The 56495-nt window shown below is 65.3% G+C and carries 54 protein-coding genes (1 of these 54 running past the window's edge); 14 read left to right on the forward strand and 40 right to left on the reverse strand.

What is annotated here, in order from left to right:
* Nucleotides 1-68: 68 nt before the first annotated feature.
* Complete coding sequence (locus TVC13_RS04720; RefSeq protein ID WP_422400076.1) at nt 69-1868, reverse strand: ABC transporter family substrate-binding protein; 1800 nt, start codon at nt 1866-1868, stop codon at nt 69-71.
* Between the two features lie 318 nt (nt 1869-2186).
* Here TVC13_RS04720 and TVC13_RS04725 point away from each other — a divergent pair, with 318 nt between their 5' ends.
* Nucleotides 2187-2798: an NAD(P)-dependent oxidoreductase gene (locus TVC13_RS04725; RefSeq protein WP_422400077.1), complete on the forward strand. Its 612-nt coding sequence runs from the start codon at nt 2187-2189 to the stop codon at nt 2796-2798.
* A gap of 197 nt (nt 2799-2995) precedes the next feature.
* Here TVC13_RS04725 and TVC13_RS04730 read toward each other — a convergent pair whose 3' ends face one another.
* Nucleotides 2996-3988: a hypothetical protein gene (locus TVC13_RS04730; protein ID WP_422400078.1), complete on the reverse strand. Its 993-nt coding sequence runs from the start codon at nt 3986-3988 to the stop codon at nt 2996-2998.
* A gap of 95 nt (nt 3989-4083) precedes the next feature.
* On the opposite strand from TVC13_RS04730, the gene TVC13_RS04735 reads away from it, so the two are divergent.
* Nucleotides 4084-4650, forward strand: coding sequence for a TetR/AcrR family transcriptional regulator (locus tag TVC13_RS04735; protein ID WP_422400079.1), 567 nt, complete (start codon nt 4084-4086; stop codon nt 4648-4650).
* Nucleotides 4651-4842: 192 nt separating this feature from the next.
* Entirely contained in the window at nt 4843-6768 is a 1926-nt protein-coding gene (locus TVC13_RS04740) for an MFS transporter (protein WP_422400080.1), read from the forward strand.
* 89 nt (nt 6769-6857) lie between these two features.
* Here TVC13_RS04740 and TVC13_RS04745 read toward each other — a convergent pair whose 3' ends face one another.
* The 3 genes from TVC13_RS04745 to TVC13_RS04755 form a co-directional block, all read right to left on the reverse strand.
* The gene (locus TVC13_RS04745) at nt 6858-7565 is read right to left on the reverse strand and encodes a hypothetical protein (protein ID WP_422400081.1); all 708 of its coding nucleotides are present in this window, start codon (nt 7563-7565) and stop codon (nt 6858-6860) included.
* Nucleotides 7566-7641: 76 nt separating this feature from the next.
* Complete coding sequence (locus tag TVC13_RS04750) at nt 7642-8199, reverse strand: dihydrofolate reductase family protein (protein ID WP_422400082.1); 558 nt, start codon at nt 8197-8199, stop codon at nt 7642-7644.
* Nucleotides 8200-8356: 157 nt separating this feature from the next.
* A complete protein-coding gene (locus TVC13_RS04755) occupies nt 8357-8710 on the reverse strand; it encodes a DUF1801 domain-containing protein (protein ID WP_422400083.1) in 354 nt (117 codons plus the stop codon).
* 310 nt (nt 8711-9020) lie between these two features.
* Between TVC13_RS04755 and TVC13_RS04760 the strand changes: the two genes are divergently transcribed.
* Nucleotides 9021-9665 (forward strand): NAD(P)-dependent oxidoreductase, encoded by a 645-nt coding sequence (locus tag TVC13_RS04760; protein ID WP_422400084.1) that lies wholly within the window; start codon nt 9021-9023, stop codon nt 9663-9665.
* A gap of 97 nt (nt 9666-9762) precedes the next feature.
* On the opposite strand, the gene ychF is transcribed toward TVC13_RS04760, so the two are convergent.
* From ychF to TVC13_RS04775, 3 genes are all read right to left on the reverse strand, one after another.
* On the reverse strand, nt 9763-10848 hold the full coding sequence (ychF, locus tag TVC13_RS04765; protein ID WP_422400085.1) for a redox-regulated ATPase YchF: 1086 nt from the start codon (nt 10846-10848) through the stop codon (nt 9763-9765).
* Nucleotides 10849-10913: 65 nt separating this feature from the next.
* A complete protein-coding gene (locus TVC13_RS04770) occupies nt 10914-11987 on the reverse strand; it encodes a 4-hydroxy-3-methylbut-2-enyl diphosphate reductase (protein WP_422400086.1) in 1074 nt (357 codons plus the stop codon).
* Nucleotides 11988-12045: 58 nt separating this feature from the next.
* Nucleotides 12046-12870, reverse strand: coding sequence for a hypothetical protein (locus tag TVC13_RS04775; RefSeq protein ID WP_422400087.1), 825 nt, complete (start codon nt 12868-12870; stop codon nt 12046-12048).
* A gap of 184 nt (nt 12871-13054) precedes the next feature.
* Between TVC13_RS04775 and xseA the strand changes: the two genes are divergently transcribed.
* Both xseA and TVC13_RS04785 read left to right on the forward strand, forming a co-directional pair.
* Nucleotides 13055-14326 (forward strand): exodeoxyribonuclease VII large subunit, encoded by a 1272-nt coding sequence (xseA, locus tag TVC13_RS04780; RefSeq protein WP_422400088.1) that lies wholly within the window; start codon nt 13055-13057, stop codon nt 14324-14326.
* A 26-nt stretch (nt 14327-14352) separates the two neighbouring features.
* Nucleotides 14353-14577: an exodeoxyribonuclease VII small subunit gene (locus tag TVC13_RS04785; protein ID WP_152226597.1), complete on the forward strand. Its 225-nt coding sequence runs from the start codon at nt 14353-14355 to the stop codon at nt 14575-14577.
* 43 nt (nt 14578-14620) lie between these two features.
* Here TVC13_RS04785 and TVC13_RS04790 read toward each other — a convergent pair whose 3' ends face one another.
* From TVC13_RS04790 to galU, 11 genes are all read right to left on the reverse strand, one after another.
* Nucleotides 14621-15838: a pyridoxal phosphate-dependent aminotransferase gene (locus TVC13_RS04790; protein WP_422400089.1), complete on the reverse strand. Its 1218-nt coding sequence runs from the start codon at nt 15836-15838 to the stop codon at nt 14621-14623.
* Nucleotides 15839-15963: 125 nt separating this feature from the next.
* Complete coding sequence (locus TVC13_RS04795) at nt 15964-16932, reverse strand: glycine betaine ABC transporter substrate-binding protein (RefSeq protein ID WP_422400090.1); 969 nt, start codon at nt 16930-16932, stop codon at nt 15964-15966.
* Entirely contained in the window at nt 16929-17678 is a 750-nt protein-coding gene (locus TVC13_RS04800; protein WP_422400091.1) for an ABC transporter permease, read from the reverse strand. The genes TVC13_RS04795 and TVC13_RS04800 overlap by 4 nt, the downstream gene beginning before the upstream one ends.
* Nucleotides 17678-18370: an ABC transporter permease gene (locus tag TVC13_RS04805; protein ID WP_422400092.1), complete on the reverse strand. Its 693-nt coding sequence runs from the start codon at nt 18368-18370 to the stop codon at nt 17678-17680. Before TVC13_RS04805 ends, TVC13_RS04800 begins: the two co-directional genes overlap by 1 nt.
* A 2-nt stretch (nt 18371-18372) precedes the next feature.
* Nucleotides 18373-19542, reverse strand: coding sequence for an ABC transporter ATP-binding protein (locus tag TVC13_RS04810; RefSeq protein ID WP_422400093.1), 1170 nt, complete (start codon nt 19540-19542; stop codon nt 18373-18375).
* Between the two features lie 123 nt (nt 19543-19665).
* Nucleotides 19666-20127 carry an NUDIX hydrolase gene (locus TVC13_RS04815; protein WP_422400094.1) on the reverse strand — a complete coding sequence of 154 codons (462 nt, stop codon included), beginning with the start codon at nt 20125-20127 and terminating at the stop codon, nt 19666-19668.
* Nucleotides 20124-21047 (reverse strand): N-acetylglucosamine kinase, encoded by a 924-nt coding sequence (locus TVC13_RS04820; RefSeq protein WP_422400095.1) that lies wholly within the window; start codon nt 21045-21047, stop codon nt 20124-20126. Before TVC13_RS04820 ends, TVC13_RS04815 begins: the two co-directional genes overlap by 4 nt.
* A 70-nt stretch (nt 21048-21117) precedes the next feature.
* Nucleotides 21118-22383 carry a phosphotransferase gene (locus TVC13_RS04825; protein WP_422400096.1) on the reverse strand — a complete coding sequence of 422 codons (1266 nt, stop codon included), beginning with the start codon at nt 22381-22383 and terminating at the stop codon, nt 21118-21120.
* 8 nt (nt 22384-22391) lie between these two features.
* Entirely contained in the window at nt 22392-23348 is a 957-nt protein-coding gene (locus tag TVC13_RS04830; protein WP_422400097.1) for a hypothetical protein, read from the reverse strand.
* 97 nt (nt 23349-23445) lie between these two features.
* Nucleotides 23446-24063 (reverse strand): GNAT family N-acetyltransferase, encoded by a 618-nt coding sequence (locus tag TVC13_RS04835; RefSeq protein ID WP_422400098.1) that lies wholly within the window; start codon nt 24061-24063, stop codon nt 23446-23448.
* A gap of 4 nt (nt 24064-24067) precedes the next feature.
* Nucleotides 24068-24970, reverse strand: coding sequence for a UTP--glucose-1-phosphate uridylyltransferase GalU (galU, locus tag TVC13_RS04840; protein ID WP_422400099.1), 903 nt, complete (start codon nt 24968-24970; stop codon nt 24068-24070).
* Between the two features lie 68 nt (nt 24971-25038).
* Between galU and TVC13_RS04845 the strand changes: the two genes are divergently transcribed.
* From TVC13_RS04845 to TVC13_RS04855, 3 genes are all read left to right on the forward strand, one after another.
* Entirely contained in the window at nt 25039-25635 is a 597-nt protein-coding gene (locus TVC13_RS04845) for a 5-formyltetrahydrofolate cyclo-ligase (RefSeq protein WP_422400100.1), read from the forward strand.
* A 103-nt stretch (nt 25636-25738) separates the two neighbouring features.
* Nucleotides 25739-26032: an FmdB family zinc ribbon protein gene (locus TVC13_RS04850; RefSeq protein WP_422400101.1), complete on the forward strand. Its 294-nt coding sequence runs from the start codon at nt 25739-25741 to the stop codon at nt 26030-26032.
* 132 nt (nt 26033-26164) lie between these two features.
* Nucleotides 26165-26932: an SAF domain-containing protein gene (locus TVC13_RS04855; RefSeq protein ID WP_422400102.1), complete on the forward strand. Its 768-nt coding sequence runs from the start codon at nt 26165-26167 to the stop codon at nt 26930-26932.
* 88 nt (nt 26933-27020) lie between these two features.
* Here TVC13_RS04855 and TVC13_RS04860 read toward each other — a convergent pair whose 3' ends face one another.
* The 12 genes from TVC13_RS04860 to groES all read right to left on the reverse strand — a co-directional run bounded on the left by TVC13_RS04860 (nt 27021) and on the right by groES (nt 43613).
* Nucleotides 27021-27473, reverse strand: coding sequence for a hypothetical protein (locus TVC13_RS04860; RefSeq protein ID WP_422400103.1), 453 nt, complete (start codon nt 27471-27473; stop codon nt 27021-27023).
* The gene (locus TVC13_RS04865; protein WP_422400104.1) at nt 27433-31101 is read right to left on the reverse strand and encodes an AAA family ATPase; all 3669 of its coding nucleotides are present in this window, start codon (nt 31099-31101) and stop codon (nt 27433-27435) included. Before TVC13_RS04865 ends, TVC13_RS04860 begins: the two co-directional genes overlap by 41 nt.
* Nucleotides 31102-31303: 202 nt before the next feature.
* Complete coding sequence (gene guaA, locus TVC13_RS04870) at nt 31304-32932, reverse strand: glutamine-hydrolyzing GMP synthase (RefSeq protein ID WP_422400105.1); 1629 nt, start codon at nt 32930-32932, stop codon at nt 31304-31306.
* A 30-nt stretch (nt 32933-32962) separates the two neighbouring features.
* On the reverse strand, nt 32963-33385 hold the full coding sequence (locus tag TVC13_RS04875) for a DUF3817 domain-containing protein (protein WP_422400106.1): 423 nt from the start codon (nt 33383-33385) through the stop codon (nt 32963-32965).
* A complete protein-coding gene (locus tag TVC13_RS04880) occupies nt 33382-34191 on the reverse strand; it encodes an SURF1 family protein (RefSeq protein ID WP_422400107.1) in 810 nt (269 codons plus the stop codon). Before TVC13_RS04880 ends, TVC13_RS04875 begins: the two co-directional genes overlap by 4 nt.
* A 56-nt stretch (nt 34192-34247) precedes the next feature.
* Nucleotides 34248-34739, reverse strand: coding sequence for a PTS sugar transporter subunit IIA (locus TVC13_RS04885; RefSeq protein WP_422400108.1), 492 nt, complete (start codon nt 34737-34739; stop codon nt 34248-34250).
* Nucleotides 34740-34755: 16 nt separating this feature from the next.
* Nucleotides 34756-36477: a glycerol-3-phosphate dehydrogenase/oxidase gene (locus tag TVC13_RS04890; protein ID WP_422400109.1), complete on the reverse strand. Its 1722-nt coding sequence runs from the start codon at nt 36475-36477 to the stop codon at nt 34756-34758.
* Nucleotides 36478-36528: 51 nt separating this feature from the next.
* On the reverse strand, nt 36529-37668 hold the full coding sequence (locus TVC13_RS04895; protein WP_422400110.1) for a GuaB3 family IMP dehydrogenase-related protein: 1140 nt from the start codon (nt 37666-37668) through the stop codon (nt 36529-36531).
* Nucleotides 37669-37748: 80 nt separating this feature from the next.
* A complete protein-coding gene (gene guaB / locus TVC13_RS04900) occupies nt 37749-39266 on the reverse strand; it encodes an IMP dehydrogenase (protein WP_422400111.1) in 1518 nt (505 codons plus the stop codon).
* A 118-nt stretch (nt 39267-39384) separates the two neighbouring features.
* The gene (locus TVC13_RS04905; RefSeq protein ID WP_422400112.1) at nt 39385-41475 is read right to left on the reverse strand and encodes an acyltransferase family protein; all 2091 of its coding nucleotides are present in this window, start codon (nt 41473-41475) and stop codon (nt 39385-39387) included.
* A gap of 159 nt (nt 41476-41634) precedes the next feature.
* Nucleotides 41635-43245: a chaperonin GroEL gene (gene groL, locus TVC13_RS04910; RefSeq protein WP_422400113.1), complete on the reverse strand. Its 1611-nt coding sequence runs from the start codon at nt 43243-43245 to the stop codon at nt 41635-41637.
* Nucleotides 43246-43316: 71 nt separating this feature from the next.
* Nucleotides 43317-43613, reverse strand: coding sequence for a co-chaperone GroES (groES, locus tag TVC13_RS04915; RefSeq protein ID WP_055239413.1), 297 nt, complete (start codon nt 43611-43613; stop codon nt 43317-43319).
* Nucleotides 43614-43984: 371 nt separating this feature from the next.
* On the opposite strand from groES, the gene TVC13_RS04920 reads away from it, so the two are divergent.
* The 4 genes from TVC13_RS04920 to TVC13_RS04935 all read left to right on the forward strand — a co-directional run bounded on the left by TVC13_RS04920 (nt 43985) and on the right by TVC13_RS04935 (nt 47848).
* Nucleotides 43985-44938, forward strand: coding sequence for a siderophore ABC transporter substrate-binding protein (locus TVC13_RS04920; RefSeq protein WP_422400114.1), 954 nt, complete (start codon nt 43985-43987; stop codon nt 44936-44938).
* 99 nt (nt 44939-45037) lie between these two features.
* Nucleotides 45038-46084: an ABC transporter permease gene (locus TVC13_RS04925; protein ID WP_422400115.1), complete on the forward strand. Its 1047-nt coding sequence runs from the start codon at nt 45038-45040 to the stop codon at nt 46082-46084.
* On the forward strand, nt 46077-47093 hold the full coding sequence (locus tag TVC13_RS04930; RefSeq protein WP_422400116.1) for an iron chelate uptake ABC transporter family permease subunit: 1017 nt from the start codon (nt 46077-46079) through the stop codon (nt 47091-47093). The genes TVC13_RS04925 and TVC13_RS04930 overlap by 8 nt, the downstream gene beginning before the upstream one ends.
* Nucleotides 47090-47848 carry an ABC transporter ATP-binding protein gene (locus tag TVC13_RS04935; protein ID WP_422400117.1) on the forward strand — a complete coding sequence of 253 codons (759 nt, stop codon included), beginning with the start codon at nt 47090-47092 and terminating at the stop codon, nt 47846-47848. Before TVC13_RS04930 ends, TVC13_RS04935 begins: the two co-directional genes overlap by 4 nt.
* 6 nt (nt 47849-47854) lie before the next feature.
* Here the strand turns inward: TVC13_RS04935 and TVC13_RS04940 are convergent, their stop codons facing one another.
* The 9 genes from TVC13_RS04940 to TVC13_RS04980 all read right to left on the reverse strand — a co-directional run bounded on the left by TVC13_RS04940 (nt 47855) and on the right by TVC13_RS04980 (nt 56249).
* On the reverse strand, nt 47855-49261 hold the full coding sequence (locus tag TVC13_RS04940; protein WP_422400118.1) for a hypothetical protein: 1407 nt from the start codon (nt 49259-49261) through the stop codon (nt 47855-47857).
* Complete coding sequence (locus TVC13_RS04945) at nt 49258-49659, reverse strand: hypothetical protein (RefSeq protein ID WP_422400119.1); 402 nt, start codon at nt 49657-49659, stop codon at nt 49258-49260. The genes TVC13_RS04940 and TVC13_RS04945 overlap by 4 nt, the downstream gene beginning before the upstream one ends.
* Nucleotides 49660-49742: 83 nt before the next feature.
* Nucleotides 49743-50981 (reverse strand): WXG100 family type VII secretion target, encoded by a 1239-nt coding sequence (locus TVC13_RS04950; protein ID WP_422400120.1) that lies wholly within the window; start codon nt 50979-50981, stop codon nt 49743-49745.
* Nucleotides 50981-51343, reverse strand: a complete 363-nt coding sequence (locus TVC13_RS04955) for a DUF6507 family protein (RefSeq protein ID WP_422400121.1) — start codon at nt 51341-51343, stop codon at nt 50981-50983. Before TVC13_RS04955 ends, TVC13_RS04950 begins: the two co-directional genes overlap by 1 nt.
* Before the next feature lie 123 nt (nt 51344-51466).
* Nucleotides 51467-52618: a MalY/PatB family protein gene (locus tag TVC13_RS04960; protein ID WP_422400122.1), complete on the reverse strand. Its 1152-nt coding sequence runs from the start codon at nt 52616-52618 to the stop codon at nt 51467-51469.
* Nucleotides 52619-52677: 59 nt separating this feature from the next.
* On the reverse strand, nt 52678-54021 hold the full coding sequence (locus TVC13_RS04965) for a hypothetical protein (protein ID WP_422400123.1): 1344 nt from the start codon (nt 54019-54021) through the stop codon (nt 52678-52680).
* A complete protein-coding gene (locus TVC13_RS04970; protein ID WP_422400124.1) occupies nt 54018-54335 on the reverse strand; it encodes a hypothetical protein in 318 nt (105 codons plus the stop codon). Before TVC13_RS04970 ends, TVC13_RS04965 begins: the two co-directional genes overlap by 4 nt.
* Before the next feature lie 151 nt (nt 54336-54486).
* Nucleotides 54487-55821: a hypothetical protein gene (locus tag TVC13_RS04975; RefSeq protein ID WP_422400125.1), complete on the reverse strand. Its 1335-nt coding sequence runs from the start codon at nt 55819-55821 to the stop codon at nt 54487-54489.
* The gene (locus TVC13_RS04980) at nt 55821-56249 is read right to left on the reverse strand and encodes a DUF6507 family protein (RefSeq protein WP_422400126.1); all 429 of its coding nucleotides are present in this window, start codon (nt 56247-56249) and stop codon (nt 55821-55823) included. Before TVC13_RS04980 ends, TVC13_RS04975 begins: the two co-directional genes overlap by 1 nt.
* Nucleotides 56250-56309: 60 nt before the next feature.
* Between TVC13_RS04980 and TVC13_RS04985 the strand changes: the two genes are divergently transcribed.
* Nucleotides 56310-56495: the 5' portion of a class I SAM-dependent methyltransferase gene (locus TVC13_RS04985; protein ID WP_422400127.1), read on the forward strand. 1041 nt of this gene lie beyond the right edge of the window; only the first 186 of its 1227 coding nucleotides appear in the window; it begins with the start codon at nt 56310-56312; its stop codon lies off the right edge, out of view.

A 56495-nucleotide genomic window follows, 5' to 3' on the forward strand; every position in this document is an offset into this window, starting at 1 on the left:
GCCGCGGGCGGGGCGCGCAGCGCGCCCCGCGCGCCCTGCGGGTATTGCTTAGCTGTTTAGGCTAGGAATTAGTCCAGAACTTCCCATTCCCAGAAGTTCCACCAGACACCGGTCTGGTTCGGCATGTAGGAGTTGATCCCACCGATGCTGTCGCTGTGCGCGTCAACGCCGGGCGACTGGAAGAGCGGCAGGCCGAACGAGGAGTCCCAGATCAGCTTGTCGATCTGGATCTGCAGTTCCTTCTGCTTCTCAACATCGGTTTCCAGGATGAGCTGATCCATGAGGGCATCAGCTTCGGGGTTGGAGAAGCCGCTGTAGTTGGACGCGGCGCCGGTCTTGAAGAGCTGCGGTACGCCGGTCACGCCGACACCCGAGTTGATCCAGCCGAAGATGGAGGCGTCGTAGGTGCCGGTGCCCAGGGCAGAGCCCCAGTCAGAGGCACCCAGGCCGCCGTCGACGACCTTGAAGCCGGCTTCGGACGCAGACTGTGCGATCAGCGTGTAGGCGTCAGAGCGGTTGGGGTTGTCCTTGTTGTACATGATGCGTACTTCAGGGGTGGCGCCGGCAAGCAGTTCCTTGGCGCCTTCGACGTCAACCTCAGCATATTCGGAGGAGCCGTTGTTGGCGGCGGACTCTTCGTAGCCGTCCTGGTCAGACAGGAAGATCTGCGAATCCAGCGGAGCTGCATCCGGGTTGAGCTTCTTGACGATCGAGTCAACGATTGCCTGGCGCGGGATGACCTTCATGAAGGCGGTGCGCACGTTCTCGTCAGCGAAGACGCCGGAGAAGTTCAGGTCAACGTGGTCGTAGGAGAGCTGGTTGCCGGAGTTGATGGTTACACCGTCAATGGCTTCAAGCTGCTCCACGGTGTCGGCGGAAGCCTGCGGAGCAATGATGTCCACTTCACCGTTCTTCAGCGCCTGGACCTGGGCGGGAGCATCACCGATGTAGCGGACGATGATCTCGTCGATCTTGGGCTCCGGACCCCAGTTGTAGTCCTCGTTGCGGGTCAGCGTCATGGAGTTCTCGGGATCGATCTCCGAGACAATGAACGGACCGTTGGAGAGGTACAGGGAGGCGTCCGAGGGCAGCGACTTGGTGTCGAAGCCGGTGTTCCAGAAGTCGGCAACTGCCTTCAGCTCTTCGTTGACCGGAGCCGGGTTCGCCGGGTCGCCGGCGGGCGTGTTCTGGATCAGTTCGATCAGCGCGTCGCCGTCGGCCAGGCCGGCCTTCTCGGCAACAACGTGCGCCGGGGTGCTGACGCCGCCGTCGGTCATGGCACCAAAGGCAACTTCCCAGTCCGCGAAGGGCTCGGAGTAGGTCATGGTGATGGAGCGGCCGTCGTCGCCGATTTCGGGAACGTCGGTCAGGCTCAGGCCTGAGGTATCGCCTGCGTAGTCGAAGTAGGTGGTACCGGAAACGGTCTCGCCTTCTTCGTTCAGCGTGGCGTCGTTGAAGTGGCCGGAGTTGACGGCCCAGAGGAGCATGAGGTCGTCGGCGTCGACGGGCTCGCCGTCGGACCAGTTCACGCCTTCGTTAACGGTGTACTTAACCGTCAGGGGATCCTCGGAGACCTTTTCGTAGGTGCCGAAGTCTTCCAGCGGCTCAACCTTGAGTTCATCGGTGATGTAGTTGAACCCGGAATGCGTGGCGTACGCAATCTTGCCGTTGATATCGACGTTGCCGTTCGCTGTGTTGCTGTTGAACGAGCTGAAGGCGTTAACCTCCACAACGCGGACAGAACCGCCGGTGCTCTCGCTGTCAGATGAACCGTTGTCGGTGGTCCCCTGATTCGCAGCACAGGCGCTCAGTGCGAGAGCAGCAACAGCCGCCACACCCACTGCTTTGGAAATACGTGCAAAACGCATTCCGCCTCCTATTTCTCAGTGCGTCATTGTCTCCGGCGGGATTACCGGAATCACGGGCAGCGCAGATCCTGCGTGCCTCGTCGCATATGACTAAGAGAGTAGACCGCGGACTGCTACTGGCCCGTAACTTGGTTCCCGACGCGACACGGTTGTTACACGTTTGCAACCTGAAAATTATCATTACGACAACTGCTCTGGTCTGATGGTAGTTAGAGGGGCTATTGTGCCCCCGCACACACTTCTGAGGGCCTTTCGGGGCAGAGATAAGATTCAGGTGGGGCCGGGAACCTGGCCCCACCCACTCACCAAAGGACTCTTGTGAAGCTCACAATCATCGGCGGCTCGAAGGGAACCGGCGCCAAGCTGGCCTCCCTCGCACAGGCCGCAGGCCACGAAGTGACAGTCCTTTCCCGCAGCGGACAGGGTCCCGAAGGCGTCCGCGTGCTTACAGGGGACGCCGGGGATCCCTCCGCCGCAGCCTCGGCCGTTGCCGGTGCGGACGCCGTCGTCGTCACGGTGGGCGGGGCGAAGGGTAACCCCCGCCACCGCGCCGCCGTCACGCGCAGCGTTATTGAGGCGATGAAGAAGGAGGGCGTGCAGCGGCTTATGGTCCAGTCCTCCCTGGGCGCCGGCGACTCGGGTAAGCAGATGCCTGCCCCGCTGCGCGTAGCCATGAAAGTTGCCCTCGCGAAGCCGCTGGCCGACCACAATGAGCAGGAAGCCGCTGTGCAGAAATCCGGACTGGCCTGGACAATCGTCCGGCCCACCGGCCTTACGGACAAGGAACCGGCCGGTTCCTGGCAGGCGCTGCAGACTTCGCAGGAAGGCACCCTGCGCGGTTCAATTCCCCGCGCCGATTTGGCGGCCTGCATGCTCGAACTGCTTGAAGATCCCGCATCCGTCGGCAAGGCGGTCGGCGTCAGCAGCTAAACCGCGCTTGCCCCCGGGGCGTTGCACTGGTTCCATGGCGGCGTGAAGCGTGCAATTTATATTGCGTGCACCGGTCTTGGTGCCGTAGGGACAGTGGCCAACGCAATCTCGCCCTCCCGCCCCGAGAAACTGTGGAGCATCTGGTCTCTTGGCTTGGGGGCTGCGGCCTGGCACGAACTGAGGCGCAGCCGCCGGCCCTAGTTCTTGGCCTGTGCTCCTTTGAGCTTCGGGCCCGCAAACCACAGCACAATCCCCACCAGGACCCACACTCCAAGGGTGAGTGCGGCACCCGCTCCCCCGGCGCCGTCGAAATAGGCCACGGCCCGCACCAGCGTGCCCGCCGCTCCGGGCGGCAGGAGCTGCCCGATCATTGCCACTCCGGCCGGAAGCCACTGGGCGCTGGTGGCGATGCCGGCAAATGGGTTGCCCACGAACATCATGGACATGGCGGCGATAGTGAAGCCCTTCGTTCCGAAGCACTCATTGAGGCCGGCCAGCGGCAGTGCCAGTGCCGCAATGCCGAGGGCAACGCTGGCGGCAACCGGGACCAATGGACCCTCAATGCTGCCGAACAGATACTTCAGGACAGCGGCAACGACGAACCCGCCCGCGACCGAAAACCCGGTAAGGCCGGCAAAGATCCACCAGCGCTTGCCGGAGAGCATCGAGCGGAACGCGACGGCGGGCACAATGCCGCCGAACACCAGCGGGAAGGCGAGACCGCCAATACCGACGCCGGTGGGGTCCGCGTCGGGAAGCGGCACCACATCCACAACCTCTGCTGTCTGCCCCTCAGCTCCGGCCATGGTGGCACCTACGTTGCTGATGGTGCCCGAAACAGCCGTTGAGCCGGCACTTGCCACGTAAACCTGCATGTCTTCCGGGTCGGAGAAGTCAAAACCGCCGACGATTTCCCGGTCCCGTATGCCCTGCTCAAGGTCCTCGGCGTTGTTATAGGCGCGGACGACGAACGCTCCCGGCTGCTGGCCCTCGAGGGTTTCCGAGACCGAGGCGGCCTTCTCCTGCGACCCGACAACACCCAGACCCAGATCACGCGGGCCCGAGAGGAGCGAGGGAGAGATGAAGAGCATCAGCAGGGCCAGCAGGATGACTGAGAGTCCGACGGTCAGGCCCGCCCAAATGGCTGCGTGTTTGCGATGGGAGCCGGTTGCCGGCACTTGAGCTGTCATGTCCTTCAAATGTTCCTATCTGGAGGAATTTCCTCCGTATCCACCGGATGATATTCCTCCGGTTTAGACTGGAAGTCAATTTGGAAGGAGCCGGAATGAGGGCTGACGCCGCACGTCGGAGAGAAGCGATCATTAGCCATGCCAAACACGTCTTTGCTGAGCGCGGCGGCGATGTAGCACTCGAAGCCGTCGCAGCAGCCAGCGGCGTGGGTATCGCCACCCTGTACCGCAACTTCCCTTCACGCGAGGACCTGGTCCGGGCTGTCGTCCAGGACACCGTGGAACAGATCATCCATGCTGTGGATCAGGCACAGCGCAGTCTGGATGCTGACCCGGCCGGGGCTTGGAAGGAATTGCTGTCCAGCCTCACGGCGATGAATCTGGGTGCGCTCACGGACGGGCTCGCGCTGCAGGCCGGAGCTGCCCAGGATCTGGCAGCGTCTCCCCTGGCACAGGTCCAGCAGCCGGCACTTGATGCCCTGAACGGCGTACTCGCCAAGCTCAAGCAGTACGGGGCAGTGAGGGAGACGCTCTCCGCGCTGGACGTCATCGTTTCCGTCGCGACGATCACGCGTCCGCAGGTCTCCGCCATCCGGGGAGCCGCGCCCGACGTACCCGGACAGCTCGCTGAGGCTTACTTCCTCTGGAGCAGCGGGGTCTGAATCCGGCCTCGCGGAACGGCAGAGGGGCCTTGCCCGGCACCCGAAACGGAGCTCCGTAGCCGCAGCCTGCTAGAATTGATGCGGCCTCAGGCCACCACGGCATCGATGACACGACACGCGGGGCACTTCAATAAGTACCTTCTGACACGGCACGGTCGATCGCCTCCACACCGCCGACTGTCAGGAGACTCTATGGCGCCCTCTTCAATTTCCCGTCCGAATGTCAAGGATCGTGCAGGCGGGATGATCGCGGTCGCTGCGGCCGCTGCGTTCCTCGCCACCTTCAACGAGACGTTCCTCAACGTAGCCTTCACGCCGATCATGCAGGACTTCGGCGTCGAGGTCAGCACCGTTCAGTGGCTGACCACCGGCTACCTGCTCGTCGCCGCTGTGTTCGTTCCTGTAGCCAACGTCCTGTACCACCGGTTCCCCACCCGACCGCTGTTCGTCGCCGTCGTCGCGATCATGGTCCTGGGTTCTGTGGTGGGCGCCCTGGCTCCCAGTTTCGAAGTCCTGCTGATCGCACGTCTGCTGCAGGCCATCGGAACCGGCCTGCTCACCCCCATCGGCATGAACATCACGCTGGCGGTGTCCCCGCGCGAGAAGCTTGGCCTCAACATGGGCATCATGGCTGCCATGACCACGCTCGGCCCGTCGCTGGCGATCGTTCTTTCCGGTGCCATTCTGACCGTCGCCCCCTGGACCACATTGATGTGGGTCTTCGGCGGCCTCACCCACGCAGTGCTGCTCGCCGGTGCGATCGTCCTGCGGAACGTCACCGAGCTGGGCCGGCCGGTTCTGGACATCCTGTCCTTCATCCTCGTTGCTGTCGGCCTCGTCGGCATCCTCTACGGCGTCTCCAGCGCCTTCGAGGGATCTGCCCTCTACGCAGGTGTTGCCGGCGTCGTTGGCCTGCTCGCCATGTGGCTGTTCATTCTCCGCCAGCGCCGAATCGAGAATCCGCTGCTCGATCTTCGCCCGTTCTCCAGCGCACCTTTTGTGTTTGGTGTGCTCATGACCATGCTCGGCCTGATCTTTGTCTTCGCCATGAACGTGGTCATTCCCCTGTTCCTGCAGGGCGCACTTGAGATGCCGCCGCTGGGTGCTTCGCTGACCCTTGCACCTGGCATCCTGCTGACCGTGGGGATGGGGCCGATCGCCGGCCGCTTGTTCGACCGCCACGGCGGCCGCTGGTCGATTCCCCTCGGATTCCTTGTCATGGCAATCTTCGTGACGCTCGTCGGGGTCGCTGCCGGACAGGGCTCGGTCTGGATCTTCGGGCTGCTCTACGTCCCGGCAGTGCTGGCCACGGCATTCGTCGTCGGGCCGTCCCAGACGTTCGCGCTCGCCAACCTGGACCGCGAGACCAGCCCGCACGGCGTCACGGTGGTTTCAACCAGCTTCCAGATCGCCGGCTGCGTGGGCACCTCGCTCGCTACCGGAATCTACGGCGCCGTCATTGCGTCCAACATCGAGTCCGGGATCAGTGAAGGTGATTCCCTGCTGGCCGGTTTCCACGGCTCCGTCGCCCTGGTGGTTGCCACGTCGCTCCTCGGTATTCTCCTCGCGTTCCTGGCCTACCGTTCGGTGCGCTCGCGCCGCACCGCGGAGAACGAACAGGCTCCGGCAGACACCGTCCAGTCGATCATGAAGTCCGACGTCTACGCCCTGTCCTCGGACGCGAGCGTCCTTGACGCCCTGCAGACCTTCGCCGAGCGCGGCATCTCGGGTGCACCGGTCCTCAACGCGGACGGCACGCTGGCAGGTTTCCTGTCCGACGGCGATGTGCTGCGCTACCTCTCCGCGGCCCATCCGTCCTCGACGTCGATCTACTCCTACGCGATCGGCGCTGCGGACGATCTGGAACAGGCAATGTCCGATCTCGCGAACCTGAACATCATGCGGCTCGTAACGCACGACGTCGTCACGCTCGACGCCGGCGCATTGGTCAGTGACGCTGTGGCTGCACTGTCGGACGCACGGCTCAAGAAGGTTCCGGTGGTTAAGGGCGAAGATTCCCGTCCCATTGGCATCGTGAGCCGGTCGGCTATCAACCGCCTGGCGATCGCCACGTACCTGCGTTCACGCAGTGAGGCTGACGTCCGCACACCGGCGTAGTCCCGCAGTCGTTAGCCAGCAGCAGGCCGGACCCACTGCGAGTCCGGCCTGCTGCTGTTTTAACCTTCATGTCCGGCGAGGGCGCGGCGTCAGCGGCTGGATGGGGCAGGCCATGGGATGTAATCGCTCCGGCCTTGCCAGGATCCGTGCTCGGACAACGGCCGAAAGCGCAGCGTGGTGAATTCGTGGTGGAAGTCCCGGCGTTCCCGCTCGGTCATCGCTTCGGTATGGCGGCGTGCGCCTTCCCCGGCATCCCTCCCGGAAACCATGCCGGTCATCGCCCGGGTGCTGGTCCAGATGGAGAAGGTTGAAACTGTCCGGGGCAGGCGGATGCCGGCCATGGCCAGCGCCGCCTCTGGGTGGTCCCGGATCTGGATTTCCACGGGACGGCCCCACCGGATGAAGCGGGGCAGTTCCGGCAGGCGCAGGCGGGCCAGGGTCACGGCCACTACCGGCTCGTGCGGGTTGGCTGATTCTGCGGATTCCGGCAGCTCGGCGAACTCGCTGACTTTCCCCCAGCGGCGCAGGAACTGCAGCCGGACGTGCCAGCCCTGGTCCAGTTTCCTGCCAAACGGATGCCCGGTGAGGAAGTCCGTCAGGGACCGTTCGTCTTCCCAGTGCGCGAACACGGCCGTGCGCTTCAGCTGCATCCGGCGCGGTGAAACTATCGGTGCTCCCAGCTCCATTCCTGCGAACACTTCGGCGTGAACCAGGCCGGGGGCTTTGAGCTGGCGCACCATTGCTCCGGCAGCAGCGAGCGGAGGCAAGGCGGCGAGGTGGAACGAGTAGATGCTCATAGTGCCGCCGCCGGTTGTTTCCCCATCCCCTGATCCTTGCCGGGCGCCGCGGCACGCGTCAAATAACTGCCGCTGCTCAGCCTGCCCGGCGGTAGTGCACGATGATGGCGCCGTTGCTCATTGGCTCGGCTGAAATCAGCTCCAGGCGGCGAGCGCTGTCGAGCAGACCTCCGTAGAGGGTGGGGCCATGCCCGGTGATCATCGGGTGGACCAGGAACCTGTACTCGTCGATGAGGTCCAGCCGGTCCAGCGCCGATGCGAGCTTGCCGCTGCCGAGGAGCACGCCGTCGGGCGTCTGGTCCTTCAGCTCCTGCACCGCGGTGCGCAGGTCGCCTTTGAGGCGGTGGCTGTTGTTCCACGGGAAATCGCTGCGCGTTGCGGACACTACGTACTTGGGTTTGTCCTCCAGCGTGAGCGCCCACTCGCGGATTGCCTCCGGCGCTTCCACCTCTCCGTGAGCGACCAGCGGCCAGTAGCCCTCCATCAGCTCGTAGGTGGTGCGCCCCCACAGCATGGCACCGCTCTCATCCAGAAGCCGGGTGTAATGCGTGTGGGTCTCGTCGTCGGCAATCCCCTCCTGATGATCTACGCAGCCGTCCAGGGTGACGTTGTAGCTGAAGGTCAGAGCGCCCATAGAGTGATTCTCCGGCGGTCGGCTCCCGCGTGCAATCCGTTTAGGCAACCAGCCGGCCCAGTCGCGGCGCGAAGGCCTCTCATTCGTGGGATGAGGGGCAGCCCGCCGCCGACGGCGTTTCGTTCCGTAACGACGCCGGCGGAGGGCATTACCCGTCCTAGTCGAGAACTGAGCGGACGATCTCAGCGATGCGCTTCTCCGTCTCGGCGTCGATGGTTTCGAAGTACCAGGCGGCAGGCATAAGCGTGCCGTCCGACCCGCCGGCTGGCCGGAACCGTGCCTTCTCCGTGACGGCCAGATTGAGGCGTTCATCGTTGCGCAGGGTCAGCAGCGCCGGGGAACCCGCGGATGTGGCATACGCGGGCATGCCGTACCAGATGCGCGGTTTGAGCCCCGGCGCCGCGTCCATGATGACGTTATGGACCTGCTGCATTAGTCCGCGCTGCGGCTCATGCATGCCCGCGATCTTATCCACGACCTGGGCCAGGTTTTTCTCGTCTTTCGATGACATTTCGCGTCCTCTCGTCAGCCGATGCCTCGGCATCGGTGCAATGAAGCTGGCGCATTAATGCGCCGCACTCCATCGGGACGTGTCCTGGGAAGCCAGGCCTCTCCGCGATGATTCACGTGGTCTTCACGTGGAAGCGCATTCGGTGGCGGGCCACCGGCAACAGGATAACTTTGCCCCTGCGCGGAAGCCACCGGTTGTTCCTCCTGATTCCCACCCGATGAGGAGCTTTCGGGAGGGAATAGGTGGACTCGGCGGCGGGTTCCATCTTCGCCGGGGAATTGCCGGTCCCTACTGCAAGGAGAGAACGCACATGGCACGAGTAGTTATCTTCGGCGGAACCGGCTACGCGGGCGGACACATTGCCCGCGAGGCAGCTTCCCGCGGGCACGAAGTGATCTCCTACTCCCGCAATGCACCGGAACAGCCGCTGCACGGAGTCGAATACCGCACGGGTTCGCTGGCCTCCCCGGAAGTGCCCGCCGCGGCTGCCGCCGACGCCGATGTCCTCGTTGTGGCAGTGCACGGAGCCGACGTTGACGGTGCTCCGCTCACTGCGTATGTGCCGGCGCTGATCGAAGCCGCACGCACTAACGGTGCGCGTCTTGCTTTCGTTGGGGGCGCAGGCTCGTCCCTGGTTGCGGAAGGCGGTCCGAGGCTGGTCGACACCCCGGACTTCCTCGATGACTGGAAGCCCGAAGCCCTGGCCCACGCCGAGGTACTCGAGGCGCTGCGGCAGGCACCCGAGGACCTCCACTGGTTCTATGTCAGCCCGGCAGCTCTCTTTGGTGTCTTCGCTCCCGGCGAGGCCACCGGTTCCTACCGGACAGGCGGCGACGTCCTGGTGGCCAAAGACGACGGCTCCTCGGAGATCTCAGGTGCCGATTTCGCCCTTGCCTTCGTCGACGAGATCGAGAACCACGCGCATCCTCGCCAGAGGTTCACTGTCGGCCACTAACAGCACGTTCGACCCCGGCTAGGGCAGCCACTCCACACGCAAAAAGGCCCGGGATGCAATCAGCATTCCGGGCCTTTCTCAAGCAACCGCCTGAAACCTAAACGTTGAAGCGGAACTCCACCACATCGCCGTCGGCCATAACGTAGTCCTTGCCTTCAATCCGGACCTTGCCATACGCCTTGGCCTCAGCCATGGAACCGGCCTCGACCAGGTCGTCGAAGGAGACAACTTCGGCCTTGATGAAGCCGCGCTGGAAATCGGTGTGGATGACGCCGGCAGCCTGCGGGGCGGTGTCGCCCTTGCGGATGGTCCAGGCACGGGTTTCCTTCGGACCGGCAGTCAGATACGTCTGCAGGCCCAGGGTGTGGAAGCCAACGCGGGCCAGCTTGTCCAGGCCGGACTCTTCCTGGCCGCTCATCTCCAGCATCTCGCGGGCCTCTTCCTCGTCCAGCTCCACCAGGTCGGCTTCGAGCTTGGCATCGAGGAAGATGGCATCGGCGGGAGCAACGAGTTCGCGCAGCTCAGCCTGGCGGTCCGGGTTGCCCAGGACGGCGTCGTCAACGTTGAAGACGTAGATGAAGGGCTTGGCAGTGAGCAGGCTCAGTTCACGCAGGTGCTCCATGTCCAGCTTGTCGCTGGCGATGGAGGAGAAGATCGTGTCCCCGCGCTCCAGCACAGCCTGGGCGGCCTGCATGGCAGCCAGCTGCGCGGCGTCGCGCTTCTTGATCTTCACTTCCTTCTCCACGCGCGGAATGGCCTTCTCCAGGGTCTGGAGGTCCGCGAGGATCAGTTCGGTGTTGATGGTCTCCATGTCCGAGCGCGGATCAACCTTGCCGTCCACATGAACCACATCGGGATCATCGAACACGCGGATAACCTGGGCAATGGCCTCGGCTTCGCGAATGTTGGCAAGGAACTGGTTGCCCAGGCCTTCGCCTTCCGACGCGCCCTTCACAATGCCGGCAATGTCCACGAAGGACACGGTTGCGGGCAGGATGCGGGCCGAACCGAAGATCTCGGCGAGCTTTGCCAGCCGCGGATCCGGCAGGGATACGACGCCGACATTCGGCTCGATCGTGGCGAACGGATAGTTCGCCGCCAGCACGTTGTTGCGGGTCAGCGCATTGAACAGGGTTGATTTGCCGACGTTGGGCAGGCCGACGATGCCAATAGTAAGAGCCACGTTAGTAAATGTTACCGGGGCAGGCCGTCAGAGCCGAACCCGGCACCGCGGTGCCGGGAAACGGGTTAGGAGCGGCGGCCACCAAGACCGCGGGAGGAATCCCCCATGGCTTTGAGCGTGGCGCGGATTTCCTTGGGCAGGGAGAAGATGATGTCCTCTTCCGCCGTGACGACTTCCTCGACCTCGCCGTAGCCGTACTCGGCCAGCAGATTCAGTACGTCCTGGACCAGGTTCTCCGGCACCGAGGCACCGGAGGTCACGCCCACGGTCGAGACACCTTCGAACCAGGACTCGTCCACCTCATTGGCGAAGTCCACCCGGTAGGAAGCCTTGGCGCCGTATTCAAGGGCAACCTCAACGAGCCGCACGGAGTTCGAGGAGTTCGCCGAGCCGACCACAATCACCAGGTCCGCGTCCGGGGCGATCTTCTTGATCGCCGCCTGGCGGTTGGAGGTGGCGTAGCAAATGTCATCGCTGGGCGGATCCTGCAGGTTCGGGAACTTTTCCCGCAGCAGCTTCACGGTGGTCATGGTCTCGTCCACGGACAGGGTGGTCTGGGAAAGCCAGATGAGCTTGTCCGGATCCCGGACCTGGATCTTGTCCACGTCTTCGGGTCCGTTGACGATCTGCATGTGCTCCGGCGCCTCGCCGTAGGTGCCTTCGACTTCCTCATGCCCCTCGTGTCCGATGAGCAGGATGTCAAAGTCGTCGCGGGCGAAGCGGACGGCTTCGCGGTGGACCTTGGTGACCAGCGGGCAGGTGGCGTCGATGGTGCGCAAGCCGCGGTCTTCAGCAGACTGCACGACGGCGGGAGAGACCCCGTGGGCGGAGAAAATCAGCAGGGAGCCTTCCGGCACCTCGTCCGTCTCATCGACGAAGATGGCACCGCGCTCTTCCAGCGTGCTGACCACGTGCAGGTTGTGCACGATCTGCTTGCGCACGTAAACGGGCGGGCCGTAGTGTTCCAGCGCCTTTTCGACGGCGATCACGGCACGGTCGACGCCGGCGCAGTAGCCGCGCGGGGCGGCAAGCAGGACCCGGCGCGCTCCGGACACCGGCGCGGCAGCAGCAACCTCTTCAGGGCTGCGGCGGCGGCGCGGGACGGTGGGCATCGGCACGGAAACGGCTGTGCTGGTCATGACTCCATGCTAGCCGCTGGTCTGCCAGGCCCCGATTCCCCAGGGCCTGAGTCCGCTGTCAGCGCACAGCCCGGCGGGATCCTGCCACCAGACGGAACACCAGTCCGACGGCGAAGGCCACGGCTCCGGCGATAATCAGGACCAGCAGCCAGGAATGAAAGCTGGACTGGGCCAGCGGGATCAGGCCGTCGACGAAAGTGGAAGCTACAGGGTTCGCCGGGGTCTGTCCCTCCACAATCGCTGCAGCGGCACCGGCAGCCAGCCACAGGACACCGCCCAGGACAGCCGCGCCGGCACCGAGCAGCGCGAACGTTGTGGAACGGCGTCGGGCAAGGAGCAGGGCAAGCAAGCCGGCCAGCACTGCCGCTGCAGCGAGCAGCGGCCAGGAGTCAGCGAACCGGGTCAGTGTTTCAAGTTCCGCACTGCGGTCCACTCCGGACACCGTCAGGAGCCGCTCCCCCACGTCAACCGGTTCAGTGCCGATTTCACCTGCTACCTGCTGGCTGACCAGGTTGAGCAGCGGCCCAAGGTCCAGGCTTGGCGTACCGGAGTCGAACGTTGCCGTGTGGGAACGCTCAAGGGTTTGGGTCCACGCTTCCGGATACCCAGGAGCCTGCTGGAACCCGGAGACCACCCGCTCCACCACCGGCTCCACCAGCGCTGCCAGTCCGTCAGGCAGGCCGTCGCTGACCGATGCGCTGGCCTGTGCGGCCAGTGCGGAAGAGAGCTCCGCCTTGAACGGCTCATCTTCTCCCAGCGGCTGCGCCAGCTGGGAGAAACCCTGCGAGGACACTGCGTTTTGGGCCAGCCAGGCACTGCATACCGCGGCACCTGCCAGCAGCAGGGCTGCCAGGGCCAGGATCGCTGAACCGAATGTGCGCATAGTTCCCCAATTCTCTTTCCGCGGAGCCGGACCCAGCGGAGTAGCCCGGTGCCCGTCCAGCGGCCGTTGTCCACGGTCCGCCGGCGTTGAACACGATGTGTCCCAGGCACCTGATAGACAATAACCTTAGGACCGGTGCCGGTATGGAACCGGCCCGCCGCTGGACCAACAGGAGTGCGAAGAAATGCAGAATGACGCAGGAGCGCAGGAACCGGGCCAGACGGATGCCGGCAACACCCTTGCGCCCACGGCTGCCCTGACGTCTCCGGAGAATCCGTGGCCGCTGGCCCTGCTGTCGAAGAACCTGAAGGCGTACATCGACCGTGCCCCCGCCGCCTGGGTGGAGGGGCAGGTCATAGAACTGAACCGCCGCTCCAATGCCTCGTTCATCACCCTGCGCGACGTCGATGCGGAGGTTTCGCTGTCCCTGACGGTCTGGAGCACGGTCATGAACCGGCTGGAGCTGCCGCTGGAACGCGGAGCACGGGTGGTGGCCCTGATCAAACCGGACTTCTGGGTCAAGACGGGCCGGCTCTCCATGCAGACCCGGGATATCCGGCCGGTGGGCCTTGGAGACCTGCTGGCCCGGATCGAGCGCCTGCGCCAGGCCCTCGCAGCCGAGGGCCTGTTCGCGGCGTCCCGCAAGCAGCGTCTTCCCCTGCTCCCCGGCCGGATTGGCCTCATCACCGGACGTAATTCCGATGCGATGAAGGACGTTATGCGCAATGCTGCCCTGCGCTGGCCTGCGGTGGAGTTCGAAGTCCGCGAGGTAGCCGTGCAGGGTGTGAACGCCGTCGCCGAGGTGACCCGCGCCCTTGCTGCCCTGGATGCCATGCCCGAGGTCGACGTGATTGTCATTGCCCGTGGCGGCGGATCGCTGGAGGACCTGCTGCCGTTCAGCCATGAGGACCTGATCCGGGCGGTCGCCGCGGCGCAGACCCCGGTGGTCAGCGCCATCGGACACGAGGCTGACCGTCCGCTGCTTGATGAGGTAGCGGATCTGCGCGCCTCCACCCCCACGGATGCGGCGAAGCGGATTGTGCCCGACGTCGGCGAGGAACTCGCGCGGATCGGCACGGCACGCTCCCAGCTGCGCCGGATCATGGAACTCATGCTCAGCCGGGAAACAGACCGGCTGGCGCACATCCGCACCCGGCCGGTCCTCTCCGCCCCGGAGACCATGCTGGCCACCCGGGCCGAGGACGTCACCCGCCTGCGGGACCGCGCCTATTCGGCTATGCGCTCCGAGGTCCGGCGCGACGCCGATCGAATCAGTTACCTGCGGGCGCAGGTGCGAGCCCTCTCACCGCAGAAAACCCTGGACCGGGGCTACGCCGTCGTGCAGCTTGCCGACGGCTCCGTGGTCCGCGACGCGGCCGCCGTTGAGGCCGATGCCCAGTTGCGCATCCGGGTGGCTGCCGGCGAGCTTGGTGCCGTCGCCACCGGACAGCGCTAACCGACTTTTCAATTTAGGAGAACAGCATGAACGAAGCAGCAGCCCTGCCGGCAGACATTGAGGCCATGAGCTACGAACAGGCCCGCGACGAACTCGTGGCCGTGGTGACCCGGCTCGAGGCCGGCGGCGCCAGCCTGGAGGAGTCACTCGCCCTCTGGGAGCGCGGCGAAGCGCTGGCCACCCGGTGCGAGTCCTGGCTTGAAGGCGCCCGGGAGCGCCTTGAAGCTGCCCGCGCAGCCCGCGAGGCCTAAGCCGCCCCTGCCCGCCGCAGCCGGCAGGCAGAGGCGCTGCCGGTTACGGCTTGTAGGTGCTGAGGAACTCGGCCAGGCGCGAGATGGCGTCTTCGATGTCTTCCAGCGCCGGAAGCGTGACCATCCGGAAGTGGTCGGGGCGGATCCAGTTGAACGCGGTGCCGTGCGAGACCAGGATCTTCTGCTGCTTGAGCAGGTCCAGCGCGAACATCTCATCCGATTCGATCGGATAGGCCTCGGGGTCCAGCTTCGGGAACAGATACAGCGCGCCCTCGGCGTTCTCCACGCTCACGCCCGGAATGTCATTGAGCATCTTGTAGGCAAGGTCGCGCTGTGCCTTCAGCCGGCCGCCGGGCAGGATCAGGTCGTTGATGCTCTGGTAACCCCCGAGCGCGGTCTGGATCGCGTGCTGCGCCGGGACGTTGGCGCACAGGCGCATGTTGGCCAGCAGGTTGATGCCCTCGATGTAGTCGGCAGCTGCGCGCTTTGGACCGGAGATAGTCATCCAGCCGCTGCGGAACCCGGCGATCCGGTACGCCTTGGAGAGGCCGCTGAAGGTCAGGCAGAGTACGTCGTCGCCGGTCAGTGAAGCAGCGTTGATGTGCACGGCGCCGTCGTACAGGATCTTTTCGTAGATCTCGTCGGCGAAGATGATCAGGTCGTGTTTGCGGGCCAGATCCACAATTTGGCGGAGCACGTACTCGGGGTAGACGGCGCCGGTGGGGTTGTTCGGGTTGATGAGCACAATGCCCTTGGTGCGCGGAGTGATCCGCTCTTCCATGTCCTGGATGTCCGGCCACCAGTGGTTGTCCTCGTCGCAGAGGTAGTGCACGGCGGTGCCGCCGGCCAGCGAGACGGAAGCCGTCCACAGCGGATAGTCCGGGGTGGGCACCAGGATTTCGTCGCCGTCGTCCAGCAGCGCCTGCAGGGACATGGTGATCAGCTCACTGACCCCGTTCCCCAGGTACACGTCGTCAACGTCGATGTTCTGGATGCCGCGGCCCTGGTAGTACTGCACCACGGCGGTGCGGGCGGAGAAGATGCCGCGGGAATCGCTGTAGCCCTGGGCTGTAGGCAGGTGGCGGATCATGTCCACCAGAATCGCTTCCGGCGCCTCGAACCCGAACGGGGCCGGATTGCCGATATTCAGCTTCAGGATGCGCTGTCCCGCCGCCTCCATACGCTGGGCATGCTCAAGGAGCGGCCCGCGGATGTCATAGAGGACGTTGTGAAGCTTGTGCGACTGGGTGAATTCTGCCATCTACACAGAATGCCATAATCGGTTGCGCCCCTCCCCAACCACTACGCCGAGAGGCCAGTTGCGGCTCCTTTCACGGACGATTGGAGCCGTAACTGGCCTCTCGATGAGGGGGAAGGGTGCGGGGACTAGGCCAGGCCCTTTTCCTCCAGCCACGCCTTGGCAGCGTCCTTCGGGTCCTGCTTCTGGTCGCCGGAGACGGCCTGGTTCAGGGCGATCAGGTCCTCAGTGGTCAGCACGGCGGAAACGCTGTTGAGCACGTCCTGGGCTTCCTGCGAAACGGCATCCATGTTCACCAGCGGCAGCACCTGCTGGGCGATGAAGTTGTTCTCCGGGTCCTCCAGCACCACCAGGGAGTTCTCCTCGATGGACGGTGTAGTGGTGTAAATGTCCGCAGCCTGCACCTTGTCGGTCAGCAGCGCCTGCAGGGTGGCTTCGCCTCCGCCGTCGTTGATTGCTTCGAAGCCGGCCGGCTCGCAGCCGTACTTTTCCTTCAGGCCGGGCAGCCCGTAGGCACGCTCCTGGAAGGTGGTGGGCGCAGCAATGGTGATCTCGCTGCAGACCTTGGCGAGGTCCTCCAGCGAAGTCAGGCCGTATTTCTCGGCGGTGGCCTGGGTGACCACCAGGGCGTCCTTGCTTTCTGCCTCAGCCGGTTCCAGCACCGCAATGTTCATGTCCGGGGACTCTTCCTCCAGCGCTGCGGGAAGGGCGTCCATGATCTCTTCGGCGGACTGTGCCGTGGCCTCGGTGTCGGCGAAGAGGAGCAGGTTTCCGCTGTAGTCAGGGATGACCTGCACCGAACCGTCTTCCAGGGCCCGGTAGTAGATTTCGCGGGAACCGATGCCGGGCTGCGTGGTGGCCTGGATGCCCTCCGCGTTCAGCGCGCCTGCGTAGATTTCAGCGATGATCTGGGATTCGGGGAAATCGGCGGAACCCACAACCAGCGTGGCGGAATCCTCCACACCGGTGGGAGCGGAGGAAGACTCCACGCTCTGCGGATCCGAATTCGCGCCGCAGGCTGCGAGCATCAGGACCGCGGTGAGGCCTGCGGCACCGGTGAGGGTTTTCCGGGTGCCCGGACGGGTAAGTGTTCTCATGCTGTTGTTCCTTCTGCGAGGCCGGCAGGGGAAGGCTGCCGGCGGCGGTGGGTGGCCGGTTTCCGGGATCTGCTGCGCAGCCCCGGCGAAAGTGCGAGGCGCTGGACGGCCGCCAGCACCAAATCAACGGCAAGGGCCAGCAGCGCGATCAGCAGCGCTCCCCCGAAAAGGCGCCCGTTATCGCGCAGCTGGGTTCCCTCGATCAGGTACACGCCCAGTCCGCCCAGCGAAATGAACGCCACCACCGAGACGGTGGCCAGGACCTGCAGCACGGCGGCACGGACACCACCGAAGACGACTTTGAAGCCGTTGGGCAGTTCAACCCGAAACAGGATCTGGAATTCATTCATCCCCATGGCACGTGCTGCGTCCACCACGGTGCGGTCCACGGAGGAAATGCCGGCGTAAACACCGGCCAGCAGCGGCGGAACGGCCAGCAGCACCAGCGCCCAGATGGGCGGCATCAGGCCGATGCCTGCCAGCAGCACGAACAGGAACACCAGCCCAAGGGTGGGCAGGGCGCGCAGGATGCCGGCACCGGAGACGACGACGACGCGGCCGCGGCCGGTGTGCCCGATGTACAGGCCCAGCGGGATGGCAATCAGGGCGGCAATCCCGACCGCGAGCGCCGTGTAGCCCAGGTGCTCCAGGATCCGCTGCGGGATGCTGCCGATGCCCGTCCAGGAGCTCTCGGCCGTCAGCCACTCGAACATCTGGACCAGGACGTTGTCGCTTGAGTAATCCATCAGCCTGCCGCCGTCTGTGCTTCGACAGTGTTCACCGGAAGTTTCGGTCCGCCCTGTTTGACGGTCCGGCTCCAGGGCGTCAGCAGGCGCTGGGCCAGCACCAGGATCAGGTCCAGCACGAGCGCCAGCAGCAGGATCAGGGCGATGCCGATCACGATTTCAGTGGGGAAGTTCCGGTACAGGCCGTCCATAAAAAGCCGTCCCAGGCTGTCGATGCCAAGCAGTGCACCAACACTGACCAGGGACATGTTGGATACCGAGATCACCCGCAGCCCCGCGAACAGGACCGGCAGGGACAGCGGCAGGTCGACGGCGAAGAACCGGCGCAGCGGCCGGTAGCCCATGGCTGTGGCAGCCTGGCGGACGTCGTCGTCCACGGAGTTCAGTGCGTCCACGGTGGAGCGGACCAGCAGCGCCACGGCATAGATGGTCAGCGCAACCACCACGTTGGTGATGTCCAGGACCCGTGTCCCCAGGATCACCGGCAGCAGGACAAACAACGCCAGGGAAGGGATTGTGTACAGGATGGCGGAGGTGCCAAGGATCGCTCCCCCGGCGAACCGGTGCAGGCGGGCAAACTGTGCGAGCGGGACGGCGATCAGCAGGCCAAGCACCAGCGGCACCACTGCCTGGAACAGGTGCAGTGCGGTAAGCCGGGAGATCATCTCAGTGTTGGCCCAGAACCAGTCCATGCTCAGACCGCCGAGCCGTGCAGGGCCTTGCCGCGGCGCAGCCGCGCGGCCTCAATCAGTTCGAAGATTTCACCGGCCCGGACGATCCCCGCTGCCGCGCCGGCGTCGTCAACCACCACACCCAGCCCGGAAGGCGAGGACAGCGCCGCATCAAGGGCACTGCGCAGGCTCTCGCCGCGCCGGTGCAGTGACCCGCCGGGCACCAGCTGCGCCGGGGACGTTACGCTTTCCCGGTTCGACGCCGGCACCCAGCCCAGCGGCCGAGCAGCCTGGTCGACCGCCAGTGCCCAGCCGCTGTGGACCAGAACGGATGGATCGGCCAGGGCTACCGGGTCCAGGGTCTGGACCGGATGCACCGGCACACCGCCTCCGGCCTGGAATCCGAGGTGCCGGAAGCCGCGGTCGCGTCCCACAAAACCGGCGACGAAGTCATCAACGGGAGCGCGCAGGATTCCTTCGGGGCTGTCGAACTGGGCGAGCCGGCCGCCGACGGCGAAGACCGCCACCTTGTCCCCCAGCACGGTTGCTTCATCGATGTCATGGGTGACGAACACGATCGTCTTGGCGAGGTCGCGCTGCAGGCGCAGCAGTTCCTGCTGCAGTTCGCTGCGGACCACCGGGTCGACGGCACTGAACGGCTCATCCATCAGCAGCACGGGCGGATCAGCAGCCAGGGCACGCGCCACGCCGACGCGCTGCTGCTGCCCGCCGGAGAGCTGGCCGGGATACCGCTTGCCCATCGCTGAATCCAGGCCGACGACGTCGAGCAGTTCAGCTGCCCGGGCCCGCGCCTGTTTCCGCGGCACACCGTTCAGTCGCGGCACCGTGGCGATGTTGTCCAGCACGCTGCGGTGCGGCAGCAGTCCGGAAGACTGCATTACGTAACCCATGGAACGGCGCAGGGCCGAGGGCGCGGTCTTCGCTGCATCCTGGCCGTCGACGTGGATGGTGCCCGACGTCGGTTCCACCATCCGGTTGATCATCCGCAGGGACGTGGTTTTTCCGCAGCCGGAGGGACCCACAAACACCGTGATGGCACCCTTGGCGATGTCCAGGGAGAGGTTGTCCACGGCTGCGGAGCCGGAGTTCGTGTAGGACTTGGTGACATTGCGGAAGCTGATCATGGGCTCGGCGGAATCCTGCCGGGCCGCTGCGGTGTCCGGGATGGACATGGCTGCCTCCGTGGGTGGGTGCGACGGGCTCGCGGGTGAATTGAACGGCAGTATGCTTACAAGCCGTGGAATTAAGCTATGTGTTACCGTGCCCTGAGTCCAGCGGGCGGCCGGGTTACGCGCCTAGCGTAGGGGCGCAGTGCCGCTTTCCGGAGCTGCGGCAAGCATTTGCAGGGCAGCGTCCACCAGCCCCACACGCTCCAGGCCGGCGACTTCGTCCAGCGGGAACCAGGCTGCCTCGTCGGTGCTGCCGGCTGCTTCGCTGACCAGGGTCCCGGAGGTAACCCGGGCCCGGTAGATCACCCGCAGGGCGTGGAGCATCCGCCCCTCTCCACGCATCCGCCGTTCCGCCGGCACAAAGTGGCTGTCCACTCCCAGCAGGTCCTGGAGCTCCACCTTGAAGCCTGTTTCCTCGCGGACTTCCCGCACCGCGGCCGTCGGGGCGTCTTCTCCGTATTCAAGGCCTCCGCCGGGAAGTGTCCAGGCGGAATTACCGTGCTGGTTCCAGTGCGCCAGCAGAATCCGGCCGTCCCGGACCACCACGGCGTAGGCGCCGACCCGCACGTCGAAGGGGCGCTCACTCATGCGGCTTCGCCCTGCAGCAGGTAGCGGACGCCGAACACCGGGTCCTGGTCCAGGAACCGGATATCCCCCAGGCCACGGGCGGACAGCCCGGCCAGCAGCAGTTCCTGCAGCAGCGGCTGGTGCACCCCGATTCCCCCACCGACTACCACCGGGCCGTGAATGCCAAGCCGGGCCGCGACGTCGGCCACCAGTGACGCCAGATCACGGGCCGCCGTGGCAATGATGCTGCGGCTGGGCGCATGGCCTTCCTGCGCGGCGTCGAACACCACCCGTGCCATGGATGCCCAGTAGCGCCTGCCGGTACCGGCATGGAACCGGGCGATCAGCGTATCCGGGGCTTCAACGCCCACGGCTAGCAGCAGTTCGGCCGCCAGCCGGTCCGGCTGCTGGCCGAGGTCATGCAGGCGCAGGGTGTGGCGCACTGCTTCCCGGCCGATCCAGTAGGCACTGCCTTCATCGCCCAGCAGGTAGCCCCATCCTCCGGAGCGGGCCTGTTCACCGCCCGGTGTCATTCCCCAGGCCACGGACCCGGTGCCGGCGATCAGCCCGATCCCGTCGGGGGCCTCCCCCGCCGCAAGGATGAGCCGGGTGTCATGGACTACGGTCACGTCTGCGCCCGGTACGTGTTCGAGGATCAGCTCACCCAGCGCCGCGGCGTCCTGGGGGGTGTCCACTCCCCCGGACCCGGCGATCACCCGGGTGACGCCGGCGGTCCCCAGCGCCGCGAAGATCTCGGCGAGGTTGTGGCGGGCCTGCTCGCGGGAAACGTTCTGCACATTCGCGCTTCCGCTGACGGCTTCCGCCGCAACGGCCTGCCCCTCCAGCCGGATTCCGTGGGTCTTGCTGCCGCCGATGTCGAGGCCGATGGCTGTGATTGACGTGGTTGGGCCGGGGCTGGATGCGCTGGTGCTCGATTGCATTCCTTTAGCCTACGCAGAGGAGAAGCTTCACCGGATATTGGAAAGTCATTTGGCGTCCGGGCAGGCCGGATCAGGCGCCCGGACCCTGCCGGGCACGCTCCAGGAGAGATTCTGCAGCAGCGAGCCTGCGCTCGGCGTTGGCCTGCCTGTCCAGCTGCCCGGCCCGGGCCCCGGATACCAGGCTCAGTGCCACTCCCGCGGCGCGCGCATTCAATGCCGGCGCCGAGCTGCCGGCCTGTACCGCCGCAGTTTCGAAGGGGCCCTGGAAAGCCTCGAGTTGGCGGGGCAGTGCGGATTCAGGCGAAAGACGTGCCAGCACGGCCAGGTGTCCCAGGAAACCGGCCAGGTCATCGATCCGGTGTCCCGGCCCAAGACCGTCCACGTCCAGCAGCCCGGTGATCCGGCCGCCGGCTGTGAGCAGGTTCCCCTCATAGAAGTCTCCGTGGACGGGTACCACGGGCCCCGGGTCAAGGTCCGCCACCAGCGCTGCGATCCCGGCGGAGACCTGATGGATCCGTGCCTCCAGACCGGGAAGGACTCCGCTGGCGGCGCGTCCGTAGGCGTGTGCCCGCTCCGCCCAGGCCGGCCTGCGCCGCAGGGCCAGGGCCGATTCAGGCAGTGCGTCCAGCAGCCCGGTGAGGTCCGCGGCCGTGATCCGGCTGGTTCCGGCGGCAAGCTCCCGCACCAGCGGTTCTCCCGGCAGGGCAGCCAAAACGACGGCGCTGCGGCCCTCGGCTCCGGGCAGCAGGTCAGGGGAAGGAACGGCTGATGCTGCGAGAAGTTCGTGCCGCTGCCGGAGGCCTTCTGCCTGGCCGGGGAGCACCACCTTGATGTAGGCCTGCGACTGCCCGGCTGTTGCCTGGACAACTGCCCTCCGAAGGGGACGGTAGCCGGTGACCTTCAGCCTCACGCCTGCGCTGTCTGCACCTCCGAACACCTGCTGCCCGATCTGCTCCGGCGAGAGTGCCCACGGCAGGTCCGGCAGCAGCGGATCGTGGGGATGGAGCCACAGAAAGAGCGGGGTCCCGGCGGCAGAGGTCCGCAGCACCGGTCCCCGGACAGCGGCAGGCGCCGTCGTTATGCCGGCATAGAGACTGGTCCTTGCCCCTGCGGGGTCCAGGGCGACCACCCGGCAGAGGGCGGTGACGCCGGCGCCGGGGCGGTCAAAGGTGCGCTCATGATCCCAGGACTCCAGGACCAGCCGGTGCGGGGTGAGCAGCTCGGCCAGCGGAACGGCCAGCTCCGGGCCCTCCAGCAGGGCCCGCGCAGGGAAGGCGGTACTGCCGGATCCGGGACGGCCGGTGTTTCCGCTCCGGCCGCGCCGGCTCGGAGACATGCCCGGGGTTAGGCCCGGCGCCGCTGCAGGACGTCGTCCAGGTTCAGGATGCCGGTGGCGGGCCGAGGTTCAATCGCGGTGCTGCCGGCTGCCGGAGCGGCAACGGGGCGGATGGGGGTTTTCAGGACAGGCTTGGGAGAGACGGGGACGGCCAGCGGGGCCGGGGCCGGCCGCGGCGCTGCCGGGGCATCCACATAGGTCGGCTTCGGGACGGCGACGGGCTGCCAGGACGATGCTTCTGCGCTCTTGGCGGCTTCAGCCAGTGCTGCAGCCCGCAGTTCCTCTGCCGTCAGACGCGGAACGGGCTTGGGTGCCGGAGCGGCTGGACGCGCCGGTTCTGCCGCTGCGGCGGCCTCAGCCCTGCGGGCGGCGTCTTCGCCTGCGGCGTCAAAGACCGCATCTGCCTTGGGGTTGCTGCGCACCGGGGCCTGCACGGCAGGAGCCGGGACCTGCCGTGCGGCGGCTGCTTCACGGCGGGCGCGGCGGGCGCGCTGGTCCCGCACAGCCAGGCTGCGCAGGGAAACGACGACGGCGGCGGCACCCAGAGCGGCACCGGCGGGGATCCAGCCGGACACGGCACCGAAAAGGGCAGCAGCGCCTCCGGCCAGGACGGTGAGCGTGAAGACCAGGCCAAGGATGGCCAGTGTCAGCCGGCCGTAACGGACCCTCAGGGGGCCGGGAGCGGAAGCCGCGGCAGCCTGGCCAGCGGGGCCGGCTCCGGATCCGGAGCGTCCCTTCGGGTTCGGCGTGTGCTGGACGCCGGTGCTGGTGTTGTGCATGGTGTTCCCCTGAGAACTTGGGTCCGGTTCGGTGGCGGCACTGCTGGCTGCGAGGGCAGAGGTGCCTGTTCCTCCCCGGGACGGGGCAGGCACCTGCTTTCCATGCAGGTACTGGGGGGCAACCCACAGCAGCCAGAGCCCGACGGCTGCTGCCAGGACCAGGGAGCTGTTAAGAGGGAAGTCCACAACTACGACCGTATGAGAAAACAGCTATGGGTTCCGGCATTGAGCAGGGTGTGTCGAATCACAGCACCCGAAAAGCTCCGGACTTCAAAACCCGAGGTCAGCGTGAGGATGCCAGCCGGGCGAGCAGTCCTTCGGGGACTTCCTCCGCGGTGATGGCGAAGCTAAGGTGGTCGGCCCATTCCCCTGCGATGTGGAGGTAGCGCTTCCGCAGTCCTTCTTCCCGGAATCCCAGCTTTTGCACCACCCGCAGGCTGGGCCGGTTTTCCGGCCGGATATTGATCTCCATCCGGTGCAGTCCAAGGACCCGGAAGCAGTGGTCCGTTGCCATGGCTACGGAGGCAGGCGCAATTCCCCGGCCGGCACGCGCCTGGTCCACCCAGTAGCCAAGGGTTGCCATGCGCGCGGATCCCCAGATGATGGAGGAGACCGTCAGCTGGCCCACGATCACCGGTGAACTCCGCAGCCCGCCCTGGCGCTCGGTAATCACAAACGGCAGCGCGGTGTCCTGCCGTGCCTGCTGGTTAAGGCTGCGGACCATCCCTGCGTAGGAGGGCAGCGGGCTCCCGGGCAGCGGATTGGTGGCTTCCCATGGTCCAATCCACTGAGCATTCCGGGACCGCACCGAATTCCATTCAGTACGGTCCCGGTAGCGGATCGGCCGGAGGATGAGGTCGCCGCTTTCCAGCGTCACCGGCCAGATCGCCGACCCCAGCATGTGGCTAGGCTTCGATGGAGCTGTTGAAGTCCTTCAGCCAGGCGCGCAGGTCCGGGCCCAGGTCATCGCGCTCGGATGCCAGGGTGACTACTGCCTTGAGGTAGCTGAGCTTGTCCCCGGTGTCGTAGCGGCGTCCGCGGAAGATGACGCCGTAAACGCCGGATCCTTCGCCCTCGGCACTGGCAAGGGTCTGCAGTGCATCGGTGAGCTGGATTTCGCCGCCGCGGCCGGGGCCGGTTTCCTCAAGCACGCCGAAAACAGAGGGGTGCAGCACGTAGCGGCCAATAACTGCAAGGTTAGACGGCGCGTCAGCGGCGTCGGGCTTCTCAACGAGCTTGTTGACCCGCACGTAGTCTTCGCCCTCGATCACGGAAATATCGGCACAGCCGTAGGAGCTGATCTGATCCGGCTCAACTTCGATCAGGGCTACGACGGAGCCACCGGTCTTGGCCTGGACTTCCACCATGGTTTCAAGCAGCGGGTCGCGGGCATCAATGAGGTCGTCACCGAGCAGCACGGCAAAGGGATCGTCGCCAATGTGCAGCTTGGCACGAAGGACGGCGTGGCCCAGGCCCTTCGGATCGCCCTGGCGCAGGTAGTGGATCTCGCCGAGTTCAGAGGACTCACGGACCAGGGCGAGCTTTTCCTCATCGCCCTTCTCCTTCAGCGTCTGCTCAATGAAGGGAACCCGGTCAAAGTGGTCCTCGAGGGAACGCTTGTTGCGTCCGGTGATCATCAGGATGTCGGGCATGCCTGCATTGACAGCTTCTTCAACGACGTACTGGATGGCCGGCTTATCCACCACCGGAAGCATTTCCTTCGGCATTGCTTTAGTGGCAGGAAGGAAGCGCGTACCCAAACCAGCGGCTGGAATTACGGCTTTGGTGATCTTAGGGCTTGAGGTCATGACGGTAAGAGTACCTAAGTGAACACTTAGCACGCCAAATGCCCCGCCGCAGCAGGCACAATGGGTCAATGAGCGGCGAAACAAAAGAACAAGTACGCGCCAGGTTCAAAATGCTGCGGCGGGAAATCAGCGATCCTGCGCAGTCTGCGGAGCAGCTCGCCGCGGCTGCTGCTCCGCTGCTGGGCTCACTGGGCACGGGCGCTTTGGTGAGCTGCTACCTCTCTGCCGGCAGCGAACCTGACACCTCGGCCCTCCTGCACACCCTCCGCTCTGCCGGACATACGGTGGTGGTTCCGGTCTGCGAACCCGGGCATCAGCTTTCCTGGTGCCCCTGGACACCGGAGACGCCCCTTGTCCCCGGACTGTTTCCCGGCCTGCCGGAGCCTGAAGGTCCCCGCTGGGACCTGGAGAAGGTCCTTGGCCTGAACCTGCTGCTGATCCCTGCCCTGGCTGTTGCCGCGGACGGCACCCGGATGGGCAAGGGCGGCGGTTACTACGACCGCTTCCTTACCCGCTTCCGCGCTGCCGGCGGAACCGCGCCCGTTGTAGCCGTGGTGCATGATCACGAATTCCTGGATCCGGGCAGCCTGCCGGCCGACGCCTTGGACGTACCGGTTGATGGGGTCCTGCGCCCCGCCGGTTATACGGGCCTGGCTCCGCGGTAGGTGTATACTTAGCACTCTAGGCCGCAGAGTGCCAACCCAAGCCCCCAGGGCGTGGAAATCGTCACTGCTGAGGCCTTCCTTTCGCCCTTCAGGAGGAGTAAGAGTGCCCACGTATGCCTATGCCTGCAAGGATTGCGGCCACGCGTTCGATATCCAGCAGTCCTTCACCGATGACAGCCTCACCGTGTGCCCCGAGTGCGGCGGTAACCTGCGCAAGAAGTTCAACAGCGTAGGCGTGGTGTTCAAGGGCTCCGGTTTTTACCGCACAGATTCACGTGATGCGGCATCCACGGTTCCGGCCGCCCCTGCGAAGGATGCTCCGGCCAAGGACAGCGCCACCAAGACTGCACCGGCCCCCGCATCTGCACCGGCGGCACCGGCAGCAGCGGCAAGCTAGCAGGGATACCGCCGGCTGCGGTGTCTGACCCAAAGGCGTCCCACTCCTCCACAGGAGATCGGGGCGCCTTTTTGTTCCCCTGTTTCCGCTCTTAGCCCAGCCGCACCGCTGTCCCTGCCGGAACATGGCGGCATGTTCAACGCACTGCGGCGCAGCCGCGCTTCCAGTTCCCGTGCGGCGCCGCGTCAGACTCAGGCGCACCTGGACCGGGCAGCCCTGCCCGTCCGCGGCCTGCCCGTCCGCGGCCACCCCGGACGCGGGAGAATCCGCCGTTTCCTTATCCGCCGCCGCCGGTTGCTGGCCGGCCTCTCGGTTGCCGCAGCGGCAGGCGTCACAGTCCAGGCCCTGCTTCCGGCCGAAGCTGCCAGAACCGCCGCCGCTGCCGCCGCTCATGAGCTGCCGGCGGGACACCTCCTGACACCCCAGGACCTCAGGCTCGTGCGGCTGCCTCCTGAGGCAGTTCCTCCTGGAGCCCTAACCGACACGGGACTGGCAGCCGGTGAAGTGCTGGCAGTTCCTGTACCGGAGGGAACAGTCATCAGCCGGACGGTGCTGGTGGGCGACGGGTTGCTCACCGGCGCACCGGCCGGTTCTGCTGCTATTCCGCTGCGCCCGGCAGATCCGGCCGCAGCCGCCCTGCTTTCGCCGGGTGTTCTGGTGGACGTGGTGGTGGCACCCCCGGAGGGGTTCGACGGCGCCGGGGAACCGGCGATACTGGCCGCCGGTGTGCCTGTGCTTTGGGTGAGTGGCGGCGGCGGCGACCGCAGTTCCTGGCCCGGGGCTGGCGCAGGTGAGGCACAGGAACAGCTGGTGGTGGTGGCCGCGCCGGGCACTGACGCCCCCGGGCTCGCCGTCGCCTCAGTGCGCGGCCAGGTTTACCTGGTTCCCAGCAGCAGGTAAGGAAACTGCCTGTCCGCTTTGGCCTGCTGCGGGCAAGACGTTTCCAGCCTCAGACCGGCGAGCTCTGCTGCCCCGGTGCGAAACGGCTTCAGCCCCAGTGCGGAGGACGCTGCTCCCGCAGCCAGGCGGAGCTGTCCTCCGGAGCGTCGCCCCAAGCACGGGGGTCGTCCTCTGCCGCAGTCTGGGGCAGGATCCCGGCCCCGGTGCGCCCGGTGGGCTGCCCGGATGGCCGCCCGACCGGCGGGTTGCCGTTCGTTCTGCTGTCCGCGTCCGCGGCGTCCGGTTTGGCTGCTGCCTGGCCGGACCGCTGTTTGATCTGCCCGGCTGTTCCTGGGGCTGATGCCGGTACTGCTGTGGCCGGAGCAGTGTGAAGCAGTTCAGCTGCCTGCCGTAGCCGGGTCGGTGCCGACGTGCTGCGGCGGGACCGCCGTTTGCCGCGGACAGGCTCTGCCGCTGCCGCTGCCGCGGACGGGACCGGTTCCGCCTGGTTCAGCGTCTCGCTACTCGGGGCGTCCGGTTGGCTGTTCTGTTCCTCGCTCATGCTCTCTGTCAATTCCTCCGGCCGCTGCCGCAGCTGCTGCGGCGGCGCGGATGGCCGGGTTGGGTTGTTCCTCTGCCCGCGGACGGATCCGCGTGCTGCCGTGCGGAACCACCGTGGCGCGTGCTGGCACCTGGAGTGCTTCGCGGATGGGTTCCGGTTCCGGGTCGGAAGCGGGCAGTCCCAGGTAGCGGCCGACCAGGTCAGCGCAGGCTGCAGGATCGGTGAAAACCTCGATGGTCCACAGCGGCATGTACCGCCAGCCCAGCCGCTCGAGCAGCTGCGGGCGAAGACGGCTGCGTTCACGAACGCTCATGCTGCGGTAGCGCGCCGTCCCGTCCGATTCGATGGCCATGGGCACCGCAGGGTCTGCCTCCGCGGACCGGCGCACCGTGGCGACAATGTCAATGACGTCGTCGTAGTGGTCCCAGACCTCGGCGCCGCGGGAGCGCAGCCGGCCGACCAAATCCGCCACCAGCGGGTCATCCGCCATGATCGAGTTTCCGGACGGCCGTTCCTTCGCCGCCTCTGCCGGACGGCCGTCGAGCTCACGGACCAGCAGCCGGTAGAAGTCCAGCGCTCCGTGGCCCAGCCTGGACTCGTCGAGATCAGAGGGCTGGAAGCAGGTCAGCACGTGCAGGCGGTAGCGGGCCCGGGTCATCGCGTTGACGAACCGTCCCCGGCCGCCGGGCTCGGAAAGCAGGCCAAAGTTGTGCAGCGCCCGGCCGTGCGGGGTCCGGCCAAAGCCGAGTGAGAAGATCACGGCGTCGCGGACCAGTCCTGCGGCACGGTCGGCCGGCACCACCCGGAATGATTCCGCGCCGGGAGCGAAGAAGTCCGCTGCCCACGGGAAGTTGGCCATCTGCACCCGGATGGCTTCGGCAACGCGCACGGCATGCCGCGGGCTGGCCGTGATGACCGCCAGGGACTGGCTTGGCCGCCGCCGGACGTGTTCGAACACCAGGTCAACAACCCGGTTGACTTCGGCCGAGACGCTCTCCACACCCTCCTGGTCTGCGCTGGGCATGCCGGTTCCGTCAGCGAGGTACTCCACTGTGAGAGGCCGTTCCCCGGTGGCCACCTCGTCGCCGCGGGGCGCCCAGGAGAGGCGTCCTCCGTAGAACTCGTCGCTGAGCTGCTTGAGCAGGTGCTTGTCCGTGCCGCGGTAGACCGTGGAGAGGCTGCGGACCGGAAGGATGCGGGAGAGCGCATCGAAGGCACTGGGCAGTTCGTCGTCGGCTGTTCCAGCTTCGGAACGCTGGACGTTGATGCTGAACGGCCGCGGTCCGCCGAGGTTTCCGTCACCGAAGGCAATCACCTGTTCGGCCCGGGCGATTGCCGGAACGGCCGCCTGCAGGCTCATCGACTCGGCGTCCAGGATGATGACGGCATCAAAGCGCCGGGAGCCGGGGAGCATCATGGGCAGCAGGAGCGGGCTCGCTGCCCAGACGGGCAGCAGCGAAGCCACCAGTTCATCCGACTGGCCGGAGAGCGAGTCCACCGTCAGCGGGCCGGTCTTGATGACGTCGCGCAGCCGGGCTGCATCCTTGGGACGGGACTTGATCCCTTCGCGCCAGCGCCGTGCAAGTTCCCAGCGCAGCCGCGAAGCACCGGAGGCAATGTGGGCGTTGTCCGCCAGCCGGTACTCTGCTTCGAGCCGGCGCAGGCTGTCGCCGTCGGACATGGCCAGGTAGTCGTCACCGCTGATCATGGCTTCCAGCGCTGACTGCCACCAGGCCAGCTCGAGTTCGTAGCCGACCTGGCGGGCGGTCACTTCGCGTGCCTCGAGGTCGTCGAGCAGTTCGCCGAGCCCCTGCCCGCGCATCTCATCTACCAGGAGGGTCCGCTCCGGGAGGGTTTCAAGGGTCTCCTTGTCCCCGGCCAGGGCCCGCAGCTTCTTCTCCAGGTCATCCAGGGACTGGGCGGCGAGGTCCGGCTTGTCCGGGGTTCCCGCCAGGATGCGGGTCAGTTCATCCAGCTGGCCCTTGACTTCAAGGTAGGTCCGGTTGAGGTCGGCGAGTCCGGTGGGAACTGAGGGGTGCCGCTGTGTGGCGGCATACCGGGCCCAGATTCCGCGCTGCTGCTGGACCTGCACCAGGGAGGTGTGGAGGTCGGAGATGTGCACGCCGGGACGGATGTATTCCTTGGCAACCCGGCGCAGGCGGGAGCGGGTCATGGAGCTCATGTCCACCCCGTGCTCACGCCGCCAGGAGGAGGAGGCGGTGGCGGAGATCAGGTCCGTGACGGGCCGGTCGAAGATGTCCGGGGTGAACTTGTCCAGGCTTTCGCGCACGGCAACTAGCAGCTGGAGCTGTTCACCCCACTGGGCGAACGTCTCCCCCAGCCGGATCTGCGAATGTTCGGCCACTTCCTGCACCCGGGCACGCAGCTGGGGCAGTGCCTCGGCAAGTTCCTCGGTGAGTTTGTGTGCTGCCTCTGTTTCCTTGCGGTTCAGGAGCTTGGCCCCGAACCAGGGACTGGAGACGGCGGCGCGGGAGAAACTGCCCAGCTCCGCGGCCCGCCGCAGGCGCCCGGTCAGTTCCGTGCGGTCCGTGATGCTGTCCAGCACGCTGCGCTTCAGCCGCACGGTGGTGGCCGGTGCAGGTGAAAGGGAGGTGAGCTCGGCCAGGGACTGCATCGCCTGGTACGGAGAGCATCCCCAGCGCTGCCGGACGTTATGCAGGGACTTTACGTGGTCACGCAGCTGGTGGCGGCTTTCCTGGAGGACTTTGTGCAGGTTCCCCAGGTTCGGCTCGGCAGCCTTTTCGCTGCGCACGATGGCGCGTACCAGGCGGTCCCGCAGCGCTTCTTCGCTCAGACCGGCGCCGAGCTGCAGCACCAGGGAACCGAGGTTCAGGCTGTCCAGGGCGGAAACGAACTCGTTGAGGGTGCCGCGCCGTTCAGCGACAACCAGCACGGACTTGCCGGCATTGACCAGCGCGGCGGCGGCGTTGACGGCGGTTTGGGTCTGGCCCGTTCCGGGGGGCGCCGAAACCACCAGGGAGTTGCCTGCCCCGGCGAGGTCCAGCACGTCCTGCTGTTCGCGGTCTGCGTCCATGACCAGCAGCTCATCGGCCGGCGCACGGTCATCGAGCGGCGGAAGTCCGGGATCGGCGGGCTCCGGCACGGCAGTGCTGCCGCCGACGGCCGCGTCCATCAGCGCGCGCAGCACCGGGTGGGAGGGGTCCAGTGCGGTGTCCTCGGCAAGATCCGGGAGGTCAGCGAAGGTTGAGACCAGCAGGCGGTGCTCGATGTTCATGCCGCGGACGCCCTCAGTGAGGCCGCGCAGGCGCTCCAGAACCGGGTGCGGGTCGAAGCGTGCGGTGCCGTAGGCCAGGCGTGCCAGCGCCTCGGCGTCCACGTCGAGGCCCTGCTGGGTTTCGAGGTGGCGGACCAGTGCCGGGTTCAGCCCGGCTTTGCCGGTGAGCTGGAGTTCGTAGTCGTCCTGGGAGGCGTGGACGGTGAGGCTGACGGCGGTGAGCATCACCGGCGCAGTCAGGGATTCGGGGCGCACTGCATCATCCGAGGCGTAGCGCCAGGAGGCGGTTCCGGCGGCGAGGTAGCCGACGTCGATTCCGCGGTCGGAGCCGAGCTCGTAGATCTTGGCGCGCAGTGCACGGGCTGCACGCATGGCGGTGCGGTAGTGTTCGGCGTCGCGGAGCAGGGTTGAGAGCCTGGTCTTCCTGCCGGCCAGCAGCTGGGCCAGGCCGGAGGGGTGGGCGTGGGTCAGGTCGATGCTGTTCTCCGGCGTGACCGTGAAATGCAGCAGCGTGTCCGAACCGGCGTGGGGGGGGGGGGGCGGCCCCCCCCCCCGCCCCCCGCGCCCTATGATGCTACTCCCACTCGATGGTTCCCGGGGGCTTGCTGGTTACGTCCAGCACCACCCGGTTAACGCCGTCCACTTCGTTGGTAATCCGGTTTGAGATCCGTGCCAGCAGGTCGTACGGCAGGCGTGACCAGTCGGCAGTCATGGCGTCCTCACTGGACACCGGACGCAGGACGATCGGATGGCCGTAGGTGCGGCCGTCGCCCTGGACGCCGACGCTGCGGACGTCAGCCAGCAGCACAACCGGCATCTGCCAGACTTCCTCATCCAGGCCGGCTGCGGTGAGCTCGGCGCGGGCAATCGCGTCCGCGCGGCGCAGCAGGTCCAGGCGGTCCTTGGTGACTTCGCCGATGATGCGGATGCCCAGTCCGGGGCCGGGGAACGGCTGACGGCCGACGATCTCAGCCGGCAGGCCGAGTTCGCGTCCAACCGCACGGACTTCGTCCTTGAACAGCAGGCGCAGTGGCTCAACCAGTTCGAACTGCATGTCCTCCGGCAGACCGCCCACGTTGTGGTGGCTCTTGATGTTCGCTGCGCCTTCGCCGCCGCCGGATTCGACGACGTCCGGGTAGAGCGTGCCCTGGACCAGGAACCGGATCGGCTCGCCGGCCGCGTTGGCTTCGGCCATGATGGCGCGCTCAGCTTCTTCGAACGCGCGGATGAACTCGCGGCCGATGATCTTGCGCTTGGTCTCCGGGTCGGTGACGCCGGAAAGGGCGCTCAGGAAGCGCTCCTGCTCGTTGGCGACGTAGAGGTTGACGCCGGTAGCAGCGACAAAGTCGCGTTCAACTTGTTCGGCTTCGCCTTCGCGCAGCAGTCCGTGGTCAACGAACACACAGGTGAGCTGGTCGCCGACGGCGCGCTGCACCAGGGCAGCGGCCACAGCGGAGTCAACGCCGCCGGACAGGCCGCAGATCACGCGGGAGGAACCGATCTGTTCGCGGATCCGCTCGACCTGCTCTTCGACAATGTTGCCGGTGGTCCAGCTGCGGTCCAGCCGCGCGCCCTTGAAGAGGAAGTTCTCCAGGACCTGCTGGCCGTGTGCCGAGTGCTTTACTTCCGGGTGCCACTGGACGCCGTAGAGCTTCTTGTCCTCGTTGGCGAAAGCAGCCACCGGTGCGCCGGCGGTGCTGGCGAGGACCTCGAAGCCCTCGGGTGCTTCGTGGACGCTGTCGCCGTGGCTCATCCAGGTGTTCTGGTGCTCGGGGGTGCCCTCGAGGATGGAGCGGGAGCCGTTTACTGCTGCGGCGTCAGTGGATCCGTATTCGCGCATGCCGGTCTTTGCGACCTTGCCGCCAAGGGCGGCTGCCATGGCCTGGAAGCCGTAGCAGATGCCGAAAACCGGAACGCCGGCATCAAACAGGGCAGGGTCCACCTTCGGGGCGCCTTCGGCGTACACGCTGGAGGGGCCGCCGGAGAGGATGATCGCTGCGGGGTTCTTGGCCAGGAGTTCCTGGGTGCTGTAGGTGTGCGGCACGACCTCGGAGTAAACGTCGGCTTCGCGTACGCGCCGGGCAATCAGCTGGGCGTACTGGGCACCGTAGTCCACTACCAGGACGGGGCGCTCTTCAATGGGAGCAGTCGCGGGATTAGTCACGGTTTCAAGGATAGTCGCCCCGGAGCACCGCCTGCACATTGTGCCGGTTGCAGGCGGTGAAGAAGCCGCCTAGTACCGCTTGGCGGCTTCGGGGTGCGCTTCGAGTTCCGCAAGAACCTGCTTGTGGGTGCGGGTTTCCACGATAAAGGACAGGAACGGCACCACACCGCCCAGTGCAATGACAATGAACTTGGAGAACGGCCAGCGCATCAGCTGCCACAGCCGGAAGTCGGCGAACAGGTAGACCACGTAGAGCCAGCCGTGCGCGATCAGCACCGCGGTGTAGAGGTTCAGGCCGCCCACAATGACCGGCGGAATCTCCAGCACGTACTTCATGATCATTTCCGCCACCAGCAGCAGCAGGAAGATACCGGTCACCCAGGACGAAACCTTGTAGAAGGCCAGGGCCGTCCGGATCTGCGCGTGGGTGCCGCCGAAGCGGCGCTTCTTCTTCTTCGGGCGCGGCTGCCGGGTGACTGCGGGGTCGCTCACTTCTTTACCTCACTGGTAGTTGTACCGGGTTCGTCGTCGTACTCGTCGTCTTCGTATTCGTCGTCTTCGTACTCGTCCTCTTCGAGGCTGCGCTGGTAGGAATCAGCCAGCAGGCGCCACCACAGGAAGACGGAGAAGCCGGCGAAGACCACCCATTCAACGGCGTAGAAGATGTTCAGCCAGTTGATGGTTGTTTCCTGCGGCTGCGGCGCCACGGTGACCGTCTGCAGTCCGGTCTCAACCGGGGCACCGTTGGCCGTGGTCTCGTGCGCGGTCACAAAGGCCGAGTACAGGGGCTGGTCCCAGATGTTGCTGAGTTCGGCACTCGAAAGCGCTGCGACGGTGCCGCCCGGCACCGGTCCGGCGATCGGAGCCTCCGGCGGGAGCAGCCGGCCGGTAATGGTGATTTCCCCCTCGGGGGCGGTTCCGGCGTCGCCGGCTTCTTCCGTCCAGCCGCGCACCACGGGGATCGATGCGTCCTGCGGGGCGCCGTCGACGTCGAACGCGGTGACGACCCAGTAGCCCTCTTCTCCGTCCAGCAGGCGGTTGCCGATCAGCACCTGGTCTTCGGGCTGGAAGGAACCGGTGAACGTCACCATCTGGTCCGCCTGGGTGCCGTAGAGCGGTACGCCGGGGGTGAAGACCTCGGTCAGCGGGAGGACGGTTTCGGTGTCCTCCGCCGGGGGCGGCCCCTCGTTTTCGGCTGCCGAGAACTGCCACTCGGAAAGCAGCACGAACACGGTGGATATGGCCAGGGCAAACAGCAGTCCGGCGATCCAGCGCGGTTTCAGGGCAGTCTTAAGCACGGCTTAACGGTACTTCGTAGTCGTGTAGAAAACCCAATGCCGCCTCCGGGTCCGCTTTAGTGATCAAAGAACACCAGCGAGGAATTCATGAGCTCGGCAATGACTTCCGGATCCTGCGCCCGGCGCAGGGATTCCCGGAAGGACGGCCGGAACAGGGACCGTGCCAGCGTGGCCAGCACCTCCAGATGCTCCGAGTAGGCGCCTGCCGGCGTGGCAATGAGCAGCACCACGGTCGCCGGGCCGTCGGAGGCACCGAAGTCCACACTGTGCCCGTACTTGCACACCCCGACGGCGATTGAGGTCTTCAGGGTGTACTGGCTGCGGGCGTGTGGCAGTCCGATGCCGCCGGGCAGCCCGGTAGCCATTTGGTGCTCCCGGGCCGTGACGTCCTTCAGGAAGCCATCCAGGTCCCGAATGCGTCCCTGGGCGAACATCCGTGCGGCCAGCTGCGCCGCGGCGTCGTCCCGGTCCTTGGCCTCCATTTCCAGGATGACCATTTCCGGCTCGGTAAGGACGGCGCCCGACGCGTTCAGGCTGAGCTCAGTCATGCGTTTCGTATCCGGTTCAGCGCGGGGCGATGTCCTGGACGGCCAGCCGGGCGGCGTCGGCGGAGACGTCGTCGGGCTGTTCCTGGCTCAGCCGTTCGGCTTCCACACGGGCGAGGTAGTGGCGCACTTCCTCTTCCACCCGCGCTTCGTCCCAGCCCAGGATCGGAGCCATCAGCTCAGCAACGACCGGCGCTGCCGAGACGCCGCGGTCCCAGGACTCAATCGAAATCCGGGTACGGCGCGCCAGGACGTCCTCGATGTGGCGTGCGCCCTCATGCGTGGTGGCGTAAACAACCTCGGCGCCAAGGTAGTCATCAGCGCCGGGCAGCGGTTCGCCCAGGGCAGGGTCAGCGGCGATCAGGTCCAGAACCTCACCGGAGAGCGCCCCGTAGCGGTTGAGCAGGTGCTCCACACGGACAACGTGGATGCCGTATTCGTCCGCCGTGCGGTGGCGCCGGTTCCAGGCTGCCTTGTAGCCGACGGCGCCCAGCAGCGGGATGGTCTGTGTACAGGACTCGGGGACCTTCTCATCCAGTGCCCGTGCCGCTTCGTCCACGGCGTCCTTGGCCATAACGCGGTAGGTGGTCCACTTACCGCCCGCCACAACCACCAGGCCGGGTACGGGGTGCGCAACGACGTGTTCGCGGGACAGCTTGGCCGTGGAGTCGTTCTCCCCCGCCAGCAGCGGACGCAGCCCGGCGTAGACGCCCTCGACGTCTTCGCGGGTCAGCGGCCGCTTCAGGACGCGGTTGACGTGTTCGAGCAGGTAGTCGATGTCTGCAGAAGTGGCGGCAGGGTGGGACTTGTCCAGGTTCCAGTCGGTATCTGTGGTGCCGATGATCCAGTGCCGTCCCCACGGAATGACAAAGAGGACGGACTTTTCAGTGCGCAGGATCATGCCCACCGTGGACTGGATGCGGTCCCGGGGCACCACCAGGTGGATGCCCTTGGAGGCACGGACCTTCAGCTGGCCGCGGTCGGTGACCATGGCCTGGGTCTCATCGGTCCAGACGCCGGTGGCGTTGACCACCTGGCTGGCGGCGATGTCGAACTCTTCGCCGGTTTCCTGGTCACGGACGCGGGCACCCACCACACGCTCCCCCTCGCGGAGGAAGTCGACGACTGAAAGCCGGTTCACGGCAGTGGCCCCGTAGTGGACGGCAGTGCGGACCATGTTCGCCACGTACCGGGCGTCATCCACCTGGCCGTCGTAGTAGCGGATGGAGCCGATCATGGCGTCATCCTTGAGGCTGGGGGCAGCCCGCAGGGTTCCGCGGCGGCTCAGGTGCTTCTGCATGGGCACGCCGCGGGAGTTGCCGGACGTCATACCCAGGGTGTCGTAGAGGAAAATGCCGGCGCCCACGTAGGGCCGCTCGATGAAACGCTTGGTGAGCGGGTAGAGGAACGGAACGGGCTTCACCAGGTGCGGAGCGATGCGCTGCAGCAGCAGGCCGCGTTCCTTCAGTGCTTCCTGGACCAGTGCGAAGTCGAGCATCTCCAGGTAACGCAGGCCGCCGTGGATCAGTTTGGAGGAGCGTGAGGAGGTTCCGGAGGCCCAGTCACGGGCTTCCACCATGCCGACCTTCAGGCCGCGGGTCACGGCATCCAGTGCAGCACCGGCGCCCACCACCCCGCCGCCGACGATCAGGACATCCAGCTGACCGCCGGGTTCCGACGTCGAACGCAGTCTTTGCAGGGCTTCTTCGCGGTATTCCGGGCTAAGTGCATCTGTTGCCATGGTCTAGTTCCTCTCTGAAGCGTGCCCCGGGGGTGGTGGGGTTGGACGTGCTCAGGTGTTGTAAAGGTATGGCGAGACCAGCACATCAATGCGCTGGAACGCCTTCAGGTCAGAGTATCCGGTTGTTGCCATTGCCCGCCGCAGAGCCCCCATCAGGTTGGAGGTTCCGTTGGTGTGGTGCGAGGGACCCCAGAGGACTTCCTTCAGCGGGCCGACGGTGTCCAGGTGGACCCTGTCACCGCGCGGGAGTTCGCTGTGGTGGGCTTCCTGACCCCAGTGCCAGCCGCGCCCGGGTGCTTCCTCGGCGCGGGCCAGAGCGGAGCCGAGCATCACGGCGTCAGCGCCCATGGCGATGGCCTTGATGATGTCACCGCTGGTGCCCATGCCGCCGTCGGCAATCACATGCACGTACCGGCCGCCGGACTCATCCATGTAGTCCCGGCGGGCTTCGGCGATGTCGGAGATGGCCGTGGCCATCGGGGCGTGAATGCCCAGCGCCCGCCGCGTGGTGGTGGTGGCGCCGCCGCCGAAACCGACCAGGACACCAGCTGCGCCGGTGCGCATCAGATGCAGGGCCGGGGTGTAGCCGGCAGCCCCGCCGACGATCACGGGGACGTCGAGTTCGTAGATGAACTGCTTGAGGTTCAGCGGTTCAACATTCTTGGAGACGTGTTCGGCGGAGACGGTGGTTCCGCGGATCACGAAGATGTCCACGCCGGCGGCCAGGACGGTCTTGTAGAACTCCTGCGTGCGCTGCGGAGTCAGGGAGCCGGCTACGGTCACGCCCGCTTCGCGCATTTCCGCCAGGCGTGAGGTGATCAGTTCGGCCTGGATCGGCGCAGTGTAGATCTCCTGCAGCCGCCGGGTAGCGGAGGGATTGAAGTTCTCTTCGCTGAGGACGGCGATTTCGTCCAGAATCGGCTGCGGATCCTCGTACCGGGTCCACAGGCCCTCGAGGTTCAGGACGCCGAGTCCGCCCAGGCGGCCCAGTGCGATGGCGCTGGCCGGAGACATCACCGAGTCCATCGGGGCGCCGATGACGGGCATTTCAAACTGGTAGGCGTCTATCTGCCAGTTGACCGAGACATCCTGGGGATCACGGGTGCGCCGGGAGGGCACAATCGCTACGTCATCCAGGGAGTAGGCTCTGCGCCCACGCTTGCCACGGCCGATCTCTATCTCGTTAGTCACTGCTCTAGGTTATCCCAGTCGTTAAAAGAAGCAGGCACCGATCCGGTGCGGACGGTGCCTGCTTCCCATAACGGCATGCTTTAGCGGCGGCCGTAGTTCGGTGCTTCAGCGGTCATCATGATGTCGTGCGGGTGGGATTCCTTCAGTCCGGCGGAGGTGATCCGGACAAAGCGGCCCTTGGCCTTGAGCTCGGGGATGGTGTGGGCGCCGGTGTAGAACATGGTCTGGCGGAGCCCGCCCACCAGCTGGTGTGCGACGGCGGACAGCGGGCCGCGGTAGGGCACCTGGCCTTCGATGCCTTCGGGGATCAGCTTTTCGTCGCTCGGCACGTCGGCCTGGAAGTAGCGGTCCTTGGAGTAGGACGTGTTCTTCCCGCGGGTCTGCATGGCCCCCAGGGAGCCCATGCCTCGGTAGGTCTTGAACTGCTTGCCGTTCACGAACACCAGGTCACCCGGGCTTTCCGCGGAGCCGGCGAGCAGGCCGCCGAGCATCACGGTGTCTGCGCCGGCGACGATCGCCTTGCCGATGTCGCCCGAGTACTGCAGGCCGCCGTCGGCGATCACCGGAACGCCTGCGGGAATAGCTGCTTTGGCCGCTTCGTAGATGGCGGTGATCTGCGGTACGCCAACGCCGGCAACCACACGGGTGGTGCAGATCGAGCCCGGGCCTACGCCAACCTTGATGGCGTCGGCACCGGCGTCGATCAGCGCTTGCGCACCTTCGCGGGTAGCTGCCTGGCCGCCGATGACGTCCACGTGGGCTGCGGCGGGGTCCTTCTTCAGGCGGGCAATCATTTCCAGCACGCCTGCGCTGTGGCCGTTGGCGGTGTCCACCACCAGGACGTCCACTCCGGCGTCAACCAGTGCCATGGCACGCTCGTAGCCGTCACCGAAGAAGCCGACGGCGGCGCCGACGCGCAGCCGGCCCTCGTCGTCCTTGGTGGCCAGCGGGTACTGCTCTGCCTTGTCGAAGTCCTTGACGGTGATCAGGCCCTGGAGGCGGCCGTCGTCGTCCACCAGCGGAAGCTTCTCGATCCGGTTCTTGCCCAGGAGCTCAACGGTCTCTTCCGGGGTGATGCCCACGCGGCCGGTGATCAGCGGCATCCGGGTCATGACTTCCCCGACCTTGCGGGTGGGGTACTCAGAGCGCGGGATGAAGCGGGTGTCGCGGTTCGTCACAATGCCCAGCAGCTTGTTATCCGGATCCACGACCGGCAGGCCGGAGACCCGGAAGTGGGCGCAGAGGTCGTCCAGTTCCTGCAGCGTGGCGTCCGGGTCGATGGTGACCGGGTTGGTAATCATGCCGGATTCGCTGCGCTTGACGCGGTCAACGTGTTCAGCCTGGTCTGCGATGGAGAGGTTGCGGTGAATGACACCCAGGCCGCCGTGGCGGGCCATGGCAATGGCCATGCGGGACTCGGTGACTGTATCCATCGCTGCGGAGAGCAGCGGGGTCTGCACGGTGATGCGCTTGCTCAGGCGGGAGCTGGTGTCTGCCTCGGACGGAATAACGTCCGTGGGGCCGGGCAGCAGAAGGACGTCGTCGTAGGTAAGTCCGACGAAGCCGAACGGATCGTGTTCTGGGGACTGCTGGCTCAAGTGCGCGCCTCTTTCAGGACCGGAGAGTTTTGTGGGGGTGGGTGGGACAACACGCCCGCGTTTATCTAATCGTAGAACGAAATCGGCGGCCCTCCCTATTCCTTCGGATGCTTTGGCCCTATGTCGTTCCGGTCATGCTGACGCCCTCCCAGCCGGTGGCGGCCAGGATGCGCTCGGCCAGCACGTGGGAGGTGGTTTCCATGTACGTCCGGTTCAGGTGGTCATGGTCTTTGTAGACGATCACGTTGCCGATAATTCCGGGGCAGCCGCCGTCGAAGCAGAACTGGTCGCTCATATCCAGGACACGTACGCCGGGGATCCGCGCCTCGAGCCCGTCCAGCGGAGAGACTTCAGCAAGCAGCTGGCTGCGGGGAACGTGGCAGGCCTGCGCGTTGAATCCGTTGGATTCAAGGCACTTGAACATGTCGAACTCGAATCTGGGGTTGTCCCGCATGGCAAGGACCTGGATCCCTGCTTCGGCGAAGCCGCGAACACCTTCCTCATAGCCGCCGGCCAGGGTTTCATCCGGCACGGATTCCCGCGTCACCGACGCCACGGTGAAGACTGCGTCCGGCATCAGGTCCAGCACGTACTCCCCCGCCGCCTGGTTGAAGGCGTTGCATTCCTCGGAACGCTCCGGGTCTTCTGCTCCATAGCGGCAGCCCATCTTCAGGACCGACACCATATGCCAGTCATTGGCCAGTGCCACCGGTCCCAGCGCTGCAGTCCACTGCATCGCGTGGGAATCCCCCAGGACCACTATGGTTTTCTGTGCACCGGCGGCGGTGCCGATCTGCTTGCAGTGCTTTTCCAGCATGCTCTCCGGCGCCGGGGCCACGCTCTCCTCACAGGCCTCGTCCAGTTTTGCCCATTCCTCGTCCATCTCCGACGGCGCCGGTTTCACCAGTGCCTGGGTGGATGATGCGGTTTCGAAGTCCGGGTCCAGGGACAGAGCTCCGGGGTTGTCCGCGATGGACTGCAGCCGCACGGCCTCGGCCTGCGCGTCTACCTTGGCCTGCCAGCCGGCCAGCGGTGCTGCAACGAGCGCGAAGGACGCCGCCAGCACCAGGCCGGAACGCCAGGACGCAGCCTGCGGCCAGGACCAGGTGCGCAGCGGGCCTTCAACCAGTTTGGTGGTGAGCACGGCCAGCAGCAGCGACACGGCAATGACGACGGCGCCGTCCACCATCCCGGCGTTCTGCTGTTTGGAGGCAATCAGCCAGAACACCAGCACCGGCCAGTGCCAGAGATACAGGGCATAGGAGTTGTCCCCCAGCTTCACCAGCGGTTTGGCTTTGAGCCAGCGGTCGGCGCCGGCCCGGCTTCCGGTATCTCCGGCGGCGATCACCATGGCTGCTGCCAGGGTAGGCCAGAGGGCAAGGTAGCCGGGGAACTGCTGCTGGACCTGCAGGATGATCCCGCAGCTCAGCATGGCCACCACACCGGTCCAGCCGACCAGGATCCGGATCCGGCGGCCGATGCGCAGAAAGGGCAGTGCCAGTGCCAGCAGGGAACCGAGCGCGAATTCCCAGAGCCTGGTCCGGGTGTCAAAGTAGGCGTAGGCCTGGTTGGCCCCGGTCTGCCAGATTGAGAACGCCAGCGACACTGCGAACACCGCTGCGAAGACCACGGCCAGCACTGACCGGTAGCTCCTGCCAACCAGCCTGGCCGCCGGCAGGGCTGCAGCGAAGATCAGGGGCCAGAGGATGAACACCTGGCCCTGGATGGACAGGGACCAGAAATGCTGCAGGGGGCTGGCGGCACTGTGGTCTGCCGCCAGGTAGTCCACGGCGTTGTTTGCCAGGGCCCAGTTCTGGAAGTAGAAGAGCGAGGACCAGGTTTGTCCGATCAGGTCCTGCCGGGCGCTGGCCGGGAGCAGTGCCGCCGCAGCTCCCAGCACCGCAAGCAGGACGACGGCGACGGCGGGCAGCAGCCGCTTGAACAGGTGCAGCCAGTACCGGCCCAGGGCCAGCGCACGGCCGCTTTCTGCCTTGCGGACAAAGGAGCCGGTCAGCAGGAACGCCGAGATCAGCAAAAAGACATCCACGCCGCCGGATACCCGGCCCAGCCAGACGTGGTAGAAAACCACCAGTATCACGGCCAGGGCCCTCAGGCCCTGGACCTCCGGCCGGTAACGGCGTTCGGCGGCGGGTGCGGCGTTGGCCGGCGGGGCAGGCGAAGCGGCAGCGTGCTGCACGGGTGCTGACACTTGCGGGTGTCCTTTCAAAGCGGCAAATACCGCAAGAGTTTACCGGCCGCCCGCTCCGGACCCTGAATCCCGCCGTCCCGCTCAGCCGCCGGGAAGAACAAAAGCCCCGTCCGGTGCGGAGGAATCCGCGCCGGACGGGGCCTTTAGGCTCAGCCGGAATTAGTGGCTGTGGCCGTGGTCATCTTCTTCGTCAGCCGGCTTTTCGACGACGAGCGCCTCGGTGGTCAGCACCAGGGCGGCGATGGAAGCGGCGTTCCGCAGAGCGGAGCGGGTGACCTTGACCGGGTCGATAACTCCGGCTTCGATCAGGTTGCCGTATTCGCCCGTGGCGGCATTGAAGCCGTTGTTGACGTCCAGCTCGCTCACCTTTGAAACAACAACCATCCCTTCGGCACCGGCGTTTTCAGCGATCCAGCGCAGCGGCTGGGCCAGCGCACGGCGGACCAGGCCGACGGCAGTGGCGGCGTCGCCGTCGAGCTTTGCCACCTCGGAATCGGTGTCCAGGGCGCGGGAAGCGTGGACCAGCGCGGAACCGCCGCCGGCCACGATGCCCTCTTCCAGGGCAGCACGCGTAGAGGACACAGCGTCCTCGATGCGGTGCTTCTTTTCCTTCAGCTCAACCTCGGTTGCAGCACCAACCTTGATCACACCGATGCCGCCGGACAGCTTGGCCAGGCGTTCCTGGAGCTTCTCGCGGTCCCAGTCGGAATCGGTGCGCTCGATCTCGGCGCGGATCTGGGCAACGCGGTCAGCGACGTCAGCTTCGGAGCCGGCGCCGTCAACGATCGTGGTGTTGTCCTTGGTGACGGTGATGCGGCGGGCAGAACCCAGCACCTCCAGGCCAACCTGGTCCAGCTTCAGGCCGAGGTCCGGAGACACAACCTGGGCGCCGGTGAGGGTGGCGATGTCCTGCATCATGGCCTTGCGGCGGTCGCCGAAGCCCGGAGCCTTGACGGCAACAACGTTCAGCGTGCCGCGGATCTTGTTGACGACCAGGGTGGAGAGGGCTTCGCCGTCCACGTCTTCGGCAATGATGAACAGCGGCTTGGAGGCCTGCAGCGCCTTTTCCAGCAGCGGCAGGAACTCAGCCACGGAGGAGATCTTGCCGGAGTTGATCAGGATCAGGGCGTCTTCAAGGACAGCTTCCTGGCGCTCAGCGTCGGTAACGAAGTACGGCGAGAGGTAACCCTTGTCGAACTGCATGCCTTCGGTGATGACCAGTTCGGTGGACGTCGAGGAAGATTCCTCGATGGTGATGACGCCGTCCTTGCCGACCTTGTCGAAAGCCTCGGCCAGCAGCTGGCCGACTTCCTCGCTCTGGGCGGAGATGGCAGCCACGTGGGCAACCTGGTTGCCTTCGACTTCCTGGGCGTTTTCCAGCAGGCGTGCGGCCACTGCCTCAACAGCGGTCTCGATGCCGTGCTTCAGCGCGCCGGGAGCGGCGCCTGCAGCTACGTTGCGCAGGCCTTCCTTGACCAGCGCCTGGGCCAGGACCGTGGCGGTGGTGGTGCCGTCGCCGGCAACATCGTTGGTCTTGGTGGCAACTTCCTTGGCCAGCTGCGCGCCAAGGTTCTCATACGGATCGTCGAGCTCGACTTCGCGGGCGATCGTGACGCCGTCGTTGGTGATGGTGGGAGCGCCCCAGGTCTTGGCGAGCACCACGTTGCGGCCGCGCGGGCCGAGGGTGACCTTGACGGTGTTGGCGAGCTTGTCGACACCGGCTTCCAGTGAACGACGGGCGGAGTCGTTGAACTCCAACTGCTTTGCCATGTGTGTGTCCTTTCGAGAACTACATCTACAAAAGAAGACCCCGGCCGAATCTGGCCGGGGTCTTCAAAGACTTACTTGACGACGATGGCCAGCACGTCGCGTGCGGAGAGCACCAGGTATTCCTGGCCGCCCTGCTTGACCTCGGTTCCGCCGTACTTCGAGTAGATGACGACGTCGCCCTCGGCGACATCGATCGGCACACGGTTGCCGTTGTCGTCAACGCGGCCGGGGCCGACAGCTACGACTTCACCTTCCTGGGGCTTTTCCTTAGCGGTGTCCGGGATGACCAGGCCGGAAGCCGTGGTCTGCTCAGCTTCGAGCGGGCGAACAACGATGCGATCCTCAAGGGGCTTAATAGAGACCGACACTCGGGCTCTCCTTTGCTTAGTTACTAACGGGTTTGTGGACCGTCGGTAGGCGCTTGCCGTCGTCGCGGGTGCCGGTGGGCGCTTCCCTCAGGAATTAGCACCCTCACTAGGTGAGTGCTAGCTCCGACTTTATGCAACGGTTAGCACTCGGTCAAGGTGAGTGCCAACAAAGGTTTTACCCGGCACCTCCCCCGGTCCCGGCAAGTGGGACTGCACTGCGTCGTTCGGTTACTCACGTGCGTTCATGGAGTTGCTTAGCCTTGCCTAACAAGATAGTTTTCAAAGGCGCGCAAAATTAGCCAACGATTTTGTGACCTAATGCGGAGGCATCCGTCATTGGGCCAAACCATAGAGATCATCTGGAGCACCCCGTGAAGACCACCCTCAAGTCCCGGCTGCTGGCCGGAACCGCCCTGGTTTCCCTGCTTGCCGTCAGCGCGTGCGGTTCGGAGACCGAAGCCGCTGCAGAACCCGCAGCGACTGAGCCGGCCACCGTCACCGTGGAGCACACCCAGGGCACTACCGAGGTTCCCGTGAACCCCGAGGTTGTCTACACCTTCGATCTGGGCGCCCTGGACACCCTTGATGCCCTGGGCATCGAGGTTGACGGCGTTCCGGCCGCCAACTTCCCCGAAAGCCTCTCCAAGTACGGCTCGGATGACTACGAGAAAATCGGCAGCATGAAGGAGCCGGACTTCGAAGCCATCAGCGCCGGCGCCCCGGACCTCATCATCATGTCCGGCCGCACCGCAGACTCCTATGAAGAGTTCTCCAAGATCGCCCCGACGATCAACCTCAGCACCGACGCTGCGGATCCGTGGAACTCCTTCATCTCCAACACCGAAATCATCGGTGAAATCTTCGGCAAGGAAGCCGAGGTCGAGGAGAAGCTCGCCGCACTGGACGCCAAGGTCGAAGAAACCAAGGCCACCGCTGCCGACGCCGGCAACGGCCTGATCATCATGACCAGCGGCGGCGAAATGACCGCTTACGGCGCCGGCTCACGCTTCGGTCTGATCCACGATGTCCTGGGTGTCGCCACGGCTGCTGACATCAAGTCCGAAGCCCAGCACGGCGAATCCGTGTCCTTCGAATACGTCGCCGAGATCAACCCGGACAACCTGTTCGTCATTGACCGCGACGTCGCAGTAGGCAACGCCGGCGAAGTTGCCTCCGCGGTCCTGGACAACGAACTCGTCATGGGCACCAAGGCTGCCAAGAACGACCGCATCACCATGCTGGATTCCTCCAGCTGGTACCTGGTGGGCTACGGCCTGAACAACGTTGACGCCATGGTCAGCGCTGTCCAGGACGGCATCTCCTAACTCGTCCCCCTCATCTGCCGGATCGCATCCGGCTGCTAGATCCTCACTGGCCGGGACCGCCTTCGGGCGGGCCCGGCCCGTGAGGGAGACGGAACCTTCATGACAACACAGCTCACACCCCCCACAGCTCCGGCACAGGCCGGGGCCGCTGCCGTCTCCGGACAGCGGCGACGGCGGGTCCCCGGTCCGGCAGCCATGCTGGTTCTGGGCGGCACCGCCGTCCTCGCACTCGCCGTCGTGAGCATGTTTGTGGGTGTCAGTGACGTCTCCCTGTCCTCGCTGCTTGCCGGCGACGAACACGCCTGGAACATCTTCTGGGTCAGCCGGGTGCCGAGGACCCTGAGCATCATCCTGGCCGGCATGGCACTGAGCGTGGCCGGGCTGATCATGCAGCTGATGGCACGGAACAAGTTCGTGGAGCCGTCCACCGTCGGCACGATCGAATCCGCGTCCCTGGGCATCCTGGTGGTAACCGTCCTCATCCCCGGCGCCTCGCTGTTTATGAAGATGTCCACTGCCACCCTCTTCGCCGTGGCCGGAACAGCCCTGTTCCTGCTCATCCTGCGCCGCATCCCGCTGCGCAACACCCTGATCGTTCCCCTTGTGGGCATTATGCTCGGCGGTGTCATTGCGGCCGTGACCACGTTCTTCGCCTACCGGTTCGACCTGCTGCAGACGCTGAATTCCTGGATGACCGGAGACTTCTCCGGCGTGCTGCGCGGACGCTACGAACTGCTGTGGATTGTCGGCGCCCTGACCCTGATCGGGTTCCTGGCCGCTGACCGGTTCACCGTGGCCGGCATGGGCCAGGAGTTCACCACCAACCTGGGCCTGAACTACAACCGGGTGATGACCCTGGGCCTGATCATCGTGTCCCTGATCAGCGCCGTCGTGGTTGTCAGTGTGGGTTCCGTTCCGTTCCTGGGACTGATCGTCCCGAACCTTGTCTCCCTGCTCGTAGGTGACAACGTCCGCCGCGCAATTCCCTGGGTCGCGATTTTCGGCGCCGGCTTTGTGCTGGTCTGCGACATCATCGGCCGGACCATCCGCTACCCCTACGAAATTCCGGTAGGGGTGATCGTCGCTGCCGTGGGCAGCGTCCTGTTCCTCTACCTGCTCCTGAGAAAGCGCTCCGCCCGTGCCTAGCTCCCCCACCAGCGTCCTGCCCTCGGCAATGACGGTGCAGCGCCGCCGCCCGGTGCGAAACCTCTCCCCTCGGTTCTGGATTATCGCCCTCTCCGTTGTGGCCGCGGCCCTCGTTGCCGTCTTTATGACCATCGAGCTGCGCGGAAACATCGGCTATGTCCTGCCGCGCCGCGCCATCAAGGTGGGCTCGATGATCCTGGTGGCCTACGCCGTCGGGGTTTCCACCGTGCTCTTCCAGACTGTGACCGCCAACCGGATCCTCACGCCGTCAATCATGGGCTTCGATGCCCTGTACGTGCTGATCCAGACCGTCCTGGTGTTCACTTTCGGCGGCGGGCTGGTGCTCTCCATGTCCGAGCCGCTGCGCTACGGAATGGAAGTTGCCCTGATGGTAGGCTTCTCCTTCCTGCTCTACCGCTGGCTGTTCACCGGCGGCGGCAAGTCCCTGCACCTGATGCTGCTGGTGGGAATCGTGCTGGGAACCATGTTCCGCGGCATGTCTTCCCTGCTGCAGCGGCTCATCGAGCCCAGCGAGTTCATCATCCTGCAGGACCTGTTCTTCGCTTCCTTTAATAATGTCGACGGCGCGCTGCTGGGCTATTCGCTCATCGCCGTGGCGATCGTCAGCGTTCCGGCCTGGCGGATGCGGCACTCACTGGATGTGATGTCCCTTGGACGGGAAACCTCGATCAACCTGGGTGTAAACCACAAGCGGTCGGTGACCGGCGTCCTGGTTATCTGCTCGGTCCTGGTTGCGGTCTCCACCGCATTGGTTGGCCCGGTTACCTTCTTCGGCCTGCTGGTGGCCTCGCTGGCCTACCAGCTGTGCTCCCATTTCTCCCACAAAGCCGTGGTTCCCATCGCCGTCCTGCTGGGCATCATCGCCCTGGTCGGCGGCCAGCTTGTCCTCGAACGCATCTTCGCCTTCGATACGGCGCTGAGCATTGTTATTGAATTCGTTGGCGGGATCGTCTTCCTGATCCTGCTACTGAAAGGCTCCCTCAAATGATCCAGGTAACCGGCGTCACCAAGCAGTACGCGGGCAAAACGGTTGTTGATGAGGTGAGCTGCCACATCAAGGAAGGCGGCGTCACCTCGATCATCGGCCCCAATGGAGCCGGCAAGTCCACGCTGCTTTCAATCATCAGCCGCCTGCTGAAGTCCGATGCCGGTTCGGTCACCGTGGACGGCCTGGACGTCTCCAATGCTCCGGGCAAGGACCTGGCCCGTAAGATGGCCATCCTGCGGCAGGACAACCATCTGACCGTACGCCTGACCGTCCGCGACCTGGTAGGTTTTGGCCGCTACCCCCACAACGGCGGACGCCCGACGTCGGTCTGCCGCGAGAAGATCGAACAGGCCATGGCCTTCCTTGACCTCACGGCGCTGGCCGACCGCTTCGTTGACGAGCTGTCCGGTGGCCAGCGCCAGCGTGCATTCATCGCCATGGTGCTGGCGCAGGACACCGATTACCTGCTGCTGGATGAGCCGCTGAACAACCTTGATATGAAGCACTCCGTGGAGATGATGCGGCTGCTCCGCCGCCTGACGGATGAGCTGGGCAAGACCGTTGTCCTGGTCATCCACGACATCAACTTCGCGTCCTGCTACTCCGACGACATCATTGCCATGGCGGACGGCAGGCTGCTCCACCAGGGGCCGCCGTCAGCGATCATGCAGCCGGAGGTCCTGAAGGACATCTACGAGATCGATATCCGCATCGAGGAGATCGAGGGCAACCGGATCGGCGTGTACTTCGCCTAGCCCGGCCTAGGCGTATTCCGCCCAGACTTTTCCTTCCGGCGCCGTGCCGTCTGCCGGCCGCTGGTCAAAGCCCGGCAACTCCGGGATCCAGAGCGGAGTTCCTTCAACCGCGGCGTGGATAAACCGCACCAGGGTGTCCCAGACAGCGGCGGTGGAGACCGGCTCCAGCATCACCGAGCCGCTCTCTTCAGCCGGGCTCAGCCGGTACTGGCCCGCAGATCCCGCGTGAACGAAACCGAACCAGCCGCCCGTCTCCTCATCGACGATTTCCCAATCAGTCCATGGTTGTTCCCACATACGCCTGGCAGCCTCGCCCAAACCTTCCGGGGCGCTTACCTGGGCGGACTTCATTCTGGCCTCGTACTGGTCCTTCGTCAGGACCACCGGTTCATGCGTAATGCTCCATGCCGGTGAGAAGCCCAGCCAGTCCGCTATGGCTTTGGGGACGGCATTGGCTTGAAGCACCTGAACGGACAGGTTATCCGGGCCCGGTACCCGCGCGGATGGCGTGGAGAAGCGCGAGGGTTCCGCTGTCACCCTGCCGATACCGCCGCCGATCCATACCTGGAGAACGGCCCCGCCGAGCGCGTCACCCACTGTGACGCTGAAGGCCGCGTCCAGACTGCGTAACGGTGCCACGAACGCAGTGCCTGCCGGTGTCAGCGAGCCGTCTGCCGCGAGGAAACCCGCGTCCCGAAGCACCGCAACCTCCGGGCCCTTGCGCTGGAACATTCCCAGCCGGTGCCGCTCCGCCAGACTGTCCATCAGTTCCAGCGCAGGGATGGGCAGCAGGAGTGCCGGTTCCTGGTAGGGCTGCTCTGCTGCGAGACGGTCCAGATCCTCGCGGTCCTCCCCCGCCAACCGGCTTGCCGCTTCATCCAGGCGGGGCTCCGTGGGCGCGATGGTGTCCATGAGGCTGCGTTCCTGGCTCTCCCCGGCATCGTCCCCGGCATCGATCCGAAGATCCTGGATCATCTGCTCGAACAGCAGCTTCATCCCAACTAGCTGGTCAACTGTGTAGCTTGCCGTAGCCTCGAAGACCCGGTTGCCCGCGATCCACAGCCAGCGGTCCGCGCAGACCGGGTGCTGCTCTGTCTGGTGAACGAAGCGCTGCCGCCTGGCACTCACAGGCCCTTCGGGGCCGTCTATTGGCCACACCTCGTGGGCAATGATGCGGACCCGCTGCGCTGTTTGCATGGTCGAAGCCAGTGCCGCGGTTGCGTAGCGGGCCAGGGAGATCCCGTCCGCAGGTGCCCAGCGCAGTACCATGCTGGGTCGAAAGATCCCGGAGGTTACTGGTGGATGTGCGACGACGATCGTGTTCGCGGAGCTCTCGACGAACTCCCAGCCACCCGGGCAGGGAACCCGCATGCCGTCGGCACGTTCGTAGCTGAAGCCGGCAGCATTCGTCATTGCTTCCTTTTCCCGTTCGAGTCGTAAAAGTCCCTCACAAACCGGTCTTCCCCGCGCGCCTCCAGTTTGTCTCCCTCTTTCATCCACCGCGGCTGAAGGAACTTCGGCATCCAGTAACAGCCCAGAAGTCCGATGGCGAGGCAGCTGAAGAGAAGAATGCCGTAGGGAACAATAAGGGCGTCAATGTCGGACTGAAGTACGAATTCGCTCGGTGCCATCAGGATGAGCCACGCCCCGATGAATGTCTGCGCCAGGGAGGGCTTTCCGGGCATAAAATGATCCAGGACCAGCAGGCCCACAAACTTCTTTGCGTAAAGGAGGAGGCCGCCAGTAAACAAAATGAGTCCAAAGGGCAACATGAACGCAAAGAACACCCAATAGTTAATTTCAGATTCCATGCTGCTCCTTGCGTTGGTTTTTATTGCCGATGCCAGGGGGCTTCGTCATGCACTCAAGCTTTCTCTTCCTTTCCAGTAAGTGGTCAACTGCCAAAGAGTTTGTCCCACCCCTTCACGAAACCGTCTACGGCATCCATGACACCGTCGGCTGCAACGTCTTTCAACGTGCGGCCGCCCAAGGAATCAAATTCCATTGAGGTAACCGCTGAAATGCCGATACCGATGAAGGCCCCAACTACGGTGCCGACTGGCCCGCCGATTGCGGTACCGATGAGAGCACCGGCACCAGCTGCACCGATGTCGATGGCCGCCTTGGTACCGCCCTTTAGCCCGCCCTCGAGGTTTGCCCGTCCGTCGAGTTCATCCCGGCTCCAGCCTGGATTCGCCTGCAGCAGTTCGTTGTAGGCGTCCTTCCGCTCACCGGCAATGGTGAAGCCCGCTGTAAGAGTGGCAAACACACCGGGGCCGATCTTGATCCCTTTGGCTGCTGTGCCGAGGTCTTTGAACCTTTCTGGCAGCACCCAACGTGATGGATTCACATTTACCCGGTTGCGGTACCAGCCGGAGTGGTTATACAGGCCCCTGAAAACATTAGGCCGAAGATCGAAACCGAAGACGGTAGTGCGTTTCCATTCACCGTCAGTGTTCCGCCACCCCCTGGCCATATGCCGTATACGTTCCACCGCCGTTTGGTATCGGCGGTACACCGGGACGGTTATCGGTACTTTGGTAACTGTTTGGCGAGCAGTGGTCGCGCTTATCCCCTTGGCGACCATTCCATTGATAATCGTCGCCGGAATCCCTGTTGCCAGCCCCAGGAGTCCACCGTCTCCGTGAAATGCGGACCGGATTTTTGCAGCGGTTTCCTCTTCCAAGGCGCGGTATTGGGCGGCCAGCGCAGATACCTCGGCAGACAGGAGCAGGTCCGCTGTGGCTGCCGGAGGCGGAGTGTAGGCCTGGTCAGCGGTGCAGTCCGCCGCCAGCTCGTTGGCAGCGCGAATCTCCGCCTCCCGCACCCGCGCCATCAGCGAACTCCGCCTGTATTCAAGGGTGCGGATTCTGTTGGCAAATTCCGTCAAAGTACTGCTGACCATACCGGCGGAGTCCTCCAGCATCCGGGCATTAGGCATAACGTTCTCAAATGCGTCCAGTGTTTCGGTGGCGCCGTCTCCGGAGTAGTGCGACCCGAGTTGCTGCCAGGTGCTTTTGGCCTGCTCGACACCTTGGAGGTATGCCTCCCCACCCCGTTTCAATGCAGGTGCGGTGCTCCCCACCGCAACCGGCGAACACCAGCCAAAAAGTCCTGACGTGTCTATGGTCATCAGTGGGTGTCCCTGAATCCGGGTCCAGCGTGCATCGAAACCTGCAGCTCAGCAAGGCTGGACTTCGCGGCTTCAGCCATCTCCTGGTCCGCGCCCGCAATGACGGACACGGCTCTTCGGACGCCCTCGGCCGCATTGTGGATGCGTGCTTCTGCGGCCTCCACCTGCCGGCTCATTGTGTCCTGCCAAACCTCGGCGAGCGCCCGCCCCACAATCCCCGAGCCAGCCATACAAGCGGCCTGTGCTGCGTCCATGCCCTCCCTAAGAGCGGACACGGCCTCATATCTGCGCTCGTCTTCCTCCACCTGAAAGAGGATGCTGGCGCATCCCCCGGGATTGACGCTGTATCCGTTCACCGGCATGTCCCCTCCTGATACCCGCCATCGTTACATCCTTGTGCGAGCCGGCTACCGCCGGGGACGGGAGAACCCCCGTTCTCGCAGCGCCGGGCCCCTTTTCGGGAGAGCGTACGGGTATCCAGGGATCTAGGCTCTGGCTGCGCTCAATCTGTGGATAGCTTCCTCAAGGACCTCCGGTGCGCAGCCAAAGTTCAACCGGACGCAGCCTGCCCCGGCCGTCCCGAACTTCAGTCCGGGTTCCAGCGCAACACGTGCCTTCTCGAGGGCATACTCCGCGGGATCCGTGCCCCAGCCCAGGGAACGCATATCCAGCCAGGCGAGGTAGCTGGCATCCGGCATGCGGTATCCCACTCCCGGCAGTTCCGCAGCCAGCAGCTCGCGCAGAAGTTCCCGATTGGAGGCCAGAACTGCCAGCACACCGTCGAGCCATGCCTCACCCTCGGCATACGCGGCGGCCGTGCCGTGCAGGCCCAGGATTGAGGTCCGGAAGCCAACTTCCTCCGGCATTTCATCCAGCAGCAGCCGGGTTTCGGGGGCTGAGGCAATCATCAGCGCGCACTTTGACCCGGCAATGTTCCACCCCTTGCTGGCCGCTGTCACGCACACGCCATGGGTCCGTGCTTCTTCTGACACCGAGAGGAAGGGAGTAAAGACCTCCGGGGAGTGGACCAGCGGCGCATGGATTTCGTCGCTGACCACGGTGGCACCGTACCTGGCAGCAAGGCGGGCGACGGCGTCGAGCGTTTCCTTAGGGTGTACCAGGCCTAGCGGGTTGTGCGGGTTGCACAGCAGCAACGCCCTGGCACCCGCGGCGAAGGCCGTCTCGAGTCCGTCCAGGTCCAGGGACCACCCAGCGTCGTCGTCCTGCAGCAGCGGCACCTCACGTATCTTGCCGCCCGCTTCCAGCGGAAGGTCGAAGAACGGCGGATAAACCGGTGGAGTGATGATGACCTCGTCCCCCGGGTCGAGAACCTGCCGAAGAGTCTCCACGATTGCCACGCTGACGTCGGTGGTGGTCCGTACGTCCTCGGGGTCCACCTCCCAGTCCCAGCGGCGGTCCGCGAAGCCGGCGAACGCCGGGCCCACGGGACCGGGGCCGGATACGTAGCCGACGTCGGACGCTTCGATCCGTTCGATCATTGCGCGTGCCACGGGCGGGGCCAGCGGGTAGTCCATCTCCGCTACAAACAGCGGCAGCACGTCGTCGGGGTGGGTGCGCCATTTGGCACTGGTGCGCCGGCGCAGAACATCGAGGGAATCAACAGCCATCTCAGTCATGGCCCCCAAGATACCCGGTCGCGCGCCTTGACTCGCGTTCCCCGTGGAGGGTCCGCCGCTTACCGCGGGTCGAATGCTCCCTGGGCTGCCGCAAGGATGAAATTGACCAGGGTGTCCCAAACCGCCGCCGCAGGCTCAGGTTCAAGGGCCACACCGCCGTTCCGCGGATCGGCCGTCGCCAGGAACGGGCCTGCGTCTCCTGCCGTGACCCAGCCCAGCTTTCTGCCGCTGTGCACATGCTCAACGTTCCAGCCCACCCAGGGCTGGGCCCACATCCGTGCTTCGGCTTCCCCCAGTCCTACTGGAGCCTCGACGTTGGAACCCCCGTTGAGGCGGCGCTCAAACAGGTCCCCGGAGAGCCGCAGCGGGTACTGGCCCGCGGTCCAGGCTGGTACCAGGGGAAGCCATTTTGCAAGAAAGACCGGCAGCGCTGCAGCGTCAATGCAGAGCAGCTCGCAGCTGCCGGAAGGCATGACCGTGGACTGCAGCCCGGAGGCGGAAGGGCCGGCGGCAACCAGCGCCGAGCCGGCCCCCAGCCAGGCATCCATACCGGTGGAGCCGTCCGGGCCGACTGCGCTGACCGTGAACTGCGCCTGGAGCCCACGCAGCGGCTGCACGAATTCCCTTCCCGACGGAGTCAGCCGCCGGCCGTCCAGGACCCCCAGCGCCTGCAGCTGGGCGGCAGATTCCCCGGCGCCGGCGGCGTCGAACCGTCCCAGCGCATCCCGGTTTGCCATGGACAGCAGCAAGCTGAGGCTCTCCGGGCCAATGATCTGTCCGCTCACCCGGTGGCGCTGCTCGGCCCGCAGCGGCGCCAGATCCTCAGCAGCTGTCTGGAGCAGCCGCGAAGCTGCCTGGTCAAGTCTCGGCTCGGGACCGGCAGGACTGGCTGGGGCTCCTGCTGCCGCCGGGGCTGCTGCCGCCGGGGCTGCTGCCACAGGAGCTGCACGGCGCATCTGGAAGACCATGTCCTCGAACAGCGGGCGCATTCCGGCGTGCTGTTCGAGCGCATAGCTTGCCGTGGCTTCCAGCGAACCGCCGCAGTCGCTGAAAAGCCAGCGGTCCACGCACACAACCTGTCCCTCGGCCACCCTCACGAAGCGCTGCTGGCGGCCTTCGACCAGAGCCCCTTGGGGGTCCAGCTGCTGATGCCACAGCTCATTGGAGATGATGTGTGTTCCGGGAAGGACCAGGGTGCCCGCGAGCGCAGCCGTGGAGAGCCGGGGCAGCGAAACAGAATCTGATTCGCTGCGGCGCAGAACAAGGTTCGGGCGGAAGTGTCCTTCCGGGACGGGCGGATGGGCCAGCACAACGCTGTCCGCCGGCGCGTCCAGCTGTTCCCAGCCCTCGGGCCGGGGCACCACAAGCCCTGCGGCCACTTCCGAGATGAGTCCCCCGCTCACGGCTGCTGTCCGTCTGACGGCTTGCCCTGCCCTTGAAGGAAACGTTTGGCGAAAAGGTCTTCGCCCCTGGCCTGCAGTTCTGCGTCACGGCGCATCCAGGGGGGCCGGAGGAACATTGGATACCAGAACGTTCCAACCAGGCCAGCGGCCAGCAAGGCGAAACTGAAGATGCCCAGCAGACCCTTCGCAGTGCCTTCAGGGATGAACTCAGCGAGCGGAACCGTCATCATCCAGGCGCCCAGCCAAGTCATGGCGAGCGCCAGCTGTCCTGGGAACAGGTCGTTGAGGGCCAGGAGCCGGAGCCACCGTTTCAAATGCACCATGAGGCCGCAAATGAACAAAAACAGCCCAAGCCCCCACAGGAGTCCGAAGACCACCCAATCGTTCACCCTGGAACACCCTTCTCTGCATTCTTCGTCTGTGAGGCGAAATCATCCCGCAGCTGACCCAGATTAGCCCGGGGCGTCAATTTCCCCACAACCTGTCCCATGCCTCGCCTGCAGCTTCTAAGCCTTCGGAGACAGCGTCTTTGGCCGAGTCATACAGGTCCACCGTGAATTCGGAGGCCTTGTCTTTAAAACTGTTGCCGTCGCTGCCCGCGTCAGTAAGCCCTGAAATCCCCATGCCAACACCGAACCCGATCACAGTGCCAACGGGACCGCCAATGACGGTGCCGATGGCCGCGCCGGCGGCACCGGCTCCAAGGTCGATACCGACGGATGTGGCGGTTTGTACAGCCGCCATCTCGTTGGCCCGGAATTCCCGGTCGGCGTCACTCATTTCCGGGTTTTCGCGCAGCAGTTGATTGTGGTTCTCAGCCCTGTTGTCCGCGAACGTAAGGCCGGCCATCGCCGTCGTAAGGACAGCGCCGCCAACCTTGATCCCTTTCAGGGAGTTGGGGGTCTCCGCCCAGCTGGGCGTCTGCGGGTTCGGAACCTGCCAGCGGTCGGGCCGGGCGTCCACCCGTGTCCGGTACCACTCGGAGGTGTTGTACATGCTCCGGCTCACCTCTGGGCGCCATTCGCGCACCGTGCGGTAAATCTCCTGGGTAAACCACTGGCGCCTGGTAATACCGGCGTCGGGGTGCTGTGGCGAGTGGACGGAAACCCACCGACCGTCTTCCCACAGCCAGCGGTAACCCAGCTGCTCCGGACCGGTGAGCTGGTCATAGGAGCCAAGTACAGGAGTGAAGCGCCGTTCCAGGACCGGCATCGGCACCTCACGGGCGTTGACAACCGTGACGCGCTGGAAGGTATGGACCCCCATGACGTTGTCAGCCGCGGCGGCAACGAGTCCGAAGTTGGGTCCGGCCAAGGCTCCTACCAGGCCGGGTTTGTGCCCGCCAACGTTGTTCAGGGCGGCGGCACACGTTTCTTCCGCCTCCTGGTAGCTGCGGGCAAGCCTGTCGATCTCCGCCTGGAGCATCGTCCTCTGGAAGTCCTGGAGACTGCCGTCCGGATCTTGCGGGGTACAGACCGGAGGGCCAAAAGCAGCAACCCGTGCCAGCAGGTCCCTGCGCAGGATGTTCAGCGCAGCGACCTGGTCCGAGAAGCCGGTGAGGGCAGACGCAGCCTGTGCACTTGCTGATTCCACCAGCTCCGAGTGCGGAGTGATGTTCCTGAAGACAGCGAGGATGTCCTCCCGTTCAGGTGCCTCGTAGCAGCCTGACAGACCAGTCCACACCGTTTCCTGGTTTTGGACTGCGTCCCGGAACATCTCGCCGGCAGTTCGGAGAGCGTCCGCCCCCGTTTGGGCAGCCTCTGGGTCAGCCCAGTTCTGCAGTCCTGAGATGTCCAGCATCAGAAGATCTTCACATCGTCGAGTTCGATAGAGGGGGCTTCCACCGCAGCGCGGCGGGCGTCCTCAGCCATCTCCAGATCGCCGGCGACATATGCGCTGACAGCTGTTCCCACACCGCTCACCGCGTTGTGGATCCGGGTTTGGGCTGCTTCGCACTGGAGATGGAGAGTGTCGTTCCAGAGATTCGTCAGCGCAGCCGCAATGGCGGGGCTCGACATGGTGCCCAGAACCTGGTCGACTGCTGCGCTGAGCTGGGTGTGTGCGGCCTCAGGGCCAGGATCGGTCCCAACCCGGTGCAGGATCCCCCTGCACGCTTCTACCGCTATGTCGTAACCAGGCAGCGCCAATGTTCCCCCCAAATGATCTACACGGACCTTCAAAACTGTAAGGGAAAGCCAGAAGCTCCTGCGATGGGGAGAACTCCCCATGGGCCCTGCCCTCCTCGGGCGCCTAACCCGCACTGCGACCGAAGAACTAGGCTTGTATCCATGCCCGACACTTCCCTTGCCCACGTCCTGACCCCCGAAGGCTGGGCCCTGCTGAACTCGCTTGGTCCTTATTTGGAGTCAGAGTCCCTGAAGCTGAACACCGACCTGCGCAAGGCCGGGCACTCCCCCGAGCTCGTTGCCGCCGTCCTCACCCAGGCGAAGCTGCGGATGAAAGCCCGCGCCAAG

The organism is Arthrobacter sp. 3Tela_A, from assembly GCF_049311025.1.
In the GTDB taxonomy this organism is placed as follows: domain Bacteria; phylum Actinomycetota; class Actinomycetes; order Actinomycetales; family Micrococcaceae; genus Arthrobacter_B.

Excerpts from the sequence above, each read along its gene's own strand:
- TVC13_RS04720 (WP_422400076.1), bottom strand. The coding sequence starts at position 1,868 with ATGCGTTTTGCACGTATTTCCAAAGCAGTGGGTGTGGCGGCTGTTGCT.
- TVC13_RS04730 (WP_422400078.1), bottom strand. The coding sequence starts at position 3,988 with ATGACAGCTCAAGTGCCGGCAACCGGCTCCCATCGCAAACACGCAGCC.
- TVC13_RS04735 (WP_422400079.1), top strand. The coding sequence starts at position 4,084 with ATGAGGGCTGACGCCGCACGTCGGAGAGAAGCGATCATTAGCCATGCC.
- TVC13_RS04740 (WP_422400080.1), top strand. The coding sequence starts at position 4,843 with ATGGCGCCCTCTTCAATTTCCCGTCCGAATGTCAAGGATCGTGCAGGC.
- TVC13_RS04745 (WP_422400081.1), bottom strand. The coding sequence starts at position 7,565 with ATGAGCATCTACTCGTTCCACCTCGCCGCCTTGCCTCCGCTCGCTGCT.
- TVC13_RS04750 (WP_422400082.1), bottom strand. The coding sequence starts at position 8,199 with ATGGGCGCTCTGACCTTCAGCTACAACGTCACCCTGGACGGCTGCGTA.
- TVC13_RS04755 (WP_422400083.1), bottom strand. The coding sequence starts at position 8,710 with ATGTCATCGAAAGACGAGAAAAACCTGGCCCAGGTCGTGGATAAGATC.
- TVC13_RS04760 (WP_422400084.1), top strand. The coding sequence starts at position 9,021 with ATGGCACGAGTAGTTATCTTCGGCGGAACCGGCTACGCGGGCGGACAC.
- TVC13_RS04770 (WP_422400086.1), bottom strand. The coding sequence starts at position 11,987 with ATGACCAGCACAGCCGTTTCCGTGCCGATGCCCACCGTCCCGCGCCGC.
- TVC13_RS04775 (WP_422400087.1), bottom strand. The coding sequence starts at position 12,870 with ATGCGCACATTCGGTTCAGCGATCCTGGCCCTGGCAGCCCTGCTGCTG.
- xseA (WP_422400088.1), top strand. The coding sequence starts at position 13,055 with ATGCAGAATGACGCAGGAGCGCAGGAACCGGGCCAGACGGATGCCGGC.
- TVC13_RS04785 (WP_152226597.1), top strand. The coding sequence starts at position 14,353 with ATGAACGAAGCAGCAGCCCTGCCGGCAGACATTGAGGCCATGAGCTAC.
- TVC13_RS04790 (WP_422400089.1), bottom strand. The coding sequence starts at position 15,838 with ATGGCAGAATTCACCCAGTCGCACAAGCTTCACAACGTCCTCTATGAC.
- TVC13_RS04795 (WP_422400090.1), bottom strand. The coding sequence starts at position 16,932 with ATGAGAACACTTACCCGTCCGGGCACCCGGAAAACCCTCACCGGTGCC.
- TVC13_RS04800 (WP_422400091.1), bottom strand. The coding sequence starts at position 17,678 with ATGGATTACTCAAGCGACAACGTCCTGGTCCAGATGTTCGAGTGGCTG.
- TVC13_RS04805 (WP_422400092.1), bottom strand. The coding sequence starts at position 18,370 with ATGGACTGGTTCTGGGCCAACACTGAGATGATCTCCCGGCTTACCGCA.
- TVC13_RS04810 (WP_422400093.1), bottom strand. The coding sequence starts at position 19,542 with ATGTCCATCCCGGACACCGCAGCGGCCCGGCAGGATTCCGCCGAGCCC.
- TVC13_RS04815 (WP_422400094.1), bottom strand. The coding sequence starts at position 20,127 with ATGAGTGAGCGCCCCTTCGACGTGCGGGTCGGCGCCTACGCCGTGGTG.
- TVC13_RS04820 (WP_422400095.1), bottom strand. The coding sequence starts at position 21,047 with ATGCAATCGAGCACCAGCGCATCCAGCCCCGGCCCAACCACGTCAATC.
- TVC13_RS04825 (WP_422400096.1), bottom strand. The coding sequence starts at position 22,383 with ATGTCTCCGAGCCGGCGCGGCCGGAGCGGAAACACCGGCCGTCCCGGA.
- TVC13_RS04835 (WP_422400098.1), bottom strand. The coding sequence starts at position 24,063 with ATGCTGGGGTCGGCGATCTGGCCGGTGACGCTGGAAAGCGGCGACCTC.
- galU (WP_422400099.1), bottom strand. The coding sequence starts at position 24,970 with ATGACCTCAAGCCCTAAGATCACCAAAGCCGTAATTCCAGCCGCTGGT.
- TVC13_RS04845 (WP_422400100.1), top strand. The coding sequence starts at position 25,039 with ATGAGCGGCGAAACAAAAGAACAAGTACGCGCCAGGTTCAAAATGCTG.
- TVC13_RS04855 (WP_422400102.1), top strand. The coding sequence starts at position 26,165 with ATGTTCAACGCACTGCGGCGCAGCCGCGCTTCCAGTTCCCGTGCGGCG.
- TVC13_RS04860 (WP_422400103.1), bottom strand. The coding sequence starts at position 27,473 with ATGAGCGAGGAACAGAACAGCCAACCGGACGCCCCGAGTAGCGAGACG.
- TVC13_RS04865 (WP_422400104.1), bottom strand. The coding sequence starts at position 31,101 with ATGCGTGCAGCCCGTGCACTGCGCGCCAAGATCTACGAGCTCGGCTCC.
- guaA (WP_422400105.1), bottom strand. The coding sequence starts at position 32,932 with ATGTGCAGGCGGTGCTCCGGGGCGACTATCCTTGAAACCGTGACTAAT.
- TVC13_RS04885 (WP_422400108.1), bottom strand. The coding sequence starts at position 34,739 with ATGACTGAGCTCAGCCTGAACGCGTCGGGCGCCGTCCTTACCGAGCCG.
- TVC13_RS04890 (WP_422400109.1), bottom strand. The coding sequence starts at position 36,477 with ATGGCAACAGATGCACTTAGCCCGGAATACCGCGAAGAAGCCCTGCAA.
- groL (WP_422400113.1), bottom strand. The coding sequence starts at position 43,245 with ATGGCAAAGCAGTTGGAGTTCAACGACTCCGCCCGTCGTTCACTGGAA.
- TVC13_RS04925 (WP_422400115.1), top strand. The coding sequence starts at position 45,038 with ATGACAACACAGCTCACACCCCCCACAGCTCCGGCACAGGCCGGGGCC.
- TVC13_RS04935 (WP_422400117.1), top strand. The coding sequence starts at position 47,090 with ATGATCCAGGTAACCGGCGTCACCAAGCAGTACGCGGGCAAAACGGTT.
- TVC13_RS04940 (WP_422400118.1), bottom strand. The coding sequence starts at position 49,261 with ATGACGAATGCTGCCGGCTTCAGCTACGAACGTGCCGACGGCATGCGG.
- TVC13_RS04945 (WP_422400119.1), bottom strand. The coding sequence starts at position 49,659 with ATGGAATCTGAAATTAACTATTGGGTGTTCTTTGCGTTCATGTTGCCC.
- TVC13_RS04950 (WP_422400120.1), bottom strand. The coding sequence starts at position 50,981 with ATGACCATAGACACGTCAGGACTTTTTGGCTGGTGTTCGCCGGTTGCG.
- TVC13_RS04955 (WP_422400121.1), bottom strand. The coding sequence starts at position 51,343 with ATGCCGGTGAACGGATACAGCGTCAATCCCGGGGGATGCGCCAGCATC.
- TVC13_RS04960 (WP_422400122.1), bottom strand. The coding sequence starts at position 52,618 with ATGACTGAGATGGCTGTTGATTCCCTCGATGTTCTGCGCCGGCGCACC.
- TVC13_RS04975 (WP_422400125.1), bottom strand. The coding sequence starts at position 55,821 with ATGCTGGACATCTCAGGACTGCAGAACTGGGCTGACCCAGAGGCTGCC.
- TVC13_RS04980 (WP_422400126.1), bottom strand. The coding sequence starts at position 56,249 with ATGGGGAGTTCTCCCCATCGCAGGAGCTTCTGGCTTTCCCTTACAGTT.